Consider the following 57671-nt stretch of genomic DNA (forward strand, 5'->3'; position numbering starts at 1 on the left):
TACAGAAGTATTCAGCATAATGGCCTTTTTACTTTTGGATAATTTGCCAAGGGTATTGGAATAGGAAGCAATTGGTTTTCCAAAACGGTATATACTGGTATAACTGGCTTCTTTGAAAACGTTTCTGGCCTCTGGTTTTAGCTTATTATATTGCAATATGGCTTCTTTAGCATAAGTATAATTGCGCTGAAAAATTCCATTTGCGGGCTCATAGCTATAGGAGGAGTTACTGATTACATTTACTTTCAGTTTTTTGAGTACAGTCTGATTCAGGTTATTGATGTTGGAGATGTGCTCAAATGAAAAGCTTACACTGGCAATAAAATTCTCAAAGTCAATCTTTTTCTGAACATTGCTTATTCCTTTTGTCTTTTTTAAATAAGCAACGACTTCTCCCATTTCCTGCTGAATCTTCTGTCTGGAAGGCACTTTATAACCTCCGGCACTATCGAGCAGCATCAGTGAAGCGACTTTAGCCTTGCTGGCGCTCAGGTTTAAGGTAAGGCTGGCTGTTCCCGATCCGTTTTCCTGTACATTGACCTCTTCTATGACCTGGAAACAGGAACACAGGAAACAGCACAGCAGCAGGCCCAGGGCCGGCAAATAATTTTTCGCAATCATAGGTAGGTTAAAGCGTTAAATTATTTTGTGATCTTTAGCAAATATGCTCCATATCCACTTTTCACTAAGGGTTCGGCAATGATGCGAAGTTGCGCTCTGTCAATAAAGCCCATGCGGTAAGCCACCTCTTCAATACAACCAATTTTTAGTCCCTGGCGCTCTTCAATGACCTGTACAAATTGTCCTGCCTGCATCAGTGAAGTAAAGGTACCGGTATCCAACCAGGCAGTCCCTCTGCTGAGCACGCCCACTTTAAGTTTTCCCTGCTCCAGATATACCTTATTGACATCTGTAATTTCGTACTCCCCTCTTGGAGATGGTTTAATGTTTTTAGCAATCTCCACCACCGAGTTGTCATAGAAATAAAGTCCCGGGACAGCATAATCGGATTTTGGTTCAGTTGGTTTTTCTTCTATAGAAATGGCCTTCTTGTTTTCATCAAACTCAACTACGCCATATCGCTCCGGATCGGCCACACGATAGGCAAATACAACGCCGCCATCCGGATCCGAACTGCCCTGTAAAAGTTTGGCCATTCCATCGCCATAAAATATATTATCTCCCAGTACCAAAGCGACTTTGTCCTGACCTATAAAATCTGCCCCGATCACAAAAGCCTGGGCCAGTCCGTTAGGTTCTTCTTGTACTGCATAGGAAAATTTACAGCCTAAACGGCTTCCGTCACCCAGCAGGCGTTCAAAATTCGGAAGATCATGTGGGGTGGAAATGATCAGGATTTCCCTGATCCCGGCCAGCATCAAAGTAGAAAGTGGGTAATAGATCATCGGTTTATCATAAACCGGCATCATTTGTTTGCTCATCACCAAGGTTAAAGGATGCAGTCTTGTACCGCTTCCCCCTGCTAAAATTATTCCTTTCAAGTTTATTTGGTTTTAGTTTTTAACATTAAAATTTTTTCAGATCTGATGCACACTGTTTTCCAGTTCTGCATACCATTCTTCTCCATACTTTCTAATCAGGGGCCCCTTTAAAAACTGGTATACCGGAACCTTGAGTTCACGCCCAAAAGTACAGGCATCTTTACATATGCTCCACCGGTCATAATTCAGCACATCAAATTCAGGATACTGGGTAATCCGAATCGGATATAAATGGCAGGAAATCGGTTTCTGCCAATCCACCAGACCTTGTTCGTAGGCTTTTTCTATGGCACATTTTGTAATGCCGTTTTCAAAGGTGACATAAGCACATTCCTTATGCCCATCCACACATGGCGTGGTTAAATCCCCGTCTGCATCTACTACTGAAGTCCCATATTCTTCTATAGCTGCAATACCCTTTTCGGCAAGCAGGTGCCGGATTTTGGGATAAATATCTTCAAGTATGGCTTTCTCCGATTGATCCAATGGTGCCCCGGAATCACCCTCTACACAGCAAATCCCCTTGCATTTATTTAAATTGCACACAAAATTTTCATGAATCACCTCTTCGTGCACCAGGGTATTTTGAACTTCTATCATTTTTCTTCAATTTGAGCCAAAGGATATTTAAGTCCGGTGGCTGATTTAATCTCCATGGTAACCGCTCCGACAAGAATCTCTACCTGCGCTTTAACAGGTACACGGTTGTTGTCATCCGTTATCCAAAGATACAGTTTACTGTCCTTTCTGAAAATCCGTCCGGGTTGTATGGAAGGACTAAATTTAAGGCACCTGATTTTACCCAGTTTAGTTTTGATGACCTCTTTTCCTATATATTCAATTTTCAACTGGCTGATCCCATCCTGCAAAAAATAATTAAGTGCAAACTGGTCGCCTGATTTAATATTTGACAAGTCAAGGCTCCTGGCAAAATAATAAGCCGAAACCAGGTCAAAGGTTTGATTCGTCGGCCCCGTAAAAGTCCCTCTGTTGGAAACTACTTTTTTTGTGCTTTGCGTAAACCTGGCTTTATCCTCTCTGCGGTAACTCGACTCCCGGATGTTTTCCTGATAAAAGTAAGGGGTTAGGTTATCCTTATCAATATAAGAATCGTAATGGTCCCTTATTTTATAAAAAATATCAAATGTTCCCGAGGTCCGGGCGTCTACCACCAGTTTATAAGTCGGTTTGTCATCAAATTTCAAATCGGAGTTCAGCACTTTTAATGTTCCCTCAGCAGCAGTAATAAAACCATACCTGAGTTTATATTCCAATACCTCACCCGCCTGAAAAACAGGTTCTTTTTTGACGGGAAGCTCCTGGGAAAAAACACTTAAACTAAGAATTACAAAAGCAACTGCTACAAAAAAAGTGTACCTCATACCCGACCCATGCAAAAAGCTCTCCAAAAACTTTAGTCTTTTCGCTTATAGATGGGCACAGTTGAACATGGCTCACCGTACATGATGCTCTTTACAACCGGTCTGAGCAAATTAGTGAGCTCTACATAGGCCGAAACCGGAACCTCTATATCTGCGCAACCTTTGACCACCACACGTTCACCTGAAAATGAAGAAACATCTATTTTTGCAAGGGCCTTACTAAACAATACCGCTTCCAGTACATCTGCATTTCCAAATACGACTTCATGGGCAAAAGGCTGCATCTTACTTGCCAGCAACATATAAGCCCAGGTTGGAACAATGGCGTCTGCAGAGCAGATAACAGCCACATTTTTATCCTGGTATTGCGCCCAGTCATGCTCCTTTATGAACTCCCTGAAATCTTTCTCGCGAAGGATCAGACCATGAAAAAGATTATCCTTCAGGTCGTACACCAACCGCTCTCCTTTATGATGGTAATCTTCCAGATTAAGGGTAATCAAACCACTGGAACTCACCTTATTTACAAAATTCTCCTGAATATCCATTTTTTGCTACAAAAAAAAACCGGAAGCATTAAACTTCCGGTTACAAAATTACGTAAAATAAGATTAATAGAATTTCACCCTATTGTCTTTTATCTTGCTTTTATCCTGAAGCGCCTGGAAAGCGGAGCCTAAGGCACGCTGACCTACGCTAAGCAGCATCGTTTCTTTTTGCTTATAAGTATTTGCCAATGGAGCAGGGTTTGTAAAGGCAGCAACAGTAAAGGCATAAACACCATGATCACCAGCAACCGGGCTGGAAACTTTATTTACAGCTGAACCAAAAACAGTACCAATCAATTTATTCTCCTGACCTACTCCAGGAAGGACCGGGTTACCGAAAACAATATTTTCTACTGGAACAACCTGCTTACCTACTTTTTGGGCCACCTGATTTAAATTACCCGCTCCTTTTAAAGCATTGTTCAATTTTTCAGTTAATGTCTTAGCTTTTACGGCCTGACGAACCATTGGTTCAATATCTTTTTTAACCGATTCCAAAGGCAACAATCCTTTTGGTTTAATATCCGTTAAACGGGCAACAACAAATGCATTTTCCATTTGATAAACCTGCCCTAATACATCACCTTTTGCAGCAGCATAAGCATCTTTAATCAGTGGACGTGGGTTATCCAGGCCTGGGGCATAACCCTGACTGGCGGTTACTTTATCTGCTACGCCAACGGTATAGCCTTTTTTCTGAGCCAGGCTGCTGAAGTTATCTCCTTTTGCTTCATTCAGGAAACCAGTTGCCTTTTTATAAGCCGCATCTTTTGTTTTGCTACTGGAAGTTAAGTTTTTCTCAATGTAAGCCAATTTAGCCACTTTAGAAGACCCAACTTGTTTTTCTATTTTAATCAGGTGCACACCATATTGTGAGCGCACAACTTTCAGGTCTCCTGCTTTACCATTAAAGGCTGCGTTTTCAAATTCAGGGACCATTTGTCCGCGGGCAAATGTACCCAGTTCGCCACCTTTGTCTTTAGAACCCGGATCTGAACTGTATTGTGCTGCCAGACTGGCCAGGCTTGTTCCTTTTTCAACAAGTCCTTTTAAGGAGTCTGCGAGTTTTACGGCTTTATCTGTACCACCAACTTTAGCTGCATCGATAAGAATATGACTGGCTTTTACTGAATCTGGTGAAAATCTGGTATCCACCACTTTAACGAGTTTGTAGGAATTGCCCGACAATTTAGGTCCGTAGAAGCTACCGGCTGGAAGTGCAAATACTGCAGAATCAACAGCTTTATCGAGTTTACCTTTAGAAAGGTATACATAAGGAACCTTTACATCGGAGTTAATGGCCGAAAATAAAGAGTCATTTTTTGCTGTTTTAAAATCTACAGCTAGTTTTTCAATTTGATTTTTAACCGCAGCTGAATCTTCTTTTGTAGGGTTTACACTAAAGGAAACATATTCAAAAGATCTGGTCTCTGCAGGATTATCAAATAAGTTTTTATGCTCATTGTAATAATCTGAGTAATCCGATTCCGATAATTTCAATGTCGCATCTGCAATAGAAGCATAATCCAGGTTGACATAATCAAATTTAGCCAGTTTATTTCTGTTTTGATATTCATCATTGGCCTCAATAGTGGTCACATACACTGAATTTTTAATCAGGTTACCATATTTTTTTTGCAATGCTTGTTTTTCAATCTCCGCCTGCAAAAGATCCCACTGGCTTTTCAATTGAGGATTTTTGGAAGACTGCTTTAAACTGTTAATAACAGCTGCACGGTCTACCTGACCTGTTTGCGGATTTCCAAAATACTGAGCGATCAGCGGGCTTGGATTTTTACCTTGCAATAGATCATATAATTCATCACCCGATACAGTCAGGCCAATACGACCATATTCTTTAGCAAGCAGGATATTTGCCACTTCACCGTTCCAAACATTTTCAACAGCCATCGCCTGCATCTGTGGATTTGAACTTCCACCGTATTGCTGCTTGAACTGCGCTTCGCTTTGCTCTACTTTTTTGCCAAATTCTTCGATGCCTATCTCTTGGCCATCAACTGATCCTACTACCCTTTGAGAATCAGCCCAAAAAGGCTTACCTACTTTGATTGCATCGCTCAACAAAAATGCAACAATTGCAAAACCGATAAAGCCTATAAGAATAAAGCCGGCACGGTTACGCAAAAATGTCATTAAACCCATAATAATTCTTATTTATAATTTTTTTTTAAGAGGGCGCAAGATACAACTTTTGCCAAAAAAAGAAAATATTAAAATGTTTTTGAATAAGTATTTATAAATTAAGGAAATAAGCAAGCCAAAATACAGATAACTTAAGGGTCTAAATCTCCCTTAACGTAAGTGGTTCCACTGGCCTGTTCGAAGCTTGTGGTGCTAAAATCTTCCGGCGCAGAAAAGTTAATGGCATCCACATAAGACCCATCTGGTCTTTTCATTTTACCCTTTGGGGAAAAGAATTTTTTTTGACGCTGGTCCCAGGTGAGTTCTTCCGTCAAAAAGGTCATATTATCGGTCACCACGACAACATTCTTTTTAAAAACAGTCAGTTGTTCGGTTTCTTTCATGATCGCATAATCGGAGGTAATGCTCCCCGTTTTTGCCAACTGGTCCCCATAAAAATCAATATTAACCCCTTTGGGCATTTCCTGGTACTGGTTTCCCGTTTTTGGACTGACTTTATCCAGCACAGGGGCAAAACCTTTGGCTTTAACTTTAGCAGAATCGCTATAAATTACCTCTACCCCCAATGACCTGTCTTTTGTCAGCGCTACTTTATTCGCAGACAATGCTGCCGCCTTCTTCAAATCATCATCAGAACAAGAGGAGAGCGTCGTTTGTAAAAAAAACAATAAAACGATTACACCAGAGAATATGCCACGGGCATTCATTTAGTCAAACTTGAACTTTCTGAACCACCTGTCATTCAGCGTAAAACCTAAATGAAAATTAATAAAATTCTCCTGCAGCAAGCCATTATTTGTGGTTCCTCTTTTACCAATTTCAGTTGAAAAATTCATCCGGTAAAAAGCCTGGTTATTGATGTTTCTGGCCAGAGGCAACCCTAAACCAAACGTAATTGCCATTTGCTTAATATCCTGGTTCTGTAAATTGATATAGGTTTTATCGTACTTTACACCCAAACGGTAATCTACACGATCAAAATAATTACCAATGGAGTTAAAATCTGGGGTAATCTGACCACCCACAGAAACACCATAGGTATCCTGCAAACCCTGGTTTACCCCGTGAACGGAATACTCAGACCATTTACCGATCCTGTAATCTGCTCCAAACATCCATTTATTCATTTTCTGAACAGTAAAACCAAAATTGTGCATTAAAGGAAGTTTAAGTTTGCCTTCCACAGCTGCCGACCCAGGCAGGGTATCTATCGCGGTCAATTCTGTTGTGCCATCTTTACGGTATTGGGTGACCACATTAGATGTCGTTGAACTGAGTTTGGAGGCAGAAGATCCGGAATAACCAATAATAATGGATGTTTTACTGTTCAATGCAATATCATATTGAAGTCCGTAAGAAAAGTTAATCCCACCCACACTGTTTTTATCCTGCATACGTGAATTAATCGTATTGTTGGCTACAGTTGGATCGACAACAAGTTCCGTAGAACGGGACCGCAATAAATTACCAAAAGTATACTCTGCATTCGCGCCCAGATTTAAATGACCAATCCGGTAACCATAACCAATATAAGCTTTGGTTAATCCACCCTCTCCTGCATAAATATAATCCGCCTGCTGGCCATTGCCCAGGTCTAACCGGTTGGTAAACTGATAACCGGTTTCTGAATAAGGTAAAATACCAAAACTCATTGCAGAGTGTGAGTTGACCGGAATACCAATCGCAAAATGGCTCAGTGTCGCATTGAAATTGTTTTCTTTTATCGAGCCGCTCTTTAATGTGACCAGGTTTGTACTCAAGCCAATATCAATGGTGGTTAAACCTATTCCAGCATAGGATGCCGGGTTTTGCATATTGATGGTATTGTTGTAAAAATCATAAGGCTTATAAACCCCTGTTGAAATTCCGCCCATTGCTTTCAGCTGCGGCAAAAGCATTCCTTTAATATTTCCCACACCAAACTTTGAATATGGTGACTGTGTAGTAATCTGCGCCTCTACCGTTATGCTGGCGAGCACAACCATAAGGGCTGTGATATAACTAATTTTTTTGTACATGTTGTTCAAATGCAATAGCTTCATTTAATCCTTTTAATACCAGATAAGGTTCGTGTATCAGACTATGCCCATAACTTCGGTCTTTTAACTGTTCCATCAGAAAAGGGGCATCTCCGCCTGTGATCATTATCCTTACTTTATTGTTATTCGCATATTGATGCGCTATAAAACCATCCACTTCATAAACCGCCCCCTGTAATACGCCATTCAATATTGCATTATTTGTGTTGGATCCTGCCGGGATCCTTAAAATTTCTTTATCCCATTTTACCAATGGCAGCCTCCCGGTAAAATGTGCCAGTGCCTGAAACCTCATATTCAAACCCAGACTGATACTTCCACCATCGTATTCCTGTTTCCGATTCAGCAGATCATAAGTAATACAGGTACCGCAATCTATCATAAAACAATCCTGCCCTGGGTAAAGCCGGTGTGCTGCAATTACTTTAGCCCAGCGGTCTAAACCAAGTGTGGTCCCCGTACCGTAATTGTTTTTAATCCCCATCTGAATACGAACAGAGAATTCGGTATATTGAGTATTGATTTTCAGAAAGGAAATCAACCCTTTATGTTCATCACTTACGGAGGATACTGCAGAATGGCTTATTCCATAGTCCCTGATAATCTCTGCAATCCTGCTTTGATCCAAATGATGAACCGATTCAAAGTGGATCAGTTCTCTCATTTTAAAAACAGCAATTTTACTGTTTGTATTGCCTATATCTATAACAAGATGATGCATTTAAATTCCAGAGATACCTGATAACATGATGAATCCTGCATTTTGCAGGCAATGAACCATAACTCCAATCTTCATGGCACAAAGCTATTAATCTTTAGCAAAGATTAAGGGATCAATTTGTTAAAAAAAGTTAAACGAACAAAAAGTACTGAATCGTGAGGATAAAAACCAGGAACAAACTCTCGTAAAACCATCGCTTGCTTGCATTGGAAAAATAATATGCCAAAAGTACGGCTCCCGGAGGCACACACATTAAAAAATGGGAAATCCTGAAGTCTGGCTTAATGTAAAAACTCAAAGCAGCCAGCAAAAACATAAAAAAAAGCATTTGAAAGGCCTTTCTTGTGCTGATGAAACTTCTGAAGAAGTTCTCACGCAATTGAATCATCGCCAAAACCATCATGACCAATACCGGCAGCAACACCAGGTAATCTTTATAATGAAGTTCAAATACCGAAGGAAATTTATTGGTGAGCGGAAGCCAAATCTTATAAAAAATACGGATGTCATCGTGCCAGTAATAAAATACGGCGAGAAAAAAGAAAATCGTTAAAAACCCGATCAGACCAGAAACCCATTCTCTCCAGTTGAAAGACCTGTACAACATCAGACTAAGCCACAGCATCAGCAGCATAATGATAAAAGGAAAATAGATCAGCGATCCGATGGCAATAATCATCCCGATGTCAAACATCAGCATAATGGCATTGGGCGTTTTGCCCACCTTCAAAAACTTATCCATAATCCAGATCAGCAGAAAGTTACAGATTAGCGGCGGACTCAGGACCAGAAAGGGCATAAACAAACTGGTACTGCTAATATATAACAAGGCAGGAAGATAGCCGGGCTTATTTAACAAACCATGGTTGTTCACAATCCGGTTAAAAACCAGTGCCTGTACATAAACCAGAATGGCTGCAAAAAATATATTTACTGAAGGAGAAAAATTATTTTGAATAGGGATCTGTACAAAAAATTTCACATATGGTTCCAGGAACTCAAAGTTCAGCTTTGGGGGCAGGTCTATAAATATGGCCATCCGCATAAAAAAGGTATATGCGAATAAAATAAGAAGATTTATAGGGTTTAATGTTCTGAACTGATTTATCATGCCTTAAAGCGGATTCTGTCTGGATTTATCTGAATAAAATAAAAACAACTACAAAAGGCAAAGTAAAGGAAATTATCTGGCAAACTGCTTTACAACTTTATCAATTACAGCAGCCGTCTCATCGGGGAAATAAAATTTATGTTCCTGGCTTTTGTTTACCCAATCCCTGACCATTGGAAGCCAGTCTTTATTGCTGCCCCAAATGACAGGCAGCCCAAATTGTTTTAATGCAAAAGCATTACATTGCTGTTCGTATTGAAATTTCATGGGGACCACCAATAGTTTTTTTCCAAGATAAAGTGCCTCCGCAGGTCCTTCAAACCCACCCCCGGTAAAAAGCCCGCTGCTGCTGGCCAGACTCTTGTTAAATTCTTCGTTGTTTACCGGTGAAACCCGCACATTGGCATCTGTATATTTTTGTTTCGAATGTTTAGAAAACACCTCCCAGTTTACCTGAGGAACTTGTTTTAATAGCGGAACAAGGAATTTATCATCCAGGGCAGGAAGATATACGGTATAATGCCCCAGGTCTGTAACCAAAAGGCTCCTGATTTCTGAACGTATAACCGGGGTATAAATAAAGTCATCATAGCGGTCAAAATGGAAGCCGATATAATGACTGGCAGGGGCATAATACTTCATGACCAGCTGTGCCCAGTCAATGCTTTTGGGCTTTGGAACTTTAGGGGATTGAAAAGAAGCCTGATGGCTCAAACCAACACTTGGAATCCCCCTCCATTTACAGGCCCAGGCTGTAACGGGCTCGAAATCATTAAGAATCAGGTTATATTCTTTTAAGGGAAGGCTTCTCATGTCACGGACAAACCTGGGCAGGTTCATCGTTTTCCAGGTTGCCCAATGATCGACACCTCCTTTTTTTCCAAAAATAAAACTGAATCCGTGAAGTTGGTATTTAACCGGCTGGCTAAGTTTGACATCGGCCTGGGTCCCGCTGATCAGCAGGTCAACTTCTCCATGCTGCTGTAATAAAGGGACAATTTCTCTTGCCCGGCTGACATGACCATTACCTGTTCCCTGAATAGCATATAATATTTTCATCCGCACCGAATATCCGCAAATTTTATACCCTAGGCAATTTCTAATTTGATTTTTTGCAACAAGGTATTTATATCCAGTTTACTGTGCAGGTCTTCACTATCCGAAAGCACTCCATCTTCCTCAATATCCACCTGGTAATCTTTTGCTTCGTATTTAAATATGGTCCAGGCTTTGTCCTTATACTCCAATGCGGTGAGGTTTTCAATCCAGTCCCCGCTGTTTAAATAAACCACCTCTCCGTTTTCTGTTTTCACATTGCGCATTTCCGGTTGGTGAATATGGCCACAAACTACATATTCGTAACCCTTTTCAACAGCCAATTCAGCTGCTGTATGCTCAAAGCTATTGATAAACTTAACGGCATCCTTAAAGCTTGCTTTTACCTTTTTTGAAAAGCTCATCTTTTCCCTTCCAAAAAGTTTAAGGCCCCAGTTTACAAAACTGTTGATCAGAATCAGGGTATCATAACCGACCGCACCAAGCTTGGCCAGCCATTTGGAATGCTGCATGGTCACATCAAAAATATCCCCATGAAAAAACCAGGCCTTTTTCCCATCGAGTTCCAGCACCAGTTTATTCTGAAGGTGGAAAGCCCCTAAATGCATATCTGCAAATTTACGGAGCAACTCATCATGGTTTCCGGTCAGATAATAAACAGGAACACCTTCTACCACAAATTTCATCAACTTGCGGACAACCTTCATGTGCGTCTCCGGCCAGTATCTTTTACTGAACTGCCAGATGTCAATAATGTCTCCGTTAAGAATGAGCATTTTAGGTTTGATGCTTTTAAGATACTTTAACAGTTCTTTTGCATGACAACCATAGGTACCAAGGTGTACATCAGAAATGACCGCAATTTCTACTTCTCTTTTACACGTCATCGTCGTCCATTTTCAAATCATAAGGGCTAAAAAAGAAAGCAATTAAGGCAATAACACATCCTGTTACAATAGCTTCCTCCATGGGTTTTTAGTTTATGACTACAAATATGCAATACACAGATTAACAATCTGTTAATAAAATATTATTATAAAAAGAAAAAGGTTGTCGCCTTCGGGCAACAACCTTTTTCTTTTATGTACAATACCTGCGTTTTTAGGCCGCTTTCTTTTTTCTATCACTATATACTGCAAAGCCCAGTGCACAAACCAACAATACAGATCCTGCCAGAGAAATTTTCTCTCCCGTATAATAAGATACAGGCTCAAATTTAAACTCTACCTTATGGTTACCTGCTTCCAGCTGGGCAGCACGCAAAACATAATCCGCTCTGAAATATGGCTTTTTCACTCCGTCTACGTACATATTCCATCCTTTATCGTAATAAATTTCAGAAAAAACTGCAATCACATCTGTAGGGGCACTGTAAGAATACACCAGGTGATCCGGATGATAACTATCCAATTTGATCATTGCAGTAGCACCGCCCGCAGTCACCTTTTTCTCATCGATCAGATTTTTATAACGGATGTCCACGATGGCTTCTTTCTTTGGATCAAAGCTGCTGATGGCTTTCATTTCTTCATCGGCATTTTTTGCAAACTGTACATTTTGCACAATCCAGGCGTTTCCAGCAGCAGTTGCATTTCTTTGCATTTTATAAGATCCATTCTGAGGGTCCTGGGTAATAATGTATTTCGTATTGAGCATGTCCAGAACATCCTGATTCACACTTTTCGAAAACTGATTGTCAATCAACTCCTGATAACGTTTCAATTTGGCCGCATGATAACCGCCAATTGTTTTATGGAACTGGGAAGCGCTGGCATCGGAAAATGCAGAAATGGTTAAATCCATTACCCTGAAATCCGGATCCTTATCTGCTAAAATAAAGGTATCCACATCCCTTGGCTGAAAATGATTGTCCAGGTCTGCTTTACTTGCAAAATTGTTGTTGTTCAGATAACGGCGGTCTACCTGCCACATATCGATCAGAACAGCAAGGCCAAGTAAAATGACCACCAGTTGCAGATTCATCTTTTTGGTCGCAAATGCCCATAATAAAGCATAGGCAACAGCTATAAATAAAGCAGATCTTAATGCATCGGCCTTTGCAATATCGGCCCGGTCCTGGATCAGCGCATTGGCAATTTTCATGGCCTCTGCTCTATTGTTCTGAAGCATTTGGGTTAAGGCGTCTACCATTTGCTGATGATGCGCATTTGCAAAGCTGAAAAATACCGTAGGTGCAATGGCAACCAGCAATGAAAATCCTCCGGTAATCCCGGCAGCGATGGTGAGTTTTTTAACCAGTACTTTTTGGTCATAAGCTCCACTTACAGCCTCTTTAACCGCCAATACCGCTAAAACAGGCACCATAAGTCCAACTACAGCTAAAATAGATTCAACTGCCCTGAATTTGTTATACAAAGGGAAATAATCAAAAAACAAGTCTGATACAGCTGAAAAATTACTTCCAAAAGAAAGCAGCATGAAAAGAATTGTGGTGCCCAATACCCACCATTTAAAACGGCTCCTTACAATCAGCAAGCCAAATACAAACAGGAAACAAATAATGGCGCCAAAATAATAAGGACCTCCGGTAAAAGGCTTATCACCCCAATACTGCTGTACACCAACCTGTCCAAGTTGTTGAATGGCCTGGCCCGGATCCCCTCCTGTAACTGTCTGGAGTTCTTTATATAAATGTCCGTCAGGTTTCATCAAAGCGTCTACCCCTGAAGCCCCACCATAAGCATTGGGTATCAGGAAGGTAAAACTCTCTCCAACCCCCTGGCTCCACTGGTAAGCATATTCTTTAGACAAACCATTCTTTTCTTCGGCTTTATCTGTTGTTAAATTGGATTTCCCGCGGTTGGACTCATTCCCATACTCGTAGGTTGTCCAAAGCGTACTCATATTCACCATCAGGGCCAGTAAACCACCCACTCCTAAAAACAACAGGGACCGTCCAAAGGGAGGGAATTTTTTCTCTTTAATGGCATGATAGGTTTCAATGCCCAGGTAAATCAACAGGGCAAGGAAAAGGTAATAAGTCATTTGTATGTGATTCGCCCTGATTTCCAGCGACATAAACAAAGCAAACAAACTACCCCCAAGCCAGTATTTGCCCCGCATGGTCAGAATGACAGACGCTATAATTGGAGCAAAAAAAGCGATAGCCATCGCTTTATTACTGTGTCCGGCCGCAATAATCTGAAAATTGTAGGAAGTAAACGCAAAGGCAATTGCCCCCGCCGCGGCCAGGTAAGGATTGATCTTTAAGACACAAAACAACAAGTAAGCGCCAAGTAAATACAACAATACCACATCTACCGGATCCGGCAATACGGTTTTAATCAGGGCGATCACATGTGTGGTCGCATTCATGGGATACTGTACCCAAATCTGGTAGGCAGGCATTCCCCCAAACATCTGGTTTGTCCAAAGCGGGCCTTTACCCTCTTTAGCCTTATAATCCATAATTTCTTTCTGCATGGCTCTTGCCTGCAGTACATCACTTTGAGCCGGCCCTTTGCCTTGCATTACAGGGCTGAAATAGGCGAAACAGATAATTACGAAAAATCCGGCAATGGCCAAGTGTATGCCATTTCTTTTAAACCAAGTATTCATTAAGGGGTTTATTTATATTAAACTAACCCCAAAAATATAAAAAGGAAGGAAATAAGCACGGTTTAAAGAGGAAATTAAATATTATAATTATTTCAGCTCTTCATAATCCACAAAATCACCCAGTTTATCTGTATTTCCTGGTTTTGGTTTTGGTGGCATATAATCTATAGAAATGGATCCTTCCGGCCTTCTTTGTTGTTGTGCGGCAGGGCCATTTCCCTGTTGCTGCATATTACTGAATATATTTTTCAGGACCAATGGGAAAACCAGTCTTAGAATAATCCTGATCACCCAAAGTATCAATATTGTGATAAAAAGAAATTTTAATAAACCCATGTTTTAATCTTAATATGTACAAAACTAGGCAAATGGGCGAAGTCCGATAAGGCCCTCAGCAAAATTTGCCTTTTAATTATTAATGTCGATCCCAAAAAAATGTCGTTTTTCAGGAACTGATTAATTTACTAAAATATAGACGAAGATCGATTTTCATTATTACAAAATCCATCGGATTATTGCAAAAGACTTACAATAGGTCCTTAATCTTCCTCTACGATGTGCGCAACCCGCCCTACCTGCCCGTCTTCCAGACGCACCTTTATGCCCCTGGAATGAAAAGGGGACGAGGTCAACAGATTTGCTACAATTCCTCTGGTTAATGCCCCGCTCCTTTGGTCCTTTTTTAAAATTACATCCACTTCCAATCCTGGATAAATATCCTTTCTATTCTTTCCGTCCATTACTTCTTATCATCTGTTTTTAATTGTTTACCTCCCCAAAGCGCTCCTGAAAGACTTTCTCCATGGCAAACATCTCATCTCTTAAACGGGCTGCCAGCAAAAAGTCCATCTCCTTGGCTGCCTTTGCCATTTCTTTTCTGGTTTTATCAATAGATTTCTGCATTTCCGGTTGGGTCATATACTGCACCACCGGATCTGCTGCTATACTCACTTCATCCACTTCCACATAGGCTTTGGCCCTGCTTGTATTTTCAGAAAAATCAAGTACAGAAGTTTGTTCCAAAATGGCTTCTCTACTTTTACCTACAGTTTTTGGTACAATTCCGTGTTCAACATTATAGGCAATTTGTTTATCTCTTCTCCGGTTGGTTTCCTCAATGGTCCTGGCCATAGAATCGGTAATGTTGTCTGCATACATAATCACCCGCCCCCTGTCGTTACGCGCCGCACGTCCTATGGTCTGGATCAAAGCCCTGTCAGATCTTAAAAAACCTTCTTTATCTGCATCTAAAATTGCCACAAAGGAAACTTCTGGTAAATCGAGTCCTTCCCTTAACAAATTGATCCCGATCAGCACATCAAACTCACCCAACCGTAATCCCCTTAAAATCTCTACCCTTTCGAGTGTTTTCACCTCGGAATGGATGTAACGGACCTTAATGTTCAGGCGGTCCATATATTTGGTCAGCTCTTCAGCCATTCTTTTGGTTAAGGTGGTCACCAAAACCCGGTCCCCCATTTTTATGGTTTTTTCTATTTCTTCCAACAGATCATCCACCTGGTTTACCGCAGGTCTCACTTCAATCAGCGGATCCAATAATCCTGTAGGTCGGATCACTTGCTCTACATATATTCCATCGGACTTTTGTAATTCATAGTCGGCCGGTGTTGCACTCACGTATACTGTTTGTGGTGCTAAACGTTCAAATTCTTCAAAGTTTAACGGCCTGTTGTCCAGTGCAGAAGGCAATCGGAACCCATACTCTACCAGCGACATTTTTCTAGAACGGTCCCCTCCATACATCGCCCGGATCTGAGGAACGGTCACATGACTTTCATCAATAACCATCAGGTAATCCTCAGGAAAATAATCCAGCAAACAGAAAGGCCGCATTCCGGCGGCACGTCCATCAAAAAACCTGGAATAATTTTCAATGCCGGAACAATAACCAAGTTCCTTCATCATCTCGATATCAAAATTAACCCTTTCTTCCAGACGCTTGGCTTCCAGAAGCTGTCTGTCTGCAATCAATTGGTTTTTACGGATCTCCAGTTCTTCCTGAATTCCCCATATCGAAGAATTGAAACGGTCTTTCGGGGTTACGAATAAATTGGCCGGATAAATCGCCATATCTTCCAGCTTTTCAAGGGTCTTTCCCGTAACCGGATCAATTACACTTAGTTCTTCTATATCATCTCCAAAGAAAGATATGCGATATGCATTATCCAGGTAGGCTGGAAAAATATCGACCGTATCACCCTTTACCCTAAAGGTTCCCCTTTTAAAATCGTTTATGGTCCTTGCGTATAAAATTTCCACCAGACTGTGCAGGAACGAATTCCTTGAAATTCTTGTACCGACCGAAAAACGAAAAACAGATCTGGAAAAATCTTCAGGATTACCCATACCATAAATACAGGAAATGGAAGAAACCACGATCACATCACGTCTGCCAGACATCAATGCAGAAGTGGTCCGCAGCCTTAATTTCTCAATTTCTTCATTAATACTCAGGTCCTTTTCTATGTAAGTATTGCTACTTGGCATATAAGCCTCAGGCTGATAATAATCATAATAAGAGACAAAGTAGTTCACTGCATTTTCTGGAAAGAATTGCTTAAATTCTCCGTAAAGCTGTGCTGCCAGTGTTTTATTATGACTCAGAATCAAGGTCGGCTTTTGCGTTTCCTGTATCAGGTTGGCTACAGTAAAGGTCTTACCCGAACCTGTCACCCCCAAAAGGGTTTGATAATGTTCCTGGTTATTGACGCCCTCTACCAGCTGACGGATTGCATCTGGCTGATCGCCTGTTGGTTTATAGTCTGAAACTAATTTAAACTTCATGGATATCAAAGATAAGAAATTATCGGGTATTGAAATGTGATGTTAATATCCTATTTTTATAGTCATCATGAAGCTACTGGCCTACGTACCTATACTGACGCCCCGGATAAAGTATATCTTCAACTTTATCTTTAATGATGTTCTGAAAACACAAATCGGTTTTAGCTCCAACCTGGCAGAGTTTAAAAGCTCCGGTCTTCCAAAAATCAGTTATGCAGATCAGCCAGTTGCAGACGAAATTTTCTTTAAAAATGCAGATTTGCTGCTCTCTCATGTGATCGTTAAAACCAGCTTTAAAACCACCGCTTTTGGAGACACCATAGTTCCCTTTGCCGTTAGCGGGGGAGCCCTGCCCTTTGATGTCTTTTCAGCCGCCTTTTATTTTGTGAGCCGTTACGAAGAATACCTTCCATATACACCAGACAGCCAGGGACATTATTCACCCGGTTTTAGTCTTCAAAACAAATTAAAGCTATTGCAGATACCTGTTATAGATGGTTGGGCACTGCTGATCAAAAATCTCCTTTTAAAAAAATATCCGGGTCTTTACTTTGAAAAAAAGAAATATCAGTTTGTCCCCTTGCTCTGTATGTATCCCGCAGGAGGAAAACCCGAAGGATTGCTTCGGATGGCAGAAAATTTATTATCAAAAATCCCGTTTCTTTCCACCCGCTTAAACAGCACAGACCGAAAAACTGAAGAGATTCAAAGCTTTGCTGTAAAAACGCAGCAACAACATCATATCCAGGGCCTTTTTTTCTTTAAACCCTCCCTTGACCCGGATCATGAAGGCGAAGGACAAATTAAACTACCTCAAAGTTATCTTCAGTTGATTTCTGCAGGGACGGGTCATGATTATCGAATGGCTTATCCATATATCGCCGGATTCAGGGCAGGAACCTGCACCCCTTTCCACTGGTATGACCTCCAGCTGGAAAAAACCACCCACCTATTGATCCACCCGGTAGCCATCAGCGATTTAATCCTGAAGGAAAAACGAATTCAGCCTTCAGAATTACCCCAGCAATGGAAAGACATTGCCGACACCGTAAAACTACTGAAAGGCCATCTTTATATTTTATGGCATCAGGATAGCCTTTCAAATACCCTCAAAGGAAAAAGGGCGCGAAAGCTGTACCTGGAAATGATGCAGCATTTCAATGGTCCTTTTTAAAATTTATCTGCTTATTTATTCATACAAGCAAAAACAGACCCTTATCTTTACCACATGATATTTGACCTGAGTAAAACCCAGTCCATTGCCAATGTTTTCGTTTCTGAGCTTAGAGATGAAAACATTCAGAAGGATGCCATGCGCTTTAGAAAAAACCTGGAAAGACTGGGTGAATTTTTCGCTTATGAAATCAGCAAGACCTTAAAATACACAGATACAGAGACACAAACCCCACTAGGTATTGCCCAAACCAAAAAACTGGAAGAAGAGCCCGTACTGGCCACCATCTTAAGGGCAGGCCTGCCTATGCATAAGGGTTTACTGAATGTCTTTGATAAAGCAGACTCTGCATTTGTTACCGCCTTTCGCAAAACACATAAAAGTGGTGATTTTGAAATCCAGATAGAATACATTTCCTCACCTGACCTGACAGATAAAATTGTCATCATGGCCGATCCAATGCTCGCAACCGGGTTGAGTATGGTCCTTTGCTGCAAAGAACTCCTCAACCGTTTCCAGTTAAAGGAGTTGCATGTTGTTGTGGCCATTGCCAGTACCGAGGGCATCAGGCACCTAAGGGCAAACCTGCCACAGGTAAAACTTTGGGTAGGGGCCATAGATGAAGAAATGACCAGCAAATCCTATATTGTTCCCGGTTTGGGAGATGCAGGGGACCTTGCTTACGGTAGTAAATTATAAAAATTTCATTGGATGATCAGACATATCTTTTTTGACCTGGACCATACCTTATGGGATTTTGATAAAAATGCAGAAGAAACCCTGATGGAGTTGTTTGAGCATTATAAACTTTCCGATCTGGGCTTAAAATCTGCTGAAGATTTTATCCGGACCTATACCGAGATCAATCATCGCTTATGGGCAGAATATCACCTGGGTAAAATAGACAAGGAAACCCTTCGCAACCAACGCTTCACAAAAGCATTTATCCAGTCGGGTATACACCCCGATCATATACCGCCCAAATTTGAGGACGATTATGTACGGCTTGGCCCAACCAAGAAAAATTTATTTGAGGGCTCAGAAAAAGTTCTTTCCTATCTGCAAAAAAAATATAGCCTGCACATTATATCAAACGGATTTAAAGAATCCACGTTGACAAAAATGGAAGTATCAGGTTTAAACCCTTATTTCACAAACGTGATCATTTCGGAAGTAGTGGGGGTGAATAAACCGGATAAGGCTGTTTTTGAATATGCTCTGGAAAAAGCAGGAGCCATAAAGGAAGAAAGCATTATGATTGGGGACAGTATTGAAGCAGACATCAGGGGGGCGCAAGACTTTGGGATGAAAGCCATTTTTTTTAATCCTTTTAATAAAGAAAAACCCGAAGATGTACAATGGCAAATCACCCACCTAGAGGAGTTGCTGCTTCATTTTTAAAAAATCAGTTTATTGGTACGGGATTCGTATTGCCTTTTCCACACACAAATCAACAATATGAAAAACCTACTTTTTGCCTTTGCAGTTCTGCTGCAAAGCGCTGTCAGTTTTGCCCAAACGGGTAAAAACTCGGAATTTTTTCTTGAAATTGCCGACCGTGGAAAATTTACGGTCTACCTTGATGAGGAATTTAGTGGTTCTGTGCAGGGCCGTTTCCGTTTCTTTGACCTGGACACCAGGTCATCGCCGACACTAACCATCCTCCAAAACAACCGGACGGTCTTCAGACAAAGGATCAATCTGGAAAACAACACCAGGATCATTGCCTCCTACTCTGACCGCAGAGGCTTCCGGATTGTAAAAACACTTCCCATTCTCCGCAACCGGCAGTATTTGTTGGATGATTGGGACGGTAGCCAGAATATGGGCCCGGCTTATCCGCCAGACAGACCTGAATACCCTGACAATGTTTACACCATGCCGGAACCAGAATTTAACAGGCTGTTAAACGATGTTAAAAAAGAGGGATTTGATCCTGGGAAGTCGAACCTGATCCAGGTTTGTTTTAAAAACAACTGGCTTGTAACCACGCAGGTTTTCCAGTTGTTAAAAACCATCACCTTTGATGAGGAAAGGTTAAGACTTGCAAAAATGGCTTACAGGGTAACCTATGACAAGAATAATTTTTATACACTAAAGGAAAGCTTTAGTTTTCTGAACGGAAAAGAGGATTTTATGGCTTTTGTGAGCAGCCTTCCACCCAACCGCTAAAAAGATGAACAGTATCAAAATTTCTTCATCACTGCATAAAATCGCAACTGCATACCAAAAGCAATTGGTCAACATCAGTGAAAAACAATTCCAGGCCAGCCCTCCCATCGGGGGCTGGTCTTATAGTGAGGTCTATGCGCATATTTTTGATGCCAGCATTTTATCCCTGGAAACCATAGAAGATTGTCTAAATGGGAAAGGGAAAGACAAACCTACCGCCTTTATTGTAAAGCTCATCCTTTTTTATGGATCGCTGCCCCCGGGAAAATATAAAGCCCCGGAAATACTGGCCTCCAGGATTAGGTACATCACAAAAGATGAAGCTTTTTTATTGATTGGAGATTTTTTGAAACGACTGGACAAAGACGTCCCGAAAATTTCTACTGCAAGACCCCAGATCAAGACAAAACATCCTAAACTGGGTTATCTGAACGCCATACAATGGTTAAGGTTTACAGAGATCCACCTCAGGCACCATTTCAAGCAATTGAAGCGGATTGAGAAAAGCTTCTCCTGATCACCAGCAATTTTCACATCTTTGCGTAAATGAAAATTCCAGGCATCAAGGGCTTTGACGAAGCCGCATTCAGTAAGTACTTTAAAAACACCTCATGGCTAATGTTTGGGAAAGTCCTCAGCATGGTGGTGGGTTTTCTGATTGCACGTTACCTGGGACCGGTTTCTTTTGGGGATTTAAGTTTTGCCGATGCTTTAACCGCTATAGTTGCGGCCATCGGTACCCTGGGACTGGATAGTTTTATCATTAGGGAAATTATCAAAGAGCCAGGAAAACAAAATGAAATCCTGGGAACTTCCCTGTTGATGCGGATTGGTGTCAACCTCCTGCTCATTCCGGCAAGTATTCTGATTTATTTATTTTTTCATCATTTTTCAGATCAGCCAGGACAGCCCCTGACCCTGATTGTTGCCCTGCTTTCCTTTGCTTCTTTTTTTAAATCTTTTAACGTCATTGACTCTTATTTTCAATCCCAGGTTCAATCTAAATATGTTGTTCATGTTCAGAATATATGCGTTATCCTTTCTGCACTGGTCAAAATACTGCTGGTCTGGTTGCAAATGCCCCTGATTTATTTTGCAGTTGCACTCGTATTTGATGGCTTTATACTGGCCTTTGGCCTGGTGATCATTTATCATAAAAAAGGGCTGCACATCCGTCAATGGACCTTCAGTACCAGCAGGGCAAAGTCCTTACTCCAACAGTCCTTCCCCTTAATCCTGTCTGCAGTAATGGTTTCCATATATATGAAAATAGACCAGGTTATGCTCAAAAGCGAGGGCAGTGCAGAAGTTGGTATTTACAGTGCAGCAGCAAAAATCAGCGAAGCCTGGTATTTTATCCCGATTGCAATTATAACCTCTGTATTTCCAGCCATTATTAACGCCCGGCAGACCGATTTAGACAGATACCACAAGAGATTAGTCAATCTCTATGATCTTCTTGTTTTCATCAGCTTGCCTGTCGCGTTGCTTATTAGTTTCTTTGGCACAGACATTATCCACCTGCTTTACGGAAACCGTTTTGAGGGCGCAGGTTCCATGCTGAGCATTCACATCTGGTCTGGCATCTTTGTCTTTCTGGGCAGCGCCAGTTCACAATATCTTCTGGCAGAAAATTTCACCATGATCTCCTTTCAAAGGACCGCTATTGGTGCACTGATAAATATTGGACTGAATTTCTGGTTAATTCCTTTGTATGGAGGGGTGGGGGCCTCTGTCGCGACCTTAATCGCCTGCATCATTTCTACTTTTTATATTATCCTTATCCCAAAAACCAGACAGCAGGGCATAATGATGTTAAAATCGCTTTTTTTAGTTTCAGCAATTCAAAAACTTGCACGTAAGTAAAATCTATTTTTGTTCTTTCTTATAAAAGCAGGTTCTGAGCGTCTTTGCAAAAAAACGATAACCTTTAGCTTTCATAAACTGATAAATCGGAGAATGCTGAAGCTGATCAACATCGACACTTTCCTCAACCAAAACCATTTCAGGCCTGTATTTATCCCAGTTATTAGATTGCAGCACCTCAAAATCCAGGCCTTCCACATCGATACTTAAAAAATCAATAGCCGTACCTTGAGGCAGATTTTTTTCCAGGATCTCAGACAATGGCAATACAGGTATTCCTATTTCTTTGATCACCTTATATTTTGAAGATTCCCGGCTTACTCTTTCGGATACCTCTTTGGAAAAGCTATTCAGCGCTGGTTCGTTAAAACAATAAAAAGTCAGGGTACCTTTCTCTTTTCCAACGCCGACATTTAAGTTAATATCCCTTTTTCTTAGCCAATTAAATAAGCCAATCGCTGATGGTGTCGGTTCCACATTAATTCCCCTCCAGCCTTTTTTATAAAAATAGCGGGTGTTGGAAAATCTAACCGGGTGGTGGGCACCTACGTCAACAAAAAAACCTTTACCTTTTTTTTGCTCAAAAAAGGCTTTCAGAATCATGTCTTCCCCATCCTGGGAATAGGATGTTGAGGACTTAAAATAATGAACTGGAAAATATTTAAGTATTGTTTTTTTCAGACTGGCCATTGGGCGAAAGTACAAATTATTCCAAATAAATTTTAATACCGCTTTTTTATCGCAAAAAGCACTATAAGAACTGACAGCTTGGTCAAATATTACCTTTAAATATCAAAAAAAGACATACTTTTACATCAGCATCCATTCAAATTTGCCGTCGCTCCCGATGTTTATAAAGAACTATTGCCTACCTCGCCTTATTTGTATCCTTTTATTCCATTTTCTTTTTTTATCTGGCTTTGCACAACAACTGCCGATCCCCGATTGGGTAAAGGATATCGGAGGAACAGGAGAAAGCAAACTTTCAGGAATTGGGGTCGATCAGTTTGACAATGTATATGTTTGCGGAAATTTTCAGGGAACCTTGACTGTCGACCTTTCAGGGGTTTCTGCAGCAACTCAGTTAACCTCAAATGGGTCTTATGATATTTTTATCGCTAAATATACCGCGGATGGAAAACTCATTTGGGCAAAAAGTATAGGCGGCGATGGACTGGACCAGGCAAATAACCTCAGTGTAGATAAAGAAGGAAATGTAGTAATAGCTTCAGCGGTTTCCTCCTCGAGCATTGATTGTGATCCCGGACCCGGAGTTTCCCTCATCAATTCTTCCGGCGGCTGGGATGCCCTGCTGGTTAAACTTGATCCAAATGGTAATTTTTCCTGGGCAAGAAGTATTGGCGGATCGGGAACTGAAAGAGGCCATGTGGTAACCACTGACAATTTAGGAAATGTTCTTTTTGTAGGCTCTTTTGATTCCTCTTTTATTAACCTGGGCGCCTATTCTCTGACCACAAAAGGTCAATCGGACGGTTTTATGGCAAAATATGACCGCAACGGAACTTTACAATGGGCATACGGAATGGGGTCTTATGGAAACGATGAAATAAAAAGTGTTAAAACCAACGCGAACAACGAGGTCATTGTCCTTGGTTATTTTGAATCCAGTATTGACCTGAATCCAAAGTCCCCCGCATTTGTAATGAGCGGTAGTAATCAGCCTTATTTTTTAGCCAAATATTCGGAGACCGGCAGCCTGCTATGGGCCAATAAAATAGATGGTCCAACCGGCCCGGTTGTTTCCTCACTGGCTGTTGGTTCAGCTGATGACATTTACCTCACCGGGGTATACAGTAGTGCTATAAATTTCAACTCCCCTTCGGGCTTCCTCACACTTTCCTCCGTGCAAAACAATAATCTTTTTGTCACAAAATACAGCAATTCAGGCAATGCCATATGGGCCAGAAACATCGAGGCGACCGGCTACAGTCCTTATAGCTATTATCTAACTTCAGATCAAGACAATAATGTCTACATCGGAGGGTATTTCGATGGCACACTAACTTTTGGTATTGGCCCCAGCACAAAAAAACTAACGTACAATGGTGTTAAAGATACTTTTTTTGGCAAATACGACAGAGATGGCAACTTTATCTGGGCTTTCAATTTTGGAAGTGCCTGCTCGGGTAACTATGGGCATAAAATTGCTGTAGATTCCAAAAAAAATGTACTATTGGGCGGCGCTTTCTGCAGTACCGTAGATTTTAATCCCGGCACCTGCGATCTGAAATTAACTGCTCAAAACTCAGGTTCTGACGCCTTTATCGCGAAGTACAATCAGGTAAAATTAAGTGGAGAGCCACTGATTACCACTTTTTCTTTTGCTGCACAAAGTGCAGCGGCAGTTATAGATGTGGCCACAAAAACCATAAAAATAAAGGTTAAGGCCGGTACTGATGTCAAAAAATTAAGCCCAACCATCACCACAGATATTGGGGTTCTTTCTCCTTTGTCCAATACAGAGGCCGACTTTTCAAATCTGAAAGTTTACACCATCTCTTCCAATTGCATAAATTATACCTGGACAGTGGAAGTTTCGGTTGAGGCCGGCGCTAAACTGGAGCTTTGTGCCAATGAGCTGACTTTAGTTAAAGGATTAACCGGCGCCCCTGCAAATGCACTATTTCAATGGGAAGCAAAAGACATTAACGGCAACTGGGTTTCAGCGCCCTCACCAGCCACACAGCCCGACTACCAGTTTCAGGGACTTGCAAACTACAGCAATGAGGACCAGGCATTTAACTTACGGCGAAAAGTCATCACCACGAGCACTTCTTTTTATGATTCAGAAACTGTACTGAACATCCATCCGGCAACAACAGACAATACCATTAGTGCCGATCAAAACCTTTACTGCAACGGTAAAGCAAAACCTGTCCTCACTGGTTCTGTTCCGAGTGGTGCTGAAAATACAACAAGAAGCTATACATGGCAGCAAAGCACCGACGGGACAACCTGGTCGGATGTTCCAAACGAAAAGGGACAGCACCTTTCTCCTGCTGAATTTACTCAGAGCACTTATTTCAGGAGAATAACTTTTTCTGACAACTGCCAGTCGGTAAGCCCTGCCCTAAAAATAGAAGTATATCCGGCTATTACCGTTTCCAATGCTGGCGAGCCGATTGCCCTTTGCCAAACTGCAAATGTAAATTTAAACGCCAATTTACCCGCAACAAATGAAACAGGAAGCTGGTCTGTGGTTAAGCCTTCCTCCTATCAGCCCTTTGATGATTCCAATGGCAGCGATCCGAAAGCATTGGTTAAAAATTTACCCGAGAATCAGGAAATCATTTTTAAATGGACCATAAAAAACACAGCCTGCTCGACCGAATCTTTTTCAGAGGTCAAACTTTATAATTACGGGCTTCCATCCTTAACACTACCGGAAAGAATCACCATCAACCAGGGGGAATCGGTCCAGATTCCTGCAACAATGAATAGCACAGGAAGTTATACGTACCTATGGAGCCCTTCCAATAACCTAAATGATGTTACCCTTCTTTCTCCTGTTGCCAGCCCTGCCAAAACCGTCATTTACCATCTGCTGATTAAATATGGTGAGCAATGCTCTATGGAACGCGATCTTAAAATAATTGTCAACCGGACTGAAAAAACAACGGTCTGTTCGGGTGCGGACATCAGTTTAGAAGGCGACCCTGACAATGAAACTCAACCAAAATACCAATGGCAGGTTTTTCAGGAAGGGGCCTGGTCGGATCTGGACAATGCAAACCAAAAAAATCTGCAGACAAAAACACTGAAAAATTTTGGCAAAAATGCATTGGCACTCCTTTACCGAAGACAAGTACAGGTCGACCTGTTGCGCTATTATGACTCTCAATTCCCTATAGAAGTGCTTGCGGTTACCAGCAACAACGTCATCCAGAGTGAAAACCTGGTTTTTTGTGCCCAGACCATAGAAAACACGCTGATTTCCGGTTCTTTGCCAGAGGGCCCAACAGCGCAGGGGCTTCGCTACAGCTGGGAGTCGAGTACAGACGGCGACACCTGGCAAAACATAAGCGGTCAGGACTCAAAAGATCTGCTCATTGAACAGCTAAGCCTCAGCACTTATTTCAGGAGGCTTACTTATAGCGGTTCTTGCCCCGCTTACAGCAACATCCTTAAAATTAAAATCAACCCGCCAGCTACCCTTGCCGATGCAGGAAGCGATCAAAGCTTTTGCGGGGAAAACACCGTAACCCTAAACGCCAATAAAGCAGGGGACCAGGAAACAGGAAGCTGGGAAGTCATTGCTCCTTTAAGCTATCAGCCCTTTAGCAGCGCGACCATGCATGACCCAAAAGCCACCATTCGCAATTTCCCTCAAAATGAAGAGGTCATTTTAAAATGGACTATTGACAACCAAAACTGTAATACCTCCAGTAATGCCCAGATTAAGCTTTTTTCCTATAAAAAACTACTTATACAAGCACCGGATGTTTTGACTATAGACTATGGACAGAAAATTAATCTTGGTGTAATGGCCGATCTGCCATCTGACGGAACCTATATTCTGGAATGGGGACCGCTGACCGGTCTGGAAAATTACGATCGCCTCAGTCCCGATGCAATGCCAAAAGAAACCACAGATTACACCCTGACTATATCTTATGGCAAAGAATGTGTCCAAAGCAAAAAAATAAAAGTGATTGTGGTCAGGAATCTTGAGATTCCCAATGCTTTTTCCCCAAATGGAGACAATGTCAACGATTACTGGACCATAAAAAATATTGAAGGCTATCCAAAATCCAGGGTTTCCATATTTAACCGTTACGGGTCAATTGTTCACCAATCAACAGGATACACCAGTCCATGGGACGGTACCTGGCAGGGAAAACCTGTACCCGCCGGGGCCTATTATTACATTATAGAACTGAAAGATAAAACAAACAGTCTTTTCAAAGGGAACATTACCCTGATCCGCTAAGAGAAAGGAGCGCGTAAATTAAGGCATGGTTATTATTAGAACCTGTTCATAAATAATATCTTTGCCCTTCATTAATTCTTTTTAAGCATGCAAAACTTTGCCCCCATTGCGCTGTTTGTCTATAACCGTCCTCAACATACCCAGCGTACGGTTAAATTTTTACAGCAAAATGAACTGGCCTCAGAGAGCCGTCTCTTTGTTTTCTCTGATGGACCTAAAACAGCTGCAGATGAAGAAAAAGTAGCAGAAGTCAGGACATTTATTCGCAGTTTGGAGGGCTTTAAATCCATAGAGCTCATAGAACGCAAACAAAACATGGGTCTGGCTGATTCTGTAATTGCCGGGGTAAGCAGGCTGGTCAAAGATTACAAACAGGTCATTGTTTTCGAAGACGACCTCATCAGTTCTCCTTATACCCTGACCTATTTTAATGAAGCACTAAACCGCTACCGGAATCAGGAGCAGGTGATGCATATTGGTGCCTATATGTATCCTCTAAAAGAAAATAATTTACCGGACTCTTTCTTTTACCGCGTTGCAACCAGCTGGGGCTGGGCAACCTGGGAGAGGGCATGGCAACATTTTGAGCCGAATATAGATGTGCTGTTAAACCAGTTTGATTCCAGCAAAAAACATGCTTTTTCCATCGAGAAAACCATGAATTTCTGGAAACAGATGCAGGATTTTAAAAATGGAAAAAACAATTCTTGGGCCATTCGCTGGTACGCTTCTATTTTCCTTAAAGGCGGGCTTACCCTGAACCCGGCACAATCCCTGGTCAACAACATCGGACATGATGGAACAGGTGTTCATTCTGGCATTAATGACATTTACAATGTAGTTATTAATCCCAGGCCCATCAAAACGTTCCCGGTTGAATTTAAAGAGCACCCGGAAGCTTACCAGATCATCAAACACTTTCTTGCCAAAAGAAAAGGGACTTTATGGCAACGTATTAAACGGCTGATCAAAGAAAAGCTAAGCTGATTTTTCCGCATGTCCTTCATTTAAAATCAGACAAACAAAAAAACCAGCTCAGGCAGGTATTACTTTTTGAGGTCTTTTAAAATTTCTGAGACGGCCCGTTCTATCTGCGGGTCTTTGTTTTCCAGTCTGTCCACAAATGTATTTTTGATATAAATATCCGGCTTCACCCCTTCTTTTTCAATGTCTTTACCATCTAAAGTATAACAGCCCCAGGATGGCAGACGGTAAGATGAATTATCAACCAATCCTTTTGCTGAAGTAAAGATGATCCAGCGATAGGTCTCCGTTCCAATAATTTTACCCAGTTTCAACTCTTTAAAACCAGTTGCGGTCATTTCAGCATCACTCAGGGATTGTTCGTTGATCAACAAAACAATCGGTTTAACCGCCGGTCCGAAATTACTTTGGGGGGCCATTTTTCCACCCCGGTACTTCCATTGTAAATAAGGCCTTTGGGAAAGAAACTGTAAAACATCATTGTGCACATTCCCGCCTGTATTGTAACGAAGATCCAGAATGACCGCTTCTTTATTGTTTTCCTGGGCAACCATATCAAGTAAAAAGCGCTCCAGTTCGCCAGTGCCCATATTTTTCATATAGGAGTAAGCAATCCGGTTGTTACTTAACCGGTCAACCCTTTCTTTATTTTCGCGGATCCATTCATCGTACAAATTCTCGCGTAAACCACCACCTGTCTGAGGATGGACCTTGGTCCGGATGCTTTTACCACCTCTGTTAAAGGTCAGGCTGATTTCCTGTTCAAGTGTTGGTTTGGTAAAATAAAAATCACGGTCCACCTGATCATCTACCGGTGCCCCATTCACTTCGGTCAGCACATCACCAGGCTGAATGTCTATCTTCTCTTTTTTACCATTGCTTTTAGCCGCTACATAAGAAACCTTATAAGGCTGCTCCTGCGAAAATACAATACCAGTTTCGTTGGTCACATAATTTAAAGACTTGCTTTCATCCGGTCCGAAGGTATTAAAGCCCTGGTGGGAAGAATTGAGCTCTCCCAACATATCATTCAGCAATATTCTCAAATCATTCCTGCTGTTGATAAAAGGCAGGTAAAAGGCATAACTCTTTTTCAGCTTATTCCAGTCTGCACCATGAAAGTTCTCATCATAAAAGTTCTCTTCCATTCCTGCCCAGGTTTCATAAAACATCTGATTGAATTCACCAGACAGGTTACGGTTAAATTTATAATTCAAATCCAGGTTATCTATTTTATTTTGATCTAAGTTGTATTTTCCCAGCGCTCCCCGGCTCAGGATATAATATTTGCCTCCGGCTTCTGTTAAACTATAATTTCCGCTGGCCCCGGCTTTTTCTGTCTTATTGCTTTCAAAGGGCTCGATCACTGTCCTGTATAAAGCATAAGCACCACCTTCATGATTCGATGCGTAAAACACATAGGTCTTATCTCCTTTAGTCACCAGCGTAATGTCTCTTTGTGTTCCAAAGGCGGGGCTGATTAGTTCCAAGCGGTCCATAATGTCTTGTGTATTGACCACAATAGGCGCTGTGGCCACAACCGCAGGTTTCTCCTGAGGTTTTTCTTTACCTGTTTTATCTTTCCCATCTGCCGTTTTAACAGCTGGTTCATCTTTTTTTTCAGGACTAAACAACTCATCAAACTTGTCACTCCGATAAGGCAAATCATAATTGTTAAGCGGCATTCTATAGATATGCGAATTTTCCATTCCCATTGGATAAGAAGGTTTGGTTCGCATGGAAGCAAAAAAGATAGATTTTCCATCTGCTGACCACACCGGATCTGTTTCGGTTACCCCAGTGTTTGTCAGGTTAAGGGTTTTTCCAGATTTTAGCTGGTGTATGAAAATATCCTGTTCAAAATTTCTGTAGGCGGTAAACAGCACATACTCATCATTAGGAGAAAAGGAAGGAGTAGCATTTTGAAAGGCCCAGATCTCGTCCTTTACCAACATTTTACTGTCCATTGTTTTCAGGTCAATCAAACGCAGTTCATCCCTTCCACTTAAATATACGCCCATTGTCCTGGTTTTATTGAGGGTGAGCTCCCTGTTGTTCCGGTTGTCTTTTGTAAGTTGTTTTAAGCTTCCTTTACCATCTGCCCCTATGGTGTACCAGTTTTGATAACCATTATACGTCTGGTTAAAAAGCAGGGTCTTGTTATCCGCAAGCCATTTCACCTCAAGGGCACGCTCAGCATCCCTGGCAATTTTCCGGATGTACTTGCCTTCCGCATCACTTACAAAAAGTTCTCCCCTGGATATAAAAGCCAGTTTTTTGCCGTCTGGAGAAAGATCAAAGGCCGAAATATTATCCTTTACATTAAAACCTTGCTCTTTCTCAAGGGTATTGTTCCTGGAAATCCGGATATCGATTTTACCGGATTTTGCGGAAGCCACGTCATATAGATAAAGCTGATAATCTTTTTCAAATACTATAGATTTTCCATTAGCCGCAACAAATGGACGCTTAATGGATGTAGAAAAGTTCGTTAAGGCCATCTTTTTCCCATTATTAAACGTATAAAGGTTATACTCTTCATTTCCTTCATCAGAAACAAAATAAACTTTACCGTTTTTATCTACACTCGCCCAAAAGTCCTTTCCTCTGTAATTGGTATATTGTTTGTATTTTTTCGTCTTGAGATCATAAGACTGTATGTCTGGATTGAAGTCTCCTTTATACTTTTTCCTGTTGGCAAAATTTTTACTTTCCCAGGTATCATTAAAAAAAAGTTCTCCATCCGGTGCTTCTGCAACATTATGAATGGTATTAAAATAATTGTTAAACAAGCGCACAGCTGTACCACCACCGGCATTGACCTTATATGCCGTGTACATATTGTAACGGCCCGAGGTAAAATAAATGGTTTTTGAATCCCAACTCCATCCTTCCACTTCATCGGCCGCATCATTAAATGTAATTTGCTTAATGTCTCCACCTTTTAGTGGCATTACATAAACATCGTAATTTCCATACTGATTGGAAGAAAAAGCAAGCCATTTTCCATCGGGGCTCACTCTGGGATTAACTTCATTTCCGGCCATTGCAGTAAGCCGGCTTGCTTCCCCTCCCGAGGCAGGCACTTTCCATAAATCGCCCTCATAAGTAAAGATCACCTCCTTGGCATCAGGAGTAAGTGCGGGATAGGCTGTAAAATAAGGTTGTTGCTGTGCATTAGCCGCCACGCTGATCAGCATAGCGGAAAACAATGCGAGTAATGGATTCCTCATAAATTTAAATATTTGATATCTTTTGGTTTAAGTCGTTGCGACGAAAATACATAAGAATTTTAAAAAGACATTCTTATTATCCCTTCCTGAATTTTTTTTATTTCAGTTGTTCCTGCTTTTCTGCCAGCTCTGCTTTTAACTTTTCAATATCCATCATTAATTTTCCGATTTCCATTTTAAAAACAGGACTTCCCTTTTCACTTTGTTCATACATTAATTTCGCAAGGTGAAGCCCCTTTTCTGCGATTTTCCCATCGTATTCACGCTGTAAAACTTGTTGATCATCCAAAAGCAGCCGGTTCATTTTCTTAACCAGCCTCACATTCTCTTTCCATTTTTCCAAACCGGATTCCCGGATAATTTTCAGCTTTTTTTCTTTTGGAAAATCGCGTTCAATCCGATAAACCTGGTTAAAATCTATCCAATTACTTAAATATTCCCGTTGCAGTGCTTCAAATGCCTTGATCTGGTAACGTGGGATCATCAAAACAGATCCGGCCACAGTTCCCCCAACCAACAAAATTCCAATACCGTAACGCAACAGTAAAGGTACGGGATACCCAAAAAACCTGTCCCTAAAAAACAAAAGCCCCAGTAAAAAGCCCGAAATCAGGCCGCCAATATGTGCCGCATTGTCTACTTTATTTTTAATCCAGCCATTTAAAAGCATATAAGAAACAAGGATCATCGTACTGATCAATAAAGCCCTTGCAGCATTTCTTTCAAATGCTTTACTCAACAGCAAAGCCAGAAATGCACCAAACATTCCCAGTATAGCACCTGAAGCACCTCCCATAACACCGGTTTTATGGTAAACCAAGCTCAACACGCCCGCGCAAATACCACTCAGCAAATAGATGCACAAAGTCTTAAGGCTTCCCAGTTTATTCTCCACCATCAACCCGATGTAAATCAATGCGTACATATTTGAAAAAAGGTGCCAAAACGAAAAATGTACAAACTGTTGACTGAGCAACCTCCACCATTGGCCCTTTAAAAACTGTTCTCTGGAATTGGCACCCAGAAAGTGGTACAAAAATTCAAAATCAGGCATTCCGCCAACACCTTTGATTTTACCTTGCTGGTACAAGCCCAGGTAGATCGCAGAAAAGAAAGCGCAAAAGAACCAGAACAGAATATTCAGATCAACAATCAAAGGGGTAACAAAGTAGCCCTTGCGGGGATAAAACAGGTAAAAAACATTTTTAATTTTATCTTTTGCTGCAAGGGCCGGGCTTTCCAAACCGGAATCTCCCTGTGGGCTTCCAAGTAAGGAAAAAGCACTAAGCTCTTCTTGCCAATGGTCTTTTAGATGATACTGTACATATTCAAATTCATTGAAGAATTTTTCCAGATTCTGTTCATTTTTCCCATAATCATTAAACAGCAATTGTATGCCGATGCATTCACTTTTAAAAATGGCAAAACCTGCTGTGATCCGGACAGATATTTCTTCACTGTAAGACTGAAAAGAAAGGCCTGTATAGGCAATTACACCTGAAGCAGATACAGAACTTAATTTCCATCCCAGGTTTTCAATCACTTTTTTAACAATAATCAGGTACCGGTCCGCCGGAAAGTCACCAAGCGGAATGAATTTCTCTATTTTTGGTGAATATCCCCAGGACCAGGCCACGATTAAACTTTTTTTGCTTCTAAGATAATATAAGGAGACAGTTGTCTGGAGTTAAAAGGAAATAACTTGGTGAGTATTTTGCCCCCCAGCCATAAAGATTTTTTGAACAACCTTAGCATCAAAGGTTTTTGCTTTTCTTCGTGCAACCACAAACTAAAATAACCAAAAAACCGGGACTGAATGACTTCTAGGCCAGCCTGTTCACAAATACCGGCCAGTAATTTAGGGTCCATACAATTGATATTATGTTTATCGTAGTTGTCCGGATCAAAACGCTTTTGGAACCAGCCATTCAAAGCCTTGAAATTCGGCAAGGTAATAAATAAAGTCCCTCCGGGTTTAACAAAGTTAATATGCCGGTTAATAATGTCTGCAGTATCATTAAAATGTTCAATCAAACCAAAAGAAAGCACCAGGTCGTATTGTTTTTCCGGCTTGTACTGAAACAGGTCCGTTTCTATAATTTGAATATCTTTCTCCTCCAGCCCATTCTCTTTTAACAGTTTAGCCGTGATGGGTGGATGGACAAAATAATCCAGCAGGGTTACATCCAGGTCAAAGTACTTTTTTAAGAACACGGCATAATAACCCGGAAAACCACCCAATTCAATCGCCGTTTGCACCTGCTGGGTTTTGATGATCTTCTGCAACTGCTCATGAAACATATAATTTGCAGGGATATTAACCGACAAGTCTGGTTTCTGCTCCCAATAATTTACCCAAAATGCTCTGTCTGTTAAAAGGTTTTCCATATCTGGCTTCAAAGAAAAGAAAAATCTGTTAAATCCTGGTGGCCTCGTTTTTCTTTTCCAGTATTCTGGCCGGATTACCCACCACAATGGAGTTGGCAGGGATGCTTTTGACGACCACAGCTCCGGCACCAATAATGACATGATCGCCAATATCCAGATCACCAATAATGCAAACATTTGCACCAATATCTACATGGTTGCCAATACGTGGGCATTTGCTAAAACGACCATCAGCCAGTTTTTTATGCCCTATGGTTACCGAATTCCTCAGCGTACAGCCTTCTCCGATGACCACACCCTGATTGACCACCAATGCCTGCCCATGGTACAACATCAGGCCTTTCCCGACCCTAAGCTTACGGGGCAGTTCAATGCCTAAAACCCACTCTACATAATAATGGTAAAAGGCCAGATATAAAATAAAAATGATTTTCAAAAGGATATGCCGGCTAATCACCTGCGCCAACCTAAACAGGAAAAGGACAAACCGTCCCTTAATATTTCCGGCGTTTGCAGCCCAATCCTGAAATAAGTAACTAAATAAATTCATCCGGTGTAAATTAAAGTTTTTTCCCGAGTATATCTATTTCATCATCCATTTATGGCCATTAATTTAGTATTTTTGCCTCTAATGCGCCAATACGAATTCTATTCATGAAGGTAACTTTAATCAATACATCTGATGCCGGCGGAGGGGCCCCTGTGGCAAGCATGCGTTTATTAAAAGCATTGGCATCGGAAAACGTTGCGGTAAGCTTCCTGGCCGGGCAAAAAAAAACAAACGAAAACGCTGTTGAGGAAGTTGAAAACAATTGGTGGCGCAGGTTAAAAGCCCGTTTTAATTTCCTTTACGAACGTCTGCCCTTTATCTTTTTTCAGGAAAAAGATAAATCTGTACGTTTTGCTTTTTCAACAGCCAATGCCGGTACGAGTATCGCCAATGAACCATTGGTTAAACAGGCCGATATTTTGCACCTCCACTGGACCAATTCCGGCTTTCTTTCTATTCGGGATTTAAAAGAACTGGTCCAGCTGGGCAAACCCATCGTATGGACGCTGCACGACATGTGGACCTTCACTGGTGGCTGTCACTATGCCGGGACCTGCAATCACTTTACCCATGAATGCGGTAATTGCTTTTTTTTAAGACAACCTGCCCCGGACGATATATCGCATATCGGCTGGCTCGCTAAACAAAACTTATATTTCGCTGCACAAAACATCAATTTTGTGACCTGCAGCAAATGGCTGGCCTCTGTAGCGCGTCAAAGCTCCCTACTAAAAAGCTTTCCCGTACAAGCCATCCCAAACCCCATTGACACCAGTCTGTACAGCCCCCAGGATAAAGCCATTGCACGGATCAAATGGAACATTAGTCCAGACAGCAAGGTGATCTTGTTTGGTGCGGCCAATATTGGTGACCGGCGTAAAGGGATCAGTTATCTTGTAGAGGCCCTGAACTACCTGAAGGAACATTACCCACAGCCCGTACCGGTTGAAGTACTAATTTTTGGTAAAAACAAACATTTTGACACCAGTCAACTGCCTTTTACGGTACAGGAACTAAACACCATCAGTTCACAAAAGGACCTTAGCGAAATCTATAGTCTTGCAGATGTATTTGTGATGCCTTCCATAGAAGACAATCTGCCCAACACGGTGATGGAATCCATGGCTTGCGGAACACCCGTGGTGGCCTTTAATACCGGTGGATTACCAGAAATGATCGACCACCAGCAAAACGGCTATCTTGCTGAATTCAAATCCGCCCGGGATCTTGCCAATGGAATTCATCAAATGTTGTTTACAGATCAATCAGATCAGGTGTCTGCTCAGGCCCGCAACAAGGTCCTGCAGAGCTTCAACAATCAAAACATCGCCCGCCAGTATATAAAAGTCTATCAATCCTTACTAAACGCATGACAGCAGCCCAACCCAGTTTATCTGTAATTACAATCGTTTATAACAATGTAAAAGATATTGAACGTACCATGCTTTCTGTTCTGGGCCAAAGTTATCCTTACATCGAATACATCCTCATTGACGGGGCTTCTACTGACGGAACAAAAGAGCGCATTCAAAAATATGAAACCAGACTGGCAAAATATATTTCGGAGCCCGATAAGGGTATATACGATGCCATGAACAAGGGGCTCGCCCTCGCTACAGGAGATTATGTATTGTTTATGAATTCTGGAGACGAAATATACGCCAGTGACACGGTGGCCGAAGTATTCAAAAGTGCCACCTCTGCAGATATCTACTACGGCGAAACAGAAATGTTTAACCAAAACTGGGAAAGTCTTGGTCAAAGAAGGCATAAGGCGCCCGAAAACTTCAACTGGAAAAGCTTCAGATATGGAATGAACATCAGCCATCAGGCCATTTACGTTAAAAGAAGCCTGACCTGCCCCTACGATCTTCAATACAAATACAGTTCAGATATTGATTGGATCATTAAGGCGGCAAAAAAAGCAACTTCTGCTGTAAATACCAGACGCTATGTCGCCAAATATCTTGTAGGCGGGGTATCCAAAAAAAAACACCTGGAAAGCCTTAAAGAACGTTTCAGGATATTCAGCAAATATTACGGCTTCATTCCAAACCTGTTCAATCATTTTTTGATTGCTTTGAACCTCACAAAATACTTTGTCCGCCACGGCCGGACAAATGATTAAACACCACCATTAAAGACCGGCGGAATAGTTCCAGAATATTCCGCCAGCCAATACGCTATTTTATGGATTTGTAGACCATAAACCTGCTTCTTTAACAAAAACCCTGCGGTTGAGCTTTAACTGGGCAACAATCAGTTCTGCAAAATCTTCCGCTTGCATGACCCGCTCAGGATTACCGTCGGTCAGTTTCAGGTCTTTAGCCATATCGGTTGCTATGGTGCTGGGGGTTAAAGTACTTACCCGGATGTTGTGTTTACGAACCTCCTGCATCAACGATTCAGACATACCAATTAAGGCAAACTTTGAAGCACTATATGCGCTGGTTACCGCGGCACCATTTTTTCCGGCCGTAGAAGAAATGTTTACAATATCACCAGTTTTTCTGTCAATCATATCCGGCAAAACAGCTCTGGTTACATAATATGGCCCAAATAGGTTTACTTTAACGATTTGTTCCCAGCGGGCCGGCTCCAGCTCCAGGAAAGAACCAAAACTACCAATCCCGGCATTATTAACCAGAATATCAATAGGACCTAACCCCTGCCTCACTTTTTCAACTGCCGCATTCACCTCTTCCATATCGGCTACATCTGCGACGGCAACAACTGTTTTCACGTCAAAAGGTTTCAGTTCCTGTTGAACATTTTCCAGATCGGCTTTTGTTCTGGCCACTAAACCAATATTTACGCCTTCCTGGGCAAGGGCAATTGCCAAGGCCCTTCCTATTCCTTTTCCTGCACCAGTAATCAGTGCATTTTTTCCTTGTAATGACTCCATAATATTCAACTATTTAAACCCAAATCTAGAAAAGATAATCCTTAAAACGACTGAAAGGTTTAAGCTTTACATTCCCTTAACCAAAACAAAATCATAAAAAAAGCCTGTAAACAAATGTTTACAGGCTTATATAATTTATCCGGCCGCTAATTAAGACTGGAATTTTTTAGCATTAATTTTACGCTCGTTTTCTGTTAAATAAATTTTACGTAAACGCATACTTACCGGTGTGATCTCAATATATTCATCCGCCTGGATGTATTCCATTGCTTCCTCCAGTGAAAATTTAATTGCAGGGGCAATACGGGTATTGTCATCCGTACCTGAAGCACGCATGTTTGTTAAAGCTTTCCCTTTAACAATATTAATCACCAGGTCATTATCACGGATATGTTCTCCAAGAATCTGTCCTTCGTAAATATCTGCTCCCGGATCCACAAAGAAACGGCCACGGTCTTGTAATTTATCAATAGAGTAAGCTGTTGTAGTTCCTTTGTCCATTGAAACCAGTACACCGTTCAATCTTCCAGGAATTACACCTTTCCAAGGCTCATAAGCTTTAAAACGGTGTGCCATAATTGCTTCCCCTGCAGTTGCAGTCAAAACATTGTTCCTAAGACCGATGATACCACGGGAAGGAATCTCAAATTCCAAATGCTGTAAATCACCTTTAGGTTCCATAATCAAAAGCTCCCCTTTACGCTGGGTAACCAACTCAATAACCTTACCGGCCACTTCTCCTGGTACATCCACAATCAGGGTTTCAACCGGCTCACATTTTTTACCATCAATTTCCTTAACGATAACCTGTGGCTGTCCAACCTGAATTTCGTAACCTTCACGACGCATGGTTTCGATCAATACAGACAAATGGAGGATACCTCTTCCATAAACCAGATAAGAATCAGGAGACTCTGTTTCCACAACCTTTAGGGCAAGGTTTTTCTCCATTTCCTTGTACAAGCGTTCTTTAATCCGCTGAGAAGTCACAAATTTACCTTCTTTTCCAAAGAAAGGAGAGTTATTGATGGTGAACAACATGTTCATGGTTGGCTCATCAATTTTGATCACAGGAAGTTGTTCCGGAGCATCAAAATCAGCAATTGTATCACCAATTTCAAAACCATCAATACCAACTACAGCGCAGATATCACCAGATTTCACTTCTTGTGCACGGATTTTACCAAGTCCTTCAAAAGTATAGAGTTCTTTTACCCTTGACTTTACGGTTTTTCCATCGCGTTTGATCAAAGTAACCGGCTGGTTTTCTTTAATCACTCCACGATGAACACGTCCAATGGCGATACGTCCTACGAAAGAAGAATAATCCAATGAGGTAATTTGCATCTGCAAAGTACCCTCATTTACCGGTGCAGCAGGAATATGCTCTACAACAGCATCTAAAAGAGGGAAAATATCGGTTGTTGGTTTGGTGTAATCTGTACTCATCCATCCTTGTTTCGATGAACCATAAATTACAGGAAAATCCAATTGCTCTTCTGTTGCTTCCAGGTTGAAGAACAATTCAAAGATTTGTTCATAAACTTCTTCAGGACGACAGTTTTCTTTATCGACTTTGTTCACAACAACAATAGGCTTTAAGCCAAGTGCAAGTGCTTTTTGTGTAACGAAACGGGTTTGAGGCATGGCACCTTCAAAAGCATCACAAAGCAACAAGACACCATCGGCCATTTTCAGTACACGTTCCACTTCACCACCAAAATCGGCGTGACCTGGCGTATCAATAATGTTGATCTTATAATCTTTGTATCTGACAGAAACGTTTTTGGAAACGATGGTAATCCCACGTTCACGCTCCAGGTCATTGTTGTCAAGTATCAGGTCACCTGTTTGTTCGTTATCACGAAAGATGGAACAGGTGTGTAAAATCTTATCAACCAGTGTAGTTTTACCGTGGTCAACGTGTGCTATAATAGCTATATTTCTTATTTTTTGCATATAATGCGCCGTAAATTTGGCGCAAAGATAAGATTTTTAATCGATATATCAGCCTATTAGTTACGTATTTGCAAGAAAATCCGTGCTATGCAAAAACCCAAAATCAAAACTAAACTTTTGGTTTTCTTCCAAATGCCCAGGTCAAAAATGCGGGCATCGCTTTGGCCCAGGTCCCGATCTCATGTTTACCACCCACCATTTCATAATAAAATACCTCATCAGGGCGATGATAGCCTTTATTTTTCAACTCTTTGATCACATCAATCGTATCATCGATGGAATCTATAATAAAATTCCGGTTCCGGTCCGCAGTTTCATCCTCTGTTCCGGTCATCAACCAGAAGCGGACTGCAGGTTTCCCAGCAGTATGACGTATCATCTGGTGAACGATCCTGTCCCTGTCTTCCTGATACCCCTGTTTAAGATCTTTTTTCCTCCACCAGAAAGAACCCGAAAAAACCCCTGCTACATCAAAAAGCTGATCGTTGTTCCAAACCAGGTCAAAAGCAGAAAGCCCGCCCAGGGAAAATCCGGCAACAGCCCTTGTTCCTGTAAGAGGGACAGCAACCTGCGCCTCAATAAAGGGTAAAAGCTCTTCCTTTACAAATTGAGTATACAAATCTGCTTTTGAGCCTCTGTTTAAATAATCAGGAACACCGGCCACTCCATATTCCTGTAAACGTTCCTGTGAAGATTTTACCGCGGCAACCACCAGGGTTTCAATTTTTCCTGAAGTATATAAATCAGAAAGCATCCCTTCCATATCCAGTGCGTCGGCCTCCTGTCCATCATTGAGCAACAGCAGATGAACGGTTTCATTGCCCATCAGCTCATCTGGAATATACAGGTTAAACTCAACGGTTCTTTTTAAACAGGATGATTGGATTTGATGCGTCGTTTTAATAACTTCTGACGATAACATAGTGGTATACATAATTCAGCGATCCCCTTTCTCACAAATATTTATGCAAAGTTACCAATCCTGATAAATTTTAACACCACACAATACATTTTTATTTAAAATGCAGATTTATAGCAACAAAAAACGCAACACACTTGTATATAAAAAGGTTCTTTCTTACCTTTTAGCAGCTAAATTCCCGATCTATGCAAGAAGACTATATAAAATGGTATAGCCCCAATCTGAGTGCAGAGTTCGAGATGCTCACTTTTGGCCACAGCGGATTGCCCTTATTGCTTTTTCCAACCAGTAAGGGGCGTTATTATGAAAACAAGGATTTTAAACTTATAGAATCCATCTCTTATTTTATTGAGAGCGGCAGGGTTAAAGTCTATTGTCCTGACGGTATTGATGCCCTTAGCTGGTACAATACCAGCGTCCATCCGGCAGACAGGGTAAAAAATCACATCTGGTATGACAAAATGCTCCTGGAGGAAGTTGTACCCCAGGCCAAACAGGAAACCGGTTGCAGCAAGGTGATTACAGCCGGCTGTAGTTTCGGAGGTTATCATGCCGCAAATTTTGCATTCAGGCACCCCTGGACAGTCAGTCATCTCTTCAGTATGAGTGGCGCTTTTGATATCCGGGGCCAGCTTGATGGCTTTTACAACGATGATGTTTATTTCAATAATCCTGTTGATTTTCTGCCAAATGATCATAATCCTGAACTATGGAACTTAAAAATCGTATTAGGTTCCGCAGACAGAGACATCTGCAGGGCAGATAATGAGCGTTTGTCCGGCATATTAAACCAAAAACAGATCCGGCATTGGCTGGATATCCGGCCCAATGCAGAACATGACTGGGTCATCTGGAGACAGATGTTTCCCGAATACCTTTCACAACTTTAAAATACCTCATCCCATATGTTAACCCTTTCATCAGCAACAAAACAATTCACCCGTAAAAATTAAAACCTATGAAGAAAATTGGTATTTTATTCGGTCAGGAAAGATCCTTTCCGGAAGCTTTTGTCAAAAAAGTCAACGAAATTGCAGGCAAAGACATTCAGGCGGAATTTGTCAGCATTGACAAAATTTTCCAGGCAGAAAGCCTCGATTATGCAGTGATCATCGATCGCATTTCCCAGGATGTCCCTTTTTACAGGGCCGCACTAAAAAACGCAGCCATTACGGGAACTGCAGTGATTAACAATCCTTTCTGGTGGAGTGCCGACGAAAAATTCTTTAACAATGCCCTGGCCGTAAAATTAGGCATCCCGGTGCCCAAAACAGCCCTTATCCCCTCCAAAGAACGCCCCGATGATACTTCTGAACAATCCTTCAGCAACCTGGCTTTTCCTTTAAACTGGAGTGCTATTTTTGAATACACCGGTTTTCCGGCTTATATGAAACCTTTTGATGGCGGGGGCTGGAAAGAAGTTTATAAACTCCATGACCAGGAGGACTTTTTTCACAAACACAGCCAAACCAAACAAACAGTAATGATGCTGCAGGAAGAAATTATATTCGAAGAATATTTCAGGTGCTACTGCATTGGCGGCAAATATGTCCGGATTATGCAGTATGAACCCCGTAATCCTTCGCACCTGCGCTATGTCGTAGACAATCCACCATCCAGCGAGAAATTACTAAAAACCATTCACGATTATGTGATCAAACTAAATCAATACCTGGGTTATGACTTCAATACGGTGGAGTTTGCCGTAAGGGACGGCATTCCTTATGCCATAGATTTCTGTAACCCGGCCCCGGATGCAGAAGTGACCAGCGTAGGTCAGGAAAATTTTGACTGGGTAGTAGAAACCGCTGCAAAATACGCGATAGAAAGAGCCAAAGCCCATAAGAAAGGACAGGATAATTTAACCTGGGGAGAATACATAAAAACCTCAGCGGCCGGCAAAGCTTTAGTTCCCGCACCAGTTAAAACTCCCGCAGCCAAGGCAAAACCGATCGTAAAAACGGTAGCCAAGCCAAAGAGCAGCAGTCCGGTGAAATCCAAAAAAGCCTAATCATCTTATGATCTCCATGAACCTTAAACAACAATCGTATGATGAATGATTTTACCCTCGGCATAGAAGAAGAATACATGGTCATAGACCCCGTTACCAGGGAACTGACCTCTCATGACCAAAAAATTGTAGAAGCCGCTCAAAAAATACACAAAGACCAGGTCAAAGCCGAAATGCACCAGGCCGTTGTAGAAGTTGGAACCGGAATCTGCAGAAATACAGAACAGGCCAGACAGGAAATTACCCAACTCAGGCATACGGTTTCACAGCTGGCCGGAGAACAAGGCCTCAGAATCGGAGCTTCAGGAACCCATCCTTTCTCCCACTGGGAAAAACAGCTCATTACAGAACACCCACGTTACAGTGAAATTGTCAATGAGCTCCAGGAAGCCGCCCGCTCCAACCTTATTTTTGGCTTACATGTACATGTGGGCTTTCAGTCCAGGGAACTGGCCATACATATTGCCAACCAGGTACGTTATTTCCTTCCCCATGTTTTTGCTTTGTCCGCAAACTCACCTTTCTGGGAAGGCCGAAATACGGGCTATAAATCTTTCCGGACCAAAGTTTTTGATAAATTTCCACGGACTGGAATCCCGGACATTTTTAACAGCATAGAAGACTATGACAACTATGTAAAACTCCTGATCAAAACCAATAGCATCGACAATGCCAAAAAGATCTGGTGGGACATCCGGGTACACCCCTTTTTTGAAACGATAGAATTCAGGATCTGCGATTGTCCGATGTTAATTGATGAAACGATGGCCTTTACCGCTTTGTTCCAGGCATTATGTGCCAAACTATACAAATTAAGACTGCAGAACATGAAGTTCATCAGTTATTCAAGAGCGCTGATCAATGAGAACAAATGGCGGGCCGCACGTTATGGAATAGATGGGAACCTGATCGATTTCGGAAAAGAAATGGAAGTAAACTGCCGTAACCTTGTGCTGGAGCTGCTCGATTTTGTTGACGATGTTGTCGACGACCTGGGCTGCAGGGAAGACATGAATTATGTGCATAAAATACTACAAAACGGAACAGGTGCCGATCGCCAGCTGGCAGTTTATGAACAAACCCGAAGCTTTGAATCTGTAGTGGATTACATTACCACACAAACTTTAACCGGGACCCGATAAATGACAACAAACAGAACCATTAAAGTTGCGGTTATTGACATGAATAACGGGAGGCTCAACCAGGGGATGCGGGGCATCCTGGAAATACTGGGCCGTTATCCCGAGGAAACCGGCACGGATCTTTCCTTTGAAGTTTTTGACTTGAGGTTAAAAGGAGAAATCCCAGACACCAGCTACGACATATACATTTCTTCGGGCGGACCGGGAAGCCCTTATGAGGGAGAAAATCAACAATGGGAACAAGATTTTTTTTGCCTGCTGGACCAATTGCAGGAAATCAATGAAACACAGGTTCATAAGAAATATGTCTTTCTCATTTGTCACTCTTTCCAGCTGGCCTGCAGAAAATACGGTTTGGGCAAAGTCACTAAAAGAAAATCCAATGCCTTTGGCATTTTCCCCATTACCCTTAGCGTGGCCGGGGAACAGGATTCCATTTTTGAGGGTTTGCCAAACCCTTTCTACGCCGTAGACAGCAGGGATTGGCAGGTCATTTCTCCCGATGAGGATAAGTTTAGTGGCAGCGGGGCAGAAATTCTGGCCATTGAAAAAGAACGCCCGCATGTGGCACTGGAACGCTGTATCATGTCCATCCGCTTTTCAAAGGAATTTGTAGGGACACAGTTTCATCCCGAGGCAGATCCGATTGGCATGAAAATGTATTTACTCCAGCCGGAAAGAAAAAAGGCCATTACCGATGCGCATGGAGCAGATAAGTACCATGACATGCTGGAAAGCCTGGATGATCCGCAGCGGATATCCCTGACGCAAAAGACAATTCTCCCTAATTTTTTAAAAGAAGCCATTCAAATTTTGCAGGAGACAGACCATGATTGAACATTACAGAAATCACTTCAACAGCAATTTTACTTCTAAAAAATACGACACGCTGCTGGAAAATTTGACCAGCGGCTATCCGCCTATTTCATTTCGCGTTGCCGAAACCCCTTTGTTTATTCCCCAAGACCTTAAAATGCAATTGATTGCAGCCGGAGAAGACATCATCAGGCTCATCAAACAACCCGATTTCAAAACCATCACACAAAAGGCCATTCCCCCTGAGTGGGAAGTGCCCAATGAAAATGACCAGCCACATTTTCTGACTTTTGATTTTGGGATCTGCAAAAATGAAGAAGGCCGTTTGGTCCCCAAGCTGATCGAAATGCAGGGATTTCCATCCCTTTATGGTTTTCAATCCCATCTGGCCGAGCACTACCGAAAAGCTTACGAGCTCGACAACTTGGCCCAATGGAGCCCTTATTTTAACGGACTCGATAAAGAAACCTATATTCAACTGCTTAAAAAGGTCATCGTTGGCCGGCACCAGCCCCATGAGGTTGCTTTAATGGATATAGATGCCCCCCAGCAAAAGACAGCTATAGATTTTTTCATCACCGCAGGTTTACTTGGCATTAAAATCCTCAGCCTCACAGACATCTTCAAAGAAGGGACACAATTGTTCTATATAGAAAACGGAGAAAAAATCCGTCTGAAACGCATTTATAACCGTCTGATTTTTGATGAGGTAACCAGCCGTGAAGATATTTTTAAACTCGGTTTCGACCCGCGTGAGCAAACAGACATAGAGTGGATCACCCACCCCAACTGGTTTTACCGGATCAGCAAGTACACCATGCCCTTCCTGAAAAGCGAATTTGTTCCCCAGACCCGTTTTTTAAACGAAATAAAGGTTATTCCTGATGATCTTGAAAATTATGTTTTAAAGCCCTTGTTTTCATTTGCCGGTTTAGGTGTGGTGATTGATGTAAGCCCGGATGACATTCGGCAAATTACCGATCCCGAGCATTGGGTCTTACAAAGAAAAGTACAGTACGAGCCCGTAGTTAAGGCACTCGACGGTAATGTTAAAGCAGAAATCCGTTTGATGTATGTATGGCCAGATGGAGAAGAACCCCAGTTATGTATCAATCTGGCCCGTCTAAGCCGGGGGAAAATGATCGGGGTCCGTTATAATAAAGACTTTGACTGGGTCGGGGGAACGGTTGGATTAATGGAAACGTAAATTTACATTTGAAAGACGACATAAAAACATTGTTTACCTAATTTTGGATTATGGATATTCAAACCATATTAGTAATCATTCTTTTTGCTGGCGCATTGTTCTATATTGGCCGCATTATTTACAGGTCTGTGTCTCCTAAAAAAGGCGGCTGCGGATCCAATTGTAAATGCGGAGTAGATTTTTCCAATATCGAACCAAAAAACAAATAGATTACATCTATAAACTTATGTTAGAAGAGTTCAAGCGCTATTTACAAAAGAAAGTAGACCTGAGCGATGAGCAGTTTGGGCTCATCTCCAGCAAACTTAAAGTGAAAAATTTTGACAAAAATGAGATGATCCTGATGAAGGGTACAGTCTCTACGCATGGTTATTTTGTACTAAGCGGCCTGCTCAGAAGTTATTCTATTGATGCAAAAGGCAAAACACACATTATACAATTTGCGCCTGAACAATGGTGGATTTCTGACCGGAATGGTTACCTGTTTAATGAAGGTTCTGAGTTTTTTATAGACGCCATTGAAGCTACCGTTGCTGTAGTAATCCCCAAAAATTTCATAGACGATGCAGCGAAGCATGTGCCTTGCATGTATGATCTGAACAGCAATATTTTACACAACAGCATCCGTTTTATGCAAAAACGGATCAATATGTTACTCAGTGCAACAGCCGAGGAAAGATATCTCGATTTTATTAAACTGTATCCCAACCTTACCCTCAGGGTTCCTCAATGGATGATTGCTTCTTATCTGGGCATCACCCCGGAATCCCTAAGCCGGGTCCGTAAAGACCTTGCCCACAAACATTTCCACCCTTAATTTTCTTACCATACATCAATGTACAGGTCCAGCCCTGGCCGTAATTTTGTGTTGTATTATTAATCAATCAAAAATTAAAAATTATGGCAACTACAAAATGGGTATTGGACCCAACCCACAGCGAACTGCAGTTCAAGGTAAAACACTTAATGATTACCACCGTTACCGGCAAACTAAACGATTTCAGTGCTGAACTGGTTTCGCAGGCTGATGATTTTAATGATGCACAAGTTTCCTTTGAAGCAAAAACATCCTCTATAGACACAGGCAATACAGACAGGGACAACCACCTGAAAAGCGGCGATTTCTTTGATGCCGAAAAATATCCGGTTATTTCTTTCAAATCGACCGCTTTGGTTAAAGATGGCGATGATTATAAATTAACCGGTGAGCTGACCCTTAAAGAGGTAACCAAATCTGTGAAACTGGATGTGGAGTTTGGTGGAATTGCAACAGATCCCTGGGGAAATGTAAAAGCCGGCTTTACCTTAAGCGGAAAAATCAAAAGAACTGACTTTGGCCTGAACTGGAATGCGGCCCTGGAAACAGGAGGTGTCATGGTTAGTGAAGAAGTACGCATTATGGCAGAACTGCAATTTGTTAAACAAGCTTAAAACATCAATAAGAAATAAACAAGAGGCTTCCGGATCAATTACCGATTTCCGGAAGCCTTTTCTATAAGACAAACGGCATAAGCGACCACCCCCTCTTCTCTTCCAATGAAGCCCATTTGCTCATTGGTTGTCGCTTTAATGGAAATATCCTCCTGGGACATGTGGATCGCATCAGCAATATTTTTTTGCATTTGTGGAATATGGGGATTGATTTTTGGGGCTTCCAGGCACAGCATGGCATCAATGTTCCCAATTGACCAGCCCTTTTCATCCAGCAATTTTACCGTTTCCTGGAGCAGTAATATACTGCTGATCCCCTTCCATCTCGGATCTGTATTTTTGAAATGAAAACCAATGTCCCTCAGGTTTGCCGCCCCCAGCAGGGCATCGCAAATGGCATGTAGCAACACATCTGCATCAGAATGGCCATAGGCACCACTATGGTGCTCTAAATTCACCCCCCCAAGCACAAACGGATGCCCTTCCTTTAACTGATGTACGTCAAAGCCAAAACCTACTTTAATTTTCATGATTTTTTACACTAAACATAAAACCTGAAGCACCCCGCCGCAGGCATTGTGCCGCAAGTTAACACCACTGTCTCTATTTTCAAAGTATTCCATCTCTTTAAAGCTTTTGCGCATAACGACCGGACCACTGAAGAATTTTAGATCAAATGCCCTGCTTTCTAATAAATATTTTGGTGCATAATTCTTTTTTTATGTAATTTTAGCTGTTAGACTGCTAGGACTGTCTATATTTGAAGAAATAATTACCTACAATTCACCTCATATAATGCTCATATCAATCGACAAAATCTATTAATTCAAATTAATTCAAACCTACAGTGAATTGAATATTGCTGAAAGCAGTATCATAAGCCAAAAAATTATCCCGATGAAACCTGCTAAGCTGATCACCTACAAAATATAACAAACAAGCTTTGCAAGCTTCATGACCGTTAAAAACCAAAATTATATCCCGATGAAACAAGTGTACTTATATTCATTTTCCATTTTAATGACCATAACGCTGTTTACGGCATGCTCCTCTAAAAAAAGCGGGGTATCCGATAAAACAGGAATGGCCTATAACAAAAAGGAATATGGGGGCTTTCAGGTCAACAATAAGTTTAAAAGAGGACCAGGTCCCGGTCTGGTAGAAATAGAAGGTGGTGTTTTTGTCATGAGTGGCAGTGCAATTGATGCACCGGGACAGGAGCTTGGAAATTATAACCAGAAAAGGGAAACCACTGTTTCTTCCTTTTATATGGACGAAACCGAAGTATCCAACACCAACTGGCTCGAATACTTAGACTGGATCAGAAGAACTTATCCGGATGACCATGAGTATTATTACAATGAACTTCCCGATACTTTGGTCTGGAGAAGACCACTTTCTTATAACGAGCCTTACGTAGACAACTACCTTCGGCACCCGGCCTATGCAGATTATCCTGTGGTGGGGATTACCTGGGAACAGGCCAATCGCTATTGCGCATGGAGAACAGACCGCGTGAATGAAACCCTTTTACGGGAGCGTGGTTATATGACCTCTTTCAAAGATCTGAATGGGGGTGGTAAACCCGGCGCTGCAGTCGCTTCTTCACCAAGGCCAACAGAAGCTTTTAATACAGATGTATATTTAAACGGCCAATATGATGACAAGGGTAAAAAGGCGATGAAAGATTTAAGCCCGAATGCGAAAGCCGGAACTGCGGCAAACGGAAAAGGCCTGCCTACCCGTAATGTCCGACTGGAAGATGGTATTTTAAAGCAACCCTATCGTCTTCCGACAGAGGCCGAATGGGAATACGCAGCTCTGGGCCTGATCGGTAATACCCAATATGAAAACATTAATGCCAATAAAATATACCCATGGAACGGATTGGGCTTAAGCTCTGCTAAAAAAAGAACCCGCGGTTTAATTCTGGCCAACTTTAAAAGAACCAAAGGAGATTACATGGGTGTAGGTGGCGCACTGAATGATAAAGGTTCTATTACCTCCCCGGTCAGATCCTTTACACCTAACGATTTTGGCCTGTACAATATGGCTGGGAATGTTAATGAATGGGTTGCCGATGTGTATCGTCCAACGACTTTCGAGGCGGTTGATCCGTTAAACCCTTACCGCGGAAATTTCTACCAGGATAAAAAGGTGATGGATCCTTTAACCGGTAAAATATCCAAGGATAAATACAATAACCCGGTACTGGTTCCGGCAGTAAATGCAAAAAAACAAACCTGGGCAGAAAGACAGGCCGCAAACACGACTGCTGCTGCACTTGACTCTACGGCCAAAGCAAAAGCAGCATCTGCGACCTCTTATGCCGACCAGAGGGGCTACAGGGACAGAGAAAACGGACTCTACGGAGAGACTACTCTTGTGAACAACAAATCCAGAGTTTATAAAGGCGGTTCCTGGAATGACCAGGCGATTTGGCTGAATCCAGCGACAAGGAGGTTCCTGCAACAGGATGAATCTTCAGCCGACATCGGTTTCAGATGTGCCATGACCATGCTCGGTGCTTCAGAGATCAGCACGGCAGGAAAACCAGAATTCAAAGTAAAACCTGCAAAGAAATTTAAATCCAGATAAAAAGAAAGGGCCTTTTCAAATGAAAAGGCCCTTTCTTTTTTACAAGAACAATGATTTAGTTAAACCGCAGTAAAACCGCATTCTTTTCTACTTTATCCCCTTGTGCCACCTGCACCTTTTTCACTACACCATCCGTACTTGATTTAATAATATTTTCCATTTTCATGGCTTCAAGCACCAATAGGTTATCCCCTTTTTTAACCTCCTGTCCCTCTTCAACCAGCACCTTCAACACCAATCCGGGCATTGGGGCCTTAATTTCCAGCACCTTTTGCGAAGACAGGTTATCCATTCCCAGCTGTTTGAGCAACAAATCAAACTGGTCTTCAACCGCTACGGTATACATCCGGCCGTTTACCTTTATTTCGGTTGTTTTTTCTGCCTTATCCTGCGAAACAATTTCTACGTTATAAGATTTCCCCTGATAAAGAACATGACGGTGCCCGCCGGGTAAAACCGCAACATCTATCTGCAGGGCTTCACCATTTACTTTTAATTCCTTATGATCGGCTTCAATTTCGAAGTTATACTTATCGTTTACCTTTACCTTGTACATATCCTATTGCGTTAAAACATACTGTATTAAATTTGCGCCCATTTTTAGCGCCTCTGTTCTCTTTTCTTGTGTATCGGAAGGGTAAGTCCCATAATCCTCCCAGCCGTTCCCCAGATCGCATTCATAAGTGTAAAAACAAACCAAACGTCCTTTCCAGATCAAAGCAAAACCCTGGGGGCGCTTTCCATCATGTTCATGAATTTTTGGCAAGCCTTTAGGAAACTTATAGTGCTGGTTATATAGGGGATGATTGGCTGGCAATTCAATAAAGGACAACTCCGGAAACACCTTTTTCATTTCCCTTCTGATAAACTTATCCAGTCCATAGTTGTCATCGATGTGAAGGAAGCCCCCACCGGTTAGGTATTTTCTCAGGTTGCTTGCTTCCACCTCACTAAACACAACATTTCCATGGCCTGTAAGGTAAACAAAAGGATAATTAAACAACTCCTGGCTCCCGACCTCTACAACAGCATCTTCAGCATCAAAATTGGTTGAAAGTGATTGATTACAAAAACTGATCAAATTGGGTAATGCCGTCCGGTTGGCATACCAGTCGCCACCGCCACTGTACTTTAGCTTTGCCAGTTTATAAGTCGGCGGAATAAAGCTGCTGCATATAAAAAAGAAGAAAGGCAAAAGAAAAATGAACTTTAATCTCATCTGTTTAAATAATTCACTTCAAAACAGGCCGCAAGTGCTGCGGTTTCGGTCCTGAGCCGTGTATTACCTAAAGTTAAAGGTTTAAAGTCATTCTGCAAAGCCAATTGTATTTCGGCAGGGCTAAAATCCCCTTCCGGTCCAATCAGTATCAGGTAATTCCCATGGGGCCGGATCAGCTCCTGAATATATTTCCGGGGTTCGCCTGCTATACAATGCGCAATCATTTTTGATCCCGCAGTCGTTTTTTTGAGGAAATCACTTAAAGATAAGGCCGGGTTTAATACCGGATGATAGGCTTGCTGAGATTGTTTCACTGCCGAGGTAATCACCTTAAACAAGCGGTCCTCTTTGATTACTTTTCTTTCGGAACGCTCACAGATGACCGGTGTAATCTCGTCTATGCCTATTTCTGTTGCTTTTTCCAGAAACCATTCTATACGGTCAATATTTTTTGTGGGTGCAACAGCAATATTCAGGTGGTGGTTGCGCTTCTGGTATTCCTGCTGAACATGAATAATATTCAGGCCAACATTTCTTTTACTTTCTGAATGTATCTTAGCCTCATACAAAGTACCTCTTCCATCAATCAAAAAAACAACATCACCTATAGTTAAACGAAGTACTTTAGTGCAATGCCTGCTTTCTTCCTCATTTAAGGTATATTCTTTGACTTCAGGATAAAGGTCTGGGGTATAAAAAAGATGCATATCGAAAGAAATTAATGATTGTTAACCATATCTTCCTTATTCAATACCAGTTCGAGCTTTATGGTTTCAATATTTTGTTCGGTTTTCTTTAAAATCGTAAAAAGGTAACCATAACATTCTTCACTGTCCCCTACCTCGGGAATTCTTCCGAATGCATGGGAAACCAGGCCACCTACGGTATCAAAATCCTCATCTTCGGGAAGATCATGTGGTAAGTGTTCATTCACGTCATACACTGTCGCATAGGCATTAATGATAAATTCGGTATCGGAAACTTTCTCCACGTTTGGTTTCTCCTCATCGTACTCATCCTGGATCTCTCCCACAATTTCCTCTACAATGTCTTCCAGGGTCACCATACCGGCCGTACCACCAAATTCATCAATAACGATGGCAATCTGTATTCTTTTCTGCTGCAGTTCACTTAAAAGATCATTGATCTTTTTGGTTTCCGGAACAAAATAAGGTTTACGGATAATGTCCTGCAGGGTCCAGTCCTTATGGCTTGCCAGCAAAGGCAAAACATCCTTCGCATGAATGATTCCTATAATTTTATCAATGATGTCATCATACACCGGAAGACGGGAATAGCCCTCGGCAATGATCATTTCAATCACCTCTTCTTTAGGTGTATGAAGTTCGATACCGGAAATTTTGGTTCTTGGGACCATGATATTTTTGACCACACGCTCATTGAAATCAAATACATTTCTGATCAGCTCATGTTCATTGGTATCCAGCGCACCGCTTTCCTTCCCCTGGTCTAACAAATAATACAGCTCTTCTGTACTGTGGACAGCTTCGTGACCGCCGACCGTATTGATGCCAAAAGCTTTAAGGATCACATTGGCAAAACCATTGAGCAACCAGATAAAAGGGCGGAATACCACATAAAACAACTGCAATGGCAACGAAACAAACAAAGTTGTCGCCACCGGGCGCTGTATGGCAACCGATTTTGGGGCAAGTTCACCAAATACAATGTGCATAATGGTAATAAAACAAAATGCAATAATGGGCGCCGCAGTCTTTGAAAAAGAATCAATAAACTCCGGACTAGAACCCAAAACCGTTAGCAAATTATGCAAAAGATGCTCCATTACAGATTCTCCAACCCAGCCTAATCCAAGAGATGCCAAGGTGATACCCAACTGCGTGGCAGCCAGGTATCCATCCAAATGTTGGGTAATGTATTTAGCGATTTTCGCTACACGACTACCCGATTTAGCTTTAATTTCTATTTGTGATGCACGTACCTTTACGATTGCAAACTCAGCCGCAACGAAAAAACCATTCAGCACAACCAGAAAAAAGGTTAAAAATATCTGAAAGCCCATTAAGAATTGTCTCTAAATGTTTTATCGTAAAGCTCTATACTTTCCTGTATTACTTTATAGGCATATTTTACACCTAACAAATGTTCAATAGTTACATTTTTGTTTTCCAATGCTTTATAGTCCTGGAAAAACCTTACAATTTCCTTCATGGTGTGTGGAGGCAATTCAGAAATGTCGTTGATGTAATTTACAGACATGTCGTTTTTGGCCACTGCAATGATCTTATCGTCCTGCTCACCATTATCCACCATATGCATCACCCCGATTACTTTTGCTTCTACAATAGACAAAGGGTACACATCTACGGAACACAAAACCAGGATATCCAATGGATCGTTGTCGTCACAATAGGTTTGAGGAATAAAACCATAATTAGCCGGATACATTACAGAAGAGAATAATACCCGGTCCAATTTAATCAGATTGGATTCTTTGTCTATCTCATATTTTGCTTTTGATCCTTTAGGAATTTCAATAATTGCATTTACAAATTCAGGCAAGGTACTGCCCGGAGAAACGTTATGCCACGGATGGTGATCGTCTTTAGTCATTTTTTATTTATCAGTGTTTGTTGTATTGTCATTATTACCGGTTGTCACTTTCTTTCTCACAAATGCGATGATCAAAGGAATCGTGGTAATGATAATAAATCCAGTTATTATATATAATAGATAATGGTTAATTTCTTTCTCAAATTTCCTGCCTAAAAAATAGCCAAGCAAAGTTAAGGAGGAGATCCATAATAATCCACCTGCAATATTATAAAATGCAAATTTTTTAAAATCGAGCTTGACCACCCCTGCAAAGATGGGGGCAAAAGTCCTTACTATTGGCACAAAACGGCCCATAATAAGCGCAAAAGCGCCTTGTTTATGGTAATACTCCTCAGCTGCCTTCAGGTATCTTTTTTTAAAGAAAAAGCTGTCTTTCCTGTCGTATAAAACCGGTCCGGTTTTTCTTCCGAACCAATAACCGGTAAAATTTCCTGCCACAGCTGCGACAAATAGTCCGCCGATCAAGACATAAATATTGACATCCAGTTTACCCGTAGCAACAAACATTCCCGCCAGAAAAAGGAGGTAATCCCCTGGCAAAAAAAAACCAAAAAACAGGCCTGTCTCTGCAAAAATCACAAATAACAATACGTAAAAACCGCCTCCCTTCAATAATTTCTCGGGATCAATGAAGTGCTGTAACGAATTCCAGAATTCCTGCATAGTTCAATTATTCGTAAAACTACAAATAATTATCAAGACAAGACCCTTATATCAGATTTAAAATTACCGAAGGATAAAGGCCTAATACAAGCGTAATGGCTACCGAAAGCAGCAAAACCACTTTGTATTGTACAGGAGTCTCCAGCACGATTTCTGAGCCCTCTTTAAAATACATGGCAACAATTACCCTGAAATAATAATAAAAGCCCACCAGTGCATTTAAAATTGCAAAGGCCACCAGATAAACCTGATATTCCGTCATGACATTCAGGAACATGACATATTTACCGATAAAACCGGCCGTCAATGGAATACCAGCCAATGACAGCATGGCAATAGTAAGGACCAGAGCGGCAAAAGGATTTCTTTTGGCCAGTCCGTTAAAGTTTTCAAAATTGTCGTTTCCGGTTTTCTGTTTAACCAAAATCAGGACCGCAAAGGCGATAATACTTGCAAAAGTATAGGCTGCAGCATAAACCAAAACATTATTTGCAGACCGGGACGTTAAAGCCACCAGCGAAAACAACAGATAACCCGCGTGTGAAATACTGGAATAGGCCAGCATTCTTTTGAAATTCTTTTGAAAAAGGGCTGTCACATTACCAATCAGCAAGGTCAGGAAAACAATCACCATCAAAGGCATCAGCCAGAAATCATGCAAAGGCGCAAATGTATCTGCAAACAAACGCAGGAAGGCCGCAAAGCCAGCAGTTTTAACCACTGTAGACATAAAAGAAGTGATCAGGCTTGGAGATCCCTCATACACATCTGGTGTCCAGAAATGAAAAGGTGCAGCCCCTACCTTAAAACTCAATCCAATCAGCATCAGGATAACGCCTGTATAAAACAAAGGAGATACCGAAGTATAATTTCCGACCAGGTATTTATTGATGGCATCGAGGTCAAAAGAGCCCGAAGCACCATAAATCAGCGTAATTCCAAACAATAAAAAGCCCGTAGAAAAGGCGCCCATCAGGAAGTATTTTAAAGAAGCTTCGTTGGAAGCAAAATTATTTTTTCTGATCCCTGCAAGGATATACAAACTCACAGACATAATTTCCAAACCGATGAACAGCATGGACATGTTTTTATAAGAAACCATAATTACAATACCGCAAAGTGCAAAAAGAATCAGGCACAGGTATTCGGCAATATTCTCACTGTCTTTGGCAAAGTAATTTTGAGTCAGCAACAGGATCAGCATTGTACCTATAATGGTCAGACCAGAAAAAGCCAGGGCAAAATTGTCCATCTGCATCATTCCATAAAACACCTGAGCGGTATTCCAGGAGCTGACAACAAAAACCAGGGAACCCAGCAGTCCAATAAGGGAAATAGGTAATAATGCTTTTTTAGCTTTAAACAAACCTGCATAAAGCACGACTAAAGCTGTAACCGCAATTGTTATAATGATATTCATTTCCTTAGTTTACCGATGTTAATTTTTGATTGACCTGTTCTATTAATTGTTGTACTGCAGCTTCAGATAAGTGAAGGACAGGTTTTGGATAAACCCCCAATATCAGGATCAATGCACAAATGATATATAAAACCAGTTTCTCTGAACCTTTAATATCCTTAAAACCGATGGTAAGTTCATTGGTTTTACCCAACATCACTCCCTGATACATTCTAAGCATATATACTGCGCCAAAAATGACCGTTAAGCCGGCAATCACCACTGCCCATATGTTGTATTGATAAATTCCGATCAACAATAAAAACTCTCCGATAAAGCCATTTGTTCCAGGTAAAGCAACCGTTCCAAATACAATAATCAAAAAAGTAATGGCCAATTGTGGTGCAACGCTTGCGATTCCGCCCAGATCTGCAATTTTATTGGTTTTCATGCGGTTAAAAATAATATCCAGCACAAAGAAAAGTCCGACGACGTTAATTCCGTGACTTAGCATCTGGATCATTGCACCTTGCATACCTTGCGTATTCAAAGCAAAAATACCGGCAGAAATCAATCCGACGTGGGCAATGGAAGAATAAGCGACCAGACGTTTTGCGTTTTTTTGAGTAAAAGCAATCAGCGAGGCATATACAATTCCAATAATGGAAAGAACAATGGCTGTTGTACCCCAATCCTGTACCCCATGAGGTACAATCGGTAGCAACCACCTGATCACGCCATAAATACCCATTTTCAGCATAATACCCGCCAAAAGCATCGTTCCGGTTGCCGGCGCTTCCGTATACGTGTCGGGCTGCCAGGTATGAAAAGGAAATACGGGCATTTTTATCGCAAATGCAATAAAGAAAGACCAGAAAATCCAGCCCTGTTGTGCAGCATCCAGGTTCAGTTTATAAAAGGCCTGGATATCGAAGTTGTGAAGCGGGTTCTGCAGATACAAATAAATGATACCCAGCAGCATGAATAAAGAGCCCGCAATGGTATACACAAAAAACTTCATGTTCACTTTAATACGATCTTTTCCACCCCATACCGCGCAGATAAAATAAACCGGGATCAGTGCTGCTTCCCATCCGATATAGAACAGGAAAGCATCCAGTGCGGTAAACACCAGCAACAACCCTGTCTGCATAAACAAAATCAGTGCATAAAAAGCATTTGCCCGTTTATAATCATGGCCATAGCTGGCAAGGATAATCACCGGGATCAGCAAATTGGTCAGCAATACGGTAATCAAACTAATTCCGTCAATACCTGCGTGAAAATTAATTCCCAGGTCCTGGATCCATGGATAGTTCAGTACAAACTGTGTACTTGCATCCGGTATAAAATTACAGGTCAGCACCGCTGTTAAAACCAGGGAGACAATTGCGGAAACCAAAGCGGCATATTTTGCTGCTTTTCCGGCAAATGCCGTCACTAAAGCGCCAGCCAGTGGTAGAAATATAAGAAGTATTAAAAGTTGTTCCATTATGTTTTCTTGAACGATCTTTTAGATAGATAAATAAGTATACAATAACAGGGAAATGATTCCGGCAACCATCATAAAAATATAGAAGCCCACATTTCCACTTTGCAATAAACGCAATCCTTTACTGGCCTCGGTGGTTCCCCAGCCTAAACCATTGACAATTCCATCCACTATTTTACGGTCTACGATTTTGTAGAAGAAAGCAGAAAATGCATCTAAAGGTTTCCTGATCACTGCATCATATATTTCATCAATATAGAATTTATGATAAGAAAGATTTTCCAGGACAGATCTTTTTGCTTCATCTGCCACAGGGACCTGATTTTGTTTGTTGTATTTTACATAAGCAAAACCAATAGAGATCAGCACGCCAACAACCGATATGGCCATTAGCATATATTCGGTTGCATGGTCTGGTGCTTCCGCATGATGGCCGATCACAGGGCTTAACCATCCCGACAACCAATGATGCCCCCCCAGGGATTCCGGAACACCAATAAAACCACCTATTGCAGATAAAACCGCCAATACAATTAATGGAATGGTCATGCTGGCAGGAGATTCATGAATGTGTTCCTGGGCATGGTGGGTTCCCCTGTACTTTCCGTAAAAAGTCAGGTACAGCATTCTGAACATATAAAAAGCTGTTAAAAATGCTGTAAAAACGCCAATGGCCCAAATGATTTTATTCGATTCATAAGCATGCGCCAGGATCTCGTCTTTTGAAAAGAAACCCGAAAATGGAGGTAAACCTGAAATGGCAATGGTACCAATGAGCATGGTCCAGAAAGTAATCGGTAATTTTTTACGTAAACCGCCCATATGTCTCATGTCCTGCTCATGGTGCATGGCATGAATGACCGATCCTGCGCAAAGGAACAACAATGCTTTGAAAAAGGCATGGGTAATCACGTGGAAAAACGCACCATCATAAGCGCCTACCCCCAAACCTAAAAACATATAACCCAATTGCGACACGGTAGAATAGGCCAGGACTTTTTTAATGTCCGTCTGCGTAATTGCAATCAGGGCGCCCAGTACAGCAGTAGCGAGTCCGACGATCGCGATCAGGTGCTGGATAACAG

Annotated in this window: 53 protein-coding genes (2 of these 53 cut by a window edge); 19 read left to right on the top strand and 34 right to left on the bottom strand. The window is 41.6% G+C overall.

Annotation, left to right across the window (positions count from 1 at the left end):
• The 16 genes from B0O44_RS04920 to uvrB all read right to left on the bottom strand — a co-directional run.
• Positions 1-621: the 5' portion of a hypothetical protein gene (locus B0O44_RS04920; RefSeq protein WP_110827710.1), read on the bottom strand. The gene continues 57 nt to the left of window position 1, outside the view; the window shows 621 of its 678 coding nt (coding positions 1-621); it begins with the start codon at positions 619-621; the stop codon falls past the left edge of the window.
• 20 nt (positions 622-641) lie between these two features.
• Positions 642-1502 carry a glucose-1-phosphate thymidylyltransferase RfbA gene (gene rfbA / locus B0O44_RS04925; RefSeq protein ID WP_110827713.1) on the bottom strand — a complete coding sequence of 287 codons (861 nt, stop codon included), beginning with the start codon at positions 1500-1502 and terminating at the stop codon, positions 642-644.
• A 36-nt stretch (positions 1503-1538) separates the two neighbouring features.
• Positions 1539-2102: a DUF3109 family protein gene (locus B0O44_RS04930; RefSeq protein ID WP_110827715.1), complete on the bottom strand. Its 564-nt coding sequence runs from the start codon at positions 2100-2102 to the stop codon at positions 1539-1541.
• On the bottom strand, positions 2099-2884 hold the full coding sequence (locus B0O44_RS04935) for a DUF3108 domain-containing protein (RefSeq protein ID WP_110827717.1): 786 nt from the start codon (positions 2882-2884) through the stop codon (positions 2099-2101). Before B0O44_RS04935 ends, B0O44_RS04930 begins: the two co-directional genes overlap by 4 nt.
• 32 nt (positions 2885-2916) lie before the next feature.
• The gene (locus tag B0O44_RS04940) at positions 2917-3432 is read right to left on the bottom strand and encodes a DUF2480 family protein (RefSeq protein ID WP_110827719.1); all 516 of its coding nucleotides are present in this window, start codon (positions 3430-3432) and stop codon (positions 2917-2919) included.
• Between the two features lie 63 nt (positions 3433-3495).
• A complete protein-coding gene (locus B0O44_RS04945; protein WP_110827721.1) occupies positions 3496-5595 on the bottom strand; it encodes a peptidylprolyl isomerase in 2100 nt (699 codons plus the stop codon).
• A 131-nt stretch (positions 5596-5726) separates the two neighbouring features.
• Positions 5727-6302, bottom strand: coding sequence for a hypothetical protein (locus B0O44_RS04950; protein WP_110827723.1), 576 nt, complete (start codon positions 6300-6302; stop codon positions 5727-5729).
• A complete protein-coding gene (locus tag B0O44_RS04955) occupies positions 6303-7637 on the bottom strand; it encodes a porin family protein (RefSeq protein ID WP_245943592.1) in 1335 nt (444 codons plus the stop codon).
• Positions 7597-8355, bottom strand: coding sequence for a type III pantothenate kinase (locus tag B0O44_RS04960; protein ID WP_110827727.1), 759 nt, complete (start codon positions 8353-8355; stop codon positions 7597-7599). Before B0O44_RS04960 ends, B0O44_RS04955 begins: the two co-directional genes overlap by 41 nt.
• A 130-nt stretch (positions 8356-8485) precedes the next feature.
• Positions 8486-9394 (bottom strand): DUF6427 family protein, encoded by a 909-nt coding sequence (locus B0O44_RS04965; protein ID WP_245943594.1) that lies wholly within the window; start codon positions 9392-9394, stop codon positions 8486-8488.
• A gap of 144 nt (positions 9395-9538) precedes the next feature.
• Positions 9539-10525 (bottom strand): glycosyltransferase family protein, encoded by a 987-nt coding sequence (locus B0O44_RS04970; RefSeq protein ID WP_110827731.1) that lies wholly within the window; start codon positions 10523-10525, stop codon positions 9539-9541.
• 29 nt (positions 10526-10554) lie between these two features.
• Positions 10555-11409 carry a UDP-2,3-diacylglucosamine diphosphatase gene (locus B0O44_RS04975; protein WP_110827733.1) on the bottom strand — a complete coding sequence of 285 codons (855 nt, stop codon included), beginning with the start codon at positions 11407-11409 and terminating at the stop codon, positions 10555-10557.
• Positions 11410-11623: 214 nt separating this feature from the next.
• Positions 11624-14101, bottom strand: a complete 2478-nt coding sequence (locus tag B0O44_RS04980; protein ID WP_110827735.1) for a hypothetical protein — start codon at positions 14099-14101, stop codon at positions 11624-11626.
• Positions 14102-14188: 87 nt separating this feature from the next.
• Positions 14189-14437 carry a DUF4834 family protein gene (locus B0O44_RS04985; protein ID WP_110827737.1) on the bottom strand — a complete coding sequence of 83 codons (249 nt, stop codon included), beginning with the start codon at positions 14435-14437 and terminating at the stop codon, positions 14189-14191.
• A gap of 203 nt (positions 14438-14640) precedes the next feature.
• Positions 14641-14841 carry a YwbE family protein gene (locus tag B0O44_RS04990; protein WP_110827739.1) on the bottom strand — a complete coding sequence of 67 codons (201 nt, stop codon included), beginning with the start codon at positions 14839-14841 and terminating at the stop codon, positions 14641-14643.
• A 19-nt stretch (positions 14842-14860) separates the two neighbouring features.
• Positions 14861-16906 carry an excinuclease ABC subunit UvrB gene (gene uvrB / locus B0O44_RS04995; protein WP_110827741.1) on the bottom strand — a complete coding sequence of 682 codons (2046 nt, stop codon included), beginning with the start codon at positions 16904-16906 and terminating at the stop codon, positions 14861-14863.
• Between the two features lie 67 nt (positions 16907-16973).
• Here uvrB and B0O44_RS05000 point away from each other — a divergent pair, with 67 nt between their 5' ends.
• From B0O44_RS05000 to B0O44_RS05025, 6 genes are read left to right on the top strand one after another with little or no spacing between them, the layout of a single operon-like run.
• Entirely contained in the window at positions 16974-18080 is a 1107-nt protein-coding gene (locus B0O44_RS05000; RefSeq protein ID WP_110827743.1) for a DUF7033 domain-containing protein, read from the top strand.
• A 54-nt stretch (positions 18081-18134) separates the two neighbouring features.
• Entirely contained in the window at positions 18135-18779 is a 645-nt protein-coding gene (gene upp, locus B0O44_RS05005; RefSeq protein WP_110827745.1) for a uracil phosphoribosyltransferase, read from the top strand.
• Between the two features lie 12 nt (positions 18780-18791).
• On the top strand, positions 18792-19481 hold the full coding sequence (locus tag B0O44_RS05010) for a YjjG family noncanonical pyrimidine nucleotidase (RefSeq protein ID WP_110827747.1): 690 nt from the start codon (positions 18792-18794) through the stop codon (positions 19479-19481).
• 57 nt (positions 19482-19538) lie between these two features.
• Complete coding sequence (locus B0O44_RS05015) at positions 19539-20252, top strand: DUF4476 domain-containing protein (protein WP_110827749.1); 714 nt, start codon at positions 19539-19541, stop codon at positions 20250-20252.
• A gap of 4 nt (positions 20253-20256) precedes the next feature.
• Positions 20257-20769 (top strand): DinB family protein, encoded by a 513-nt coding sequence (locus B0O44_RS05020; RefSeq protein WP_110827751.1) that lies wholly within the window; start codon positions 20257-20259, stop codon positions 20767-20769.
• 29 nt (positions 20770-20798) lie between these two features.
• Positions 20799-22118, top strand: coding sequence for a flippase (locus B0O44_RS05025; RefSeq protein WP_110827753.1), 1320 nt, complete (start codon positions 20799-20801; stop codon positions 22116-22118).
• Between the two features lie 3 nt (positions 22119-22121).
• Here B0O44_RS05025 and B0O44_RS05030 read toward each other — a convergent pair whose 3' ends face one another.
• Positions 22122-22808 carry an FkbM family methyltransferase gene (locus tag B0O44_RS05030; RefSeq protein WP_110827755.1) on the bottom strand — a complete coding sequence of 229 codons (687 nt, stop codon included), beginning with the start codon at positions 22806-22808 and terminating at the stop codon, positions 22122-22124.
• Between the two features lie 157 nt (positions 22809-22965).
• Here B0O44_RS05030 and B0O44_RS05035 point away from each other — a divergent pair, with 157 nt between their 5' ends.
• A complete protein-coding gene (locus B0O44_RS05035; RefSeq protein WP_110827757.1) occupies positions 22966-27069 on the top strand; it encodes a gliding motility-associated C-terminal domain-containing protein in 4104 nt (1367 codons plus the stop codon).
• Positions 27070-27156: 87 nt separating this feature from the next.
• Positions 27157-28056: a glycosyltransferase gene (locus tag B0O44_RS05040; protein ID WP_110827760.1), complete on the top strand. Its 900-nt coding sequence runs from the start codon at positions 27157-27159 to the stop codon at positions 28054-28056.
• Between the two features lie 59 nt (positions 28057-28115).
• Here B0O44_RS05040 and B0O44_RS05045 read toward each other — a convergent pair whose 3' ends face one another.
• The 4 genes from B0O44_RS05045 to B0O44_RS05060 all read right to left on the bottom strand — a co-directional run bounded on the left by B0O44_RS05045 (position 28116) and on the right by B0O44_RS05060 (position 34224).
• Entirely contained in the window at positions 28116-31286 is a 3171-nt protein-coding gene (locus B0O44_RS05045) for a S41 family peptidase (protein ID WP_110827762.1), read from the bottom strand.
• Between the two features lie 97 nt (positions 31287-31383).
• A complete protein-coding gene (locus tag B0O44_RS05050) occupies positions 31384-32922 on the bottom strand; it encodes a rhomboid family intramembrane serine protease (protein ID WP_110827764.1) in 1539 nt (512 codons plus the stop codon).
• Positions 32923-32924: 2 nt separating this feature from the next.
• Positions 32925-33674: a class I SAM-dependent methyltransferase gene (locus B0O44_RS05055; RefSeq protein WP_110827766.1), complete on the bottom strand. Its 750-nt coding sequence runs from the start codon at positions 33672-33674 to the stop codon at positions 32925-32927.
• 28 nt (positions 33675-33702) lie between these two features.
• Complete coding sequence (locus B0O44_RS05060; RefSeq protein WP_110827769.1) at positions 33703-34224, bottom strand: serine acetyltransferase; 522 nt, start codon at positions 34222-34224, stop codon at positions 33703-33705.
• A gap of 104 nt (positions 34225-34328) precedes the next feature.
• On the opposite strand from B0O44_RS05060, the gene B0O44_RS05065 reads away from it, so the two are divergent.
• On the top strand, positions 34329-35597 hold the full coding sequence (locus B0O44_RS05065; RefSeq protein ID WP_110827771.1) for a glycosyltransferase family 4 protein: 1269 nt from the start codon (positions 34329-34331) through the stop codon (positions 35595-35597).
• Positions 35594-36352: a glycosyltransferase family 2 protein gene (locus tag B0O44_RS05070; RefSeq protein WP_110827774.1), complete on the top strand. Its 759-nt coding sequence runs from the start codon at positions 35594-35596 to the stop codon at positions 36350-36352. The genes B0O44_RS05065 and B0O44_RS05070 overlap by 4 nt, the downstream gene beginning before the upstream one ends.
• Positions 36353-36412: 60 nt before the next feature.
• On the opposite strand, the gene B0O44_RS05075 is transcribed toward B0O44_RS05070, so the two are convergent.
• From B0O44_RS05075 to B0O44_RS05085, 3 genes are all read right to left on the bottom strand, one after another.
• Positions 36413-37129 (bottom strand): 3-ketoacyl-ACP reductase, encoded by a 717-nt coding sequence (locus B0O44_RS05075; protein WP_110827776.1) that lies wholly within the window; start codon positions 37127-37129, stop codon positions 36413-36415.
• Between the two features lie 150 nt (positions 37130-37279).
• The gene (gene typA / locus B0O44_RS05080; protein WP_110827778.1) at positions 37280-39088 is read right to left on the bottom strand and encodes a translational GTPase TypA; all 1809 of its coding nucleotides are present in this window, start codon (positions 39086-39088) and stop codon (positions 37280-37282) included.
• 109 nt (positions 39089-39197) lie between these two features.
• A complete protein-coding gene (locus tag B0O44_RS05085) occupies positions 39198-40010 on the bottom strand; it encodes an alpha/beta hydrolase (RefSeq protein ID WP_245943595.1) in 813 nt (270 codons plus the stop codon).
• Between the two features lie 185 nt (positions 40011-40195).
• On the opposite strand from B0O44_RS05085, the gene B0O44_RS05090 reads away from it, so the two are divergent.
• The 8 genes from B0O44_RS05090 to B0O44_RS05125 all read left to right on the top strand — a co-directional run bounded on the left by B0O44_RS05090 (position 40196) and on the right by B0O44_RS05125 (position 46617).
• The gene (locus tag B0O44_RS05090; protein ID WP_110827784.1) at positions 40196-40900 is read left to right on the top strand and encodes an esterase family protein; all 705 of its coding nucleotides are present in this window, start codon (positions 40196-40198) and stop codon (positions 40898-40900) included.
• A gap of 68 nt (positions 40901-40968) precedes the next feature.
• Positions 40969-42021 carry an ATP-grasp domain-containing protein gene (locus B0O44_RS05095; RefSeq protein WP_110827786.1) on the top strand — a complete coding sequence of 351 codons (1053 nt, stop codon included), beginning with the start codon at positions 40969-40971 and terminating at the stop codon, positions 42019-42021.
• Between the two features lie 38 nt (positions 42022-42059).
• On the top strand, positions 42060-43163 hold the full coding sequence (locus B0O44_RS05100) for a carboxylate-amine ligase (protein ID WP_110827789.1): 1104 nt from the start codon (positions 42060-42062) through the stop codon (positions 43161-43163).
• Positions 43164-44000 carry a type 1 glutamine amidotransferase gene (locus tag B0O44_RS05105; protein ID WP_110827791.1) on the top strand — a complete coding sequence of 279 codons (837 nt, stop codon included), beginning with the start codon at positions 43164-43166 and terminating at the stop codon, positions 43998-44000.
• A complete protein-coding gene (locus tag B0O44_RS05110) occupies positions 43993-45186 on the top strand; it encodes a hypothetical protein (RefSeq protein WP_110827794.1) in 1194 nt (397 codons plus the stop codon). Before B0O44_RS05105 ends, B0O44_RS05110 begins: the two co-directional genes overlap by 8 nt.
• Before the next feature lie 50 nt (positions 45187-45236).
• A complete protein-coding gene (locus B0O44_RS05115) occupies positions 45237-45395 on the top strand; it encodes a FeoB-associated Cys-rich membrane protein (RefSeq protein WP_110827796.1) in 159 nt (52 codons plus the stop codon).
• Positions 45396-45412: 17 nt separating this feature from the next.
• A complete protein-coding gene (locus B0O44_RS05120) occupies positions 45413-46003 on the top strand; it encodes a Crp/Fnr family transcriptional regulator (RefSeq protein WP_110827798.1) in 591 nt (196 codons plus the stop codon).
• A gap of 83 nt (positions 46004-46086) precedes the next feature.
• On the top strand, positions 46087-46617 hold the full coding sequence (locus tag B0O44_RS05125) for a YceI family protein (protein ID WP_110827800.1): 531 nt from the start codon (positions 46087-46089) through the stop codon (positions 46615-46617).
• A gap of 38 nt (positions 46618-46655) precedes the next feature.
• On the opposite strand, the gene ispF is transcribed toward B0O44_RS05125, so the two are convergent.
• Entirely contained in the window at positions 46656-47147 is a 492-nt protein-coding gene (ispF, locus tag B0O44_RS05130; protein WP_110827802.1) for a 2-C-methyl-D-erythritol 2,4-cyclodiphosphate synthase, read from the bottom strand.
• A 454-nt stretch (positions 47148-47601) separates the two neighbouring features.
• On the opposite strand from ispF, the gene B0O44_RS05135 reads away from it, so the two are divergent.
• A complete protein-coding gene (locus B0O44_RS05135; RefSeq protein WP_110829129.1) occupies positions 47602-49215 on the top strand; it encodes an SUMF1/EgtB/PvdO family nonheme iron enzyme in 1614 nt (537 codons plus the stop codon).
• A gap of 55 nt (positions 49216-49270) precedes the next feature.
• Here the strand turns inward: B0O44_RS05135 and B0O44_RS05140 are convergent, their stop codons facing one another.
• The 9 genes in view from B0O44_RS05140 to nuoL are tightly spaced (at most 46 nt apart) and all read right to left on the bottom strand, a layout consistent with a single transcriptional unit that may run on beyond the window.
• Positions 49271-49771 carry a biotin/lipoyl-containing protein gene (locus tag B0O44_RS05140; RefSeq protein ID WP_110827804.1) on the bottom strand — a complete coding sequence of 167 codons (501 nt, stop codon included), beginning with the start codon at positions 49769-49771 and terminating at the stop codon, positions 49271-49273.
• A 3-nt stretch (positions 49772-49774) separates the two neighbouring features.
• Positions 49775-50434: a DUF4159 domain-containing protein gene (locus B0O44_RS05145; RefSeq protein ID WP_110827807.1), complete on the bottom strand. Its 660-nt coding sequence runs from the start codon at positions 50432-50434 to the stop codon at positions 49775-49777.
• Positions 50431-51141 carry a 16S rRNA (uracil(1498)-N(3))-methyltransferase gene (locus B0O44_RS05150; protein ID WP_110827809.1) on the bottom strand — a complete coding sequence of 237 codons (711 nt, stop codon included), beginning with the start codon at positions 51139-51141 and terminating at the stop codon, positions 50431-50433. The genes B0O44_RS05145 and B0O44_RS05150 overlap by 4 nt, the downstream gene beginning before the upstream one ends.
• A gap of 11 nt (positions 51142-51152) precedes the next feature.
• The gene (locus B0O44_RS05155) at positions 51153-52478 is read right to left on the bottom strand and encodes a hemolysin family protein (protein ID WP_110827811.1); all 1326 of its coding nucleotides are present in this window, start codon (positions 52476-52478) and stop codon (positions 51153-51155) included.
• Positions 52478-53029, bottom strand: coding sequence for an inorganic diphosphatase (locus B0O44_RS05160; RefSeq protein ID WP_110827813.1), 552 nt, complete (start codon positions 53027-53029; stop codon positions 52478-52480). The genes B0O44_RS05155 and B0O44_RS05160 overlap by 1 nt, the downstream gene beginning before the upstream one ends.
• 3 nt (positions 53030-53032) lie before the next feature.
• Complete coding sequence (locus tag B0O44_RS05165; RefSeq protein ID WP_110827815.1) at positions 53033-53695, bottom strand: DedA family protein; 663 nt, start codon at positions 53693-53695, stop codon at positions 53033-53035.
• Between the two features lie 46 nt (positions 53696-53741).
• Complete coding sequence (locus B0O44_RS05170) at positions 53742-55115, bottom strand: NADH-quinone oxidoreductase subunit N (RefSeq protein ID WP_110827817.1); 1374 nt, start codon at positions 55113-55115, stop codon at positions 53742-53744.
• A gap of 4 nt (positions 55116-55119) precedes the next feature.
• Positions 55120-56586: a complex I subunit 4 family protein gene (locus B0O44_RS05175; protein WP_110827819.1), complete on the bottom strand. Its 1467-nt coding sequence runs from the start codon at positions 56584-56586 to the stop codon at positions 55120-55122.
• A gap of 21 nt (positions 56587-56607) precedes the next feature.
• On the bottom strand, positions 56608-57671 hold the 3' portion of the coding sequence (gene nuoL / locus B0O44_RS05180; protein ID WP_110827821.1) for an NADH-quinone oxidoreductase subunit L. It continues 829 nt past the right edge of the window; 1064 of the gene's 1893 nt are visible here — the last part of the coding sequence; the start codon falls outside the window, past its right edge; the stop codon is at positions 56608-56610.

This window comes from Pedobacter nutrimenti, assembly GCF_003208655.1.
GTDB classification, from domain to species: Bacteria; Bacteroidota; Bacteroidia; order Sphingobacteriales; family Sphingobacteriaceae; genus Pedobacter; species Pedobacter nutrimenti.

Excerpts from the sequence above, each read along its gene's own strand:
- B0O44_RS04930 (WP_110827715.1), bottom strand. The coding sequence starts at position 2,102 with ATGATAGAAGTTCAAAATACCCTGGTGCACGAAGAGGTGATTCATGAA.
- B0O44_RS04935 (WP_110827717.1), bottom strand. The coding sequence starts at position 2,884 with ATGAGGTACACTTTTTTTGTAGCAGTTGCTTTTGTAATTCTTAGTTTA.
- B0O44_RS04940 (WP_110827719.1), bottom strand. The coding sequence starts at position 3,432 with ATGGATATTCAGGAGAATTTTGTAAATAAGGTGAGTTCCAGTGGTTTG.
- B0O44_RS04945 (WP_110827721.1), bottom strand. The coding sequence starts at position 5,595 with ATGGGTTTAATGACATTTTTGCGTAACCGTGCCGGCTTTATTCTTATA.
- B0O44_RS04950 (WP_110827723.1), bottom strand. The coding sequence starts at position 6,302 with ATGAATGCCCGTGGCATATTCTCTGGTGTAATCGTTTTATTGTTTTTT.
- B0O44_RS04955 (WP_245943592.1), bottom strand. The coding sequence starts at position 7,637 with ATGAAGCTATTGCATTTGAACAACATGTACAAAAAAATTAGTTATATC.
- B0O44_RS04960 (WP_110827727.1), bottom strand. The coding sequence starts at position 8,355 with ATGCATCATCTTGTTATAGATATAGGCAATACAAACAGTAAAATTGCT.
- B0O44_RS04965 (WP_245943594.1), bottom strand. The coding sequence starts at position 9,394 with ATGGCCATATTTATAGACCTGCCCCCAAAGCTGAACTTTGAGTTCCTG.
- B0O44_RS04970 (WP_110827731.1), bottom strand. The coding sequence starts at position 10,525 with ATGAAAATATTATATGCTATTCAGGGAACAGGTAATGGTCATGTCAGC.
- B0O44_RS04975 (WP_110827733.1), bottom strand. The coding sequence starts at position 11,409 with ATGACGTGTAAAAGAGAAGTAGAAATTGCGGTCATTTCTGATGTACAC.
- B0O44_RS04980 (WP_110827735.1), bottom strand. The coding sequence starts at position 14,101 with ATGAATACTTGGTTTAAAAGAAATGGCATACACTTGGCCATTGCCGGA.
- B0O44_RS04985 (WP_110827737.1), bottom strand. The coding sequence starts at position 14,437 with ATGGGTTTATTAAAATTTCTTTTTATCACAATATTGATACTTTGGGTG.
- B0O44_RS04990 (WP_110827739.1), bottom strand. The coding sequence starts at position 14,841 with ATGGACGGAAAGAATAGAAAGGATATTTATCCAGGATTGGAAGTGGAT.
- uvrB (WP_110827741.1), bottom strand. The coding sequence starts at position 16,906 with ATGAAGTTTAAATTAGTTTCAGACTATAAACCAACAGGCGATCAGCCA.
- B0O44_RS05000 (WP_110827743.1), top strand. The coding sequence starts at position 16,974 with ATGAAGCTACTGGCCTACGTACCTATACTGACGCCCCGGATAAAGTAT.
- upp (WP_110827745.1), top strand. The coding sequence starts at position 18,135 with ATGATATTTGACCTGAGTAAAACCCAGTCCATTGCCAATGTTTTCGTT.
- B0O44_RS05010 (WP_110827747.1), top strand. The coding sequence starts at position 18,792 with ATGATCAGACATATCTTTTTTGACCTGGACCATACCTTATGGGATTTT.
- B0O44_RS05015 (WP_110827749.1), top strand. The coding sequence starts at position 19,539 with ATGAAAAACCTACTTTTTGCCTTTGCAGTTCTGCTGCAAAGCGCTGTC.
- B0O44_RS05020 (WP_110827751.1), top strand. The coding sequence starts at position 20,257 with ATGAACAGTATCAAAATTTCTTCATCACTGCATAAAATCGCAACTGCA.
- B0O44_RS05025 (WP_110827753.1), top strand. The coding sequence starts at position 20,799 with ATGAAAATTCCAGGCATCAAGGGCTTTGACGAAGCCGCATTCAGTAAG.
- B0O44_RS05030 (WP_110827755.1), bottom strand. The coding sequence starts at position 22,808 with ATGGCCAGTCTGAAAAAAACAATACTTAAATATTTTCCAGTTCATTAT.
- B0O44_RS05035 (WP_110827757.1), top strand. The coding sequence starts at position 22,966 with ATGTTTATAAAGAACTATTGCCTACCTCGCCTTATTTGTATCCTTTTA.
- B0O44_RS05040 (WP_110827760.1), top strand. The coding sequence starts at position 27,157 with ATGCAAAACTTTGCCCCCATTGCGCTGTTTGTCTATAACCGTCCTCAA.
- B0O44_RS05045 (WP_110827762.1), bottom strand. The coding sequence starts at position 31,286 with ATGAGGAATCCATTACTCGCATTGTTTTCCGCTATGCTGATCAGCGTG.
- B0O44_RS05055 (WP_110827766.1), bottom strand. The coding sequence starts at position 33,674 with ATGGAAAACCTTTTAACAGACAGAGCATTTTGGGTAAATTATTGGGAG.
- B0O44_RS05060 (WP_110827769.1), bottom strand. The coding sequence starts at position 34,224 with ATGAATTTATTTAGTTACTTATTTCAGGATTGGGCTGCAAACGCCGGA.
- B0O44_RS05065 (WP_110827771.1), top strand. The coding sequence starts at position 34,329 with ATGAAGGTAACTTTAATCAATACATCTGATGCCGGCGGAGGGGCCCCT.
- B0O44_RS05070 (WP_110827774.1), top strand. The coding sequence starts at position 35,594 with ATGACAGCAGCCCAACCCAGTTTATCTGTAATTACAATCGTTTATAAC.
- B0O44_RS05075 (WP_110827776.1), bottom strand. The coding sequence starts at position 37,129 with ATGGAGTCATTACAAGGAAAAAATGCACTGATTACTGGTGCAGGAAAA.
- typA (WP_110827778.1), bottom strand. The coding sequence starts at position 39,088 with ATGCAAAAAATAAGAAATATAGCTATTATAGCACACGTTGACCACGGT.
- B0O44_RS05085 (WP_245943595.1), bottom strand. The coding sequence starts at position 40,010 with ATGTTATCGTCAGAAGTTATTAAAACGACGCATCAAATCCAATCATCC.
- B0O44_RS05090 (WP_110827784.1), top strand. The coding sequence starts at position 40,196 with ATGCAAGAAGACTATATAAAATGGTATAGCCCCAATCTGAGTGCAGAG.
- B0O44_RS05095 (WP_110827786.1), top strand. The coding sequence starts at position 40,969 with ATGAAGAAAATTGGTATTTTATTCGGTCAGGAAAGATCCTTTCCGGAA.
- B0O44_RS05100 (WP_110827789.1), top strand. The coding sequence starts at position 42,060 with ATGATGAATGATTTTACCCTCGGCATAGAAGAAGAATACATGGTCATA.
- B0O44_RS05105 (WP_110827791.1), top strand. The coding sequence starts at position 43,164 with ATGACAACAAACAGAACCATTAAAGTTGCGGTTATTGACATGAATAAC.
- B0O44_RS05110 (WP_110827794.1), top strand. The coding sequence starts at position 43,993 with ATGATTGAACATTACAGAAATCACTTCAACAGCAATTTTACTTCTAAA.
- B0O44_RS05115 (WP_110827796.1), top strand. The coding sequence starts at position 45,237 with ATGGATATTCAAACCATATTAGTAATCATTCTTTTTGCTGGCGCATTG.
- B0O44_RS05120 (WP_110827798.1), top strand. The coding sequence starts at position 45,413 with ATGTTAGAAGAGTTCAAGCGCTATTTACAAAAGAAAGTAGACCTGAGC.
- B0O44_RS05125 (WP_110827800.1), top strand. The coding sequence starts at position 46,087 with ATGGCAACTACAAAATGGGTATTGGACCCAACCCACAGCGAACTGCAG.
- ispF (WP_110827802.1), bottom strand. The coding sequence starts at position 47,147 with ATGAAAATTAAAGTAGGTTTTGGCTTTGACGTACATCAGTTAAAGGAA.
- B0O44_RS05135 (WP_110829129.1), top strand. The coding sequence starts at position 47,602 with ATGAAACAAGTGTACTTATATTCATTTTCCATTTTAATGACCATAACG.
- B0O44_RS05140 (WP_110827804.1), bottom strand. The coding sequence starts at position 49,771 with ATGTACAAGGTAAAGGTAAACGATAAGTATAACTTCGAAATTGAAGCC.
- B0O44_RS05145 (WP_110827807.1), bottom strand. The coding sequence starts at position 50,434 with ATGAGATTAAAGTTCATTTTTCTTTTGCCTTTCTTCTTTTTTATATGC.
- B0O44_RS05150 (WP_110827809.1), bottom strand. The coding sequence starts at position 51,141 with ATGCATCTTTTTTATACCCCAGACCTTTATCCTGAAGTCAAAGAATAT.
- B0O44_RS05155 (WP_110827811.1), bottom strand. The coding sequence starts at position 52,478 with ATGGGCTTTCAGATATTTTTAACCTTTTTTCTGGTTGTGCTGAATGGT.
- B0O44_RS05160 (WP_110827813.1), bottom strand. The coding sequence starts at position 53,029 with ATGACTAAAGACGATCACCATCCGTGGCATAACGTTTCTCCGGGCAGT.
- B0O44_RS05165 (WP_110827815.1), bottom strand. The coding sequence starts at position 53,695 with ATGCAGGAATTCTGGAATTCGTTACAGCACTTCATTGATCCCGAGAAA.
- B0O44_RS05170 (WP_110827817.1), bottom strand. The coding sequence starts at position 55,115 with ATGAATATCATTATAACAATTGCGGTTACAGCTTTAGTCGTGCTTTAT.
- B0O44_RS05175 (WP_110827819.1), bottom strand. The coding sequence starts at position 56,586 with ATGGAACAACTTTTAATACTTCTTATATTTCTACCACTGGCTGGCGCT.